The organism is Bradyrhizobium sp. ORS 375 (genome assembly GCF_000239775.1).
In the GTDB taxonomy this organism is placed as follows: domain Bacteria; phylum Pseudomonadota; class Alphaproteobacteria; order Rhizobiales; family Xanthobacteraceae; genus Bradyrhizobium.
This window is the reverse complement of sequence record NZ_CAFI01000297.1, coordinates 1-53981: the sequence shown is the minus strand read 5'-3', so window position 1 is coordinate 53981 and position 53981 is coordinate 1. Positions and strand designations below refer to the sequence as shown.

Here is a 53981-nt window from a genome sequence, read left to right as displayed (position 1 = left end):
GACCGCCCTCGCCGCCCTGACCATCCTTGCTCTTCGGCTTCGCGAAGATTTTGCGCCAGACGCCCGCCTTGTCGGTCGTCTCTTTCTCGTCTTCGTTGTCGGGCGTGTACGTTCCCGCCGGATAGACCTGCGCGGTCGCAAGCTCGCCGCCTTCCGCGAGCAGCACGACTTTTTCGTCATTCTCAAGGAAATGCGTCTCGCGGTCGCCCTTCGCGCGCATGCCGCCGGCCGGGAGCCAATCCGTGATGATATGGTTGTCTTCGTCCTTCTCGTCACCGATCAGGACGCGATACGCCGGGGGCTTCCGCTTGTAGTCCACCTCTTTGATCTTGCCGAACTTGACGACATCCTGCGCGCGCCGATCGATGTCGGCCGCTTCCGGATCGGACACGCCGCCGGTGCTCGCGGGGTCGCGGAGAAACTTGACCATGACTACTTGCCCGCCAGGAAATCCGCCATGTCGGCGTCGATGTCGTCGGCCGTCGCTCGCGGGCGCCATTCGGTGCGATACATGACCTGCCAAACGAGGCCGATTGCGCCGACCGGGCGCTTGACCTGGTCCGTGATTACGTCGATGTCGGACTCGGTCAGCCGGATGCGCGCCGACTCGAAGCCGGGGATCACGAACCCCTCGAAGGCCGCTTCCATCTCTTCGGCGATGTCGTCGAGCGCGTCATCGACGGTCGTCCCGGCGAGCAGCATGGCTTCGGTGACGATGGTCAGTTCGCGTTCCAAGTACGTCGCGTCGCCTTCGATCCCGTAGCTCTTCTCGACGTTGTACTTTTCCATGCGCGCATAGACGAGGATGGCAGGGCCATCCTCTTTCAACTCTTCCTCGCTCACCGGAGCCAAGCGGCTGCCATAGACGCGCGTCTGCGCTCGCGTGCGATAGCTATCGCCGACCTGCTCAGCAAGCCGGTTGCAGAATGCTTGGCGGATGCGCTTGCGCGGATGGGGCATGTCAGTCGTTCGCCATCAACAAGAGCATGGACAGGCCGGAGCCGTCCGGCCGCTTGTCCTCGATCCGATATTCCTGCCCCTTGATGGTCAGCTTCTCGCCCTTCCGACCGCCCTTGAGCAGATCGGACGTGCGGCAGAGAAACGTCGGGCCGGATGACGTGACGCTCGCGCCCATCTGCAACTGATACTCCGTGCCGCTCCAACGGCTCGGATTCCAGTTGCTGCCTTCGTCGTCGAAGATACCGACGACCGGCTTGGGCTCGATGGCCGAGTCTCGGGATACATAAACGGCCTCAACCCCGAACTCGTCGGGGTTGAGAAAGGTCAGCAGGTCGTCGTCGGACTCGACGGACATCAGACACCGGACTCGCGCAGAGCCAAGGCGTGGTCGATATCGGCGTCCGTGACATCGAAGCCAACGATGTCCTCGATCGGCTTCTGCTTCGGCTTGCCCGCACGCTTGCCGGTCTTGACGAAGTCGTGCTTCTCATCGAGCAGGTCGATAGCGGATGCGATGTCCACGATGCGATTGCTCGCGCCGTCCTTCTGCCGAGAGTCGGGAGGGGCTTCAGCAGAGGACGGCGCGTCGCCGGGGACTCCACCGGCGGATTCGAGACCGGCGAGGGAAGTCGCCAGTGCGGTAGCAACCACGGGGGCCGAGACGTGGTCCGGCGCGAGAACGACGCGAGCAGGCCCGAGGGCTTTCGCTTCGTCCGCCGTCAGTTCGATCGGCGTACCGGGCGGCACATACCGCCCGTTACGCTTGATCGTTACGCGGCCGAGATAGACCGGCATTACTTCACCTTCGCGCCCAGGGTGCCGTTCACGCGGTAGGGCGTGATCAGCGGAGCGGACTGACCGAGGATGTAGCGAACGCTCGGGTCTTCCTCCTCCCAGGACTTCACGAAGAAGTCGCGGGGCTGGATACCGGCCTTCAGGTCCATGATCGCGCCGAAGTGACGCACGCCCTCGATCTCGCGCGAAGCCATGACGACTTCACCGGCCGGGAGCACTTCCTTCTCGACGCCGTCGAGCGGATCGACGTATTTGTCCGCGTGGACCCACAGACGATAGTCGCCGAACACGGCAACGAGACGCACGCCGGGGGTGATCAGCATCGGGCCGAGCGCGGCACGGGCGGACTCGAGGGTCGCGGCGGTGAGGTCGATCTGAAGGCGCATCGACTTCGCAACCGCGTCGCTGTCCGGACCCGCCATCTTCGCGCGCACGGCCTTCCACACGTCGCTCGCCATGAACACGTCACGGCAGGTCAGCGCGGAGGCGTCGAAGATCATCTGACCCCACTCCTCGATGTCGTCGAGCGGGTTGACGGCGGCGTTCGTCCACTGATCGTTGCCGGTCAGGACGATGGACAGTTCGGGCTCGCGCTCGAAGTCCACAATCTGCTCCGGATAGTCGTCGCCCTTCAGCACGAGCTTGCCGGTGCGCAGGACTTCGGCCGACATGACTTCGAGGCGGCGGACCCACATATCCAACTGCTCGCTGACGGCGAAGCCGACCGAGGCGGCAAGGCGCTGCTCGGGGCTCAGGGTGCCGCCGATCTTCTCGCCAGCGCGACGCTTGAACTGGCCCGAGGGCTTGAAGACGCGCTTGTCCTTGATGTAGGCCGGTGCGAGCGACTGCGTCTTGTAACCCGCCTCGCGGACAACCTTGCCAGCGACGATCGGGGAGACGAGCGGCGAGATCAGCCGGCGGCCCTTCACCTTGTCGAACTTCACGTCTTCGGTGTCCGAAGTCTCGATCGCGGTGAAGAACGTGTTGAGGAAGAACGCCGGGTTGAGCGGCAGTTCCTCGACAACACGGTTGAGTGCGGTGGTCGAAAAGAGGTCCATAGTCAGGGCTTCCCGTTGCTTTTTCGTGGTTGTCTCGGTTAGCCCATGGGCTTGACGAGCCAGATCGACTTCGTGCGGAAGACCGCATCCACCGACCCGAGGGTGTGACCGGCGCCGAGGATCAGCTTGTCCTGATCGAACTCGCCAGCGATGTAGACGACCGCCTGAACGTCGGCGCTGGTAGCATCGACGGCATCGGCGAGGATCGCGTCGGGGACCTGCGAACCATCGTTCGCCGCCTTGACGGACTTGATGTACTTCGTGTCGGCGGTGATCATGCCGAGCACGGTCGCTGCATCGAGCTTGCCCGCACCGGCCTTGATGGTCACGACGCGAGCGCGAGTGTGTCCGAGCGCCCACTGGTTGGGGACGAACTCACCTTCGTTAGCAAACTTCGCCACGTTGAGGCTCCTTACTTGCCGGTCGCGAGCTTCATCGCGCCGAGAATTGCGTTCGCGGCGGCTTCGTCACCCTTCGCCTGTTCCTGACCACTCGACGGAGCGACGCCAGCGTTGGCTTCGGTATCCGACTTGATGTCAGCGGCGCGCGTGGTGCGCTTGGCCTTCTCCGCAGCAATGATCATGGCCGAGAACTCATGGGCCGAAGAGCCCGTTTCGATCGCCTTTGCGGCGGCGTCCTCATAGCCCGGCAGGGTCAGGCCCATGATGTCGGTAACGCGCTTGCGCTCGCCTGCGCGAGCCTCCGCAGCGGCATCGACGGTCTCGGCAGCGGCAGCGGCGGCCTTCGCTTCGGCTTCGGCCTTCGCCTTGGCTTCGGCTTCCGCCTTGGCCGTGGCTTCCGCCTGCGCGGCGGCGGCCTTCTCTTCTTCGGTCATCTCGACTTCTCCAACTTGGCCTTTCGCGGCCGGGTTAAAACCGAAGGAAGCCTTCGGACTTTCGCCGCGAGACAAGCTCGCGAGAACCTGTTCGAACGTGGCGATGCCATCGGCCATGCCGGCGTCCACCGCCGCCTTGCCGATCAGAACATCGCCCTGTCCGAAGTGAGCAAGAGCGTGCTCGACGCTCACACCGCGATACTGAGCGACGGTCTCGACGAACACGGCGGCCATGGCATCGACGCGCGCCTGGACACGGTCGCGGCCTTCCTGAGTGTTGATGTCCACGCGCTTGTAGGGCGACTGCGACGACACGAACTCGATCGTCTTGATGCCGCGCGCCGCGTCCTGCGCGGACGTATCGCGATAGCCCGCCACGACGCCCATCGAGCCGAGCGCGGCGGTCGGGCCGATCAGAAACTCGTCACCGGCGACGCCCACCCAGAACGCTGCGGAGGCCGCCTGATCGCCCGCATAGGAGACGATGCGCTTACGGCCGCGCACGGCATGGATCGCACTGGCAAGCTCCGCAACGCCAGCGGCCTCACCTCCCGGCGAATGGATGTTGAGCAGGATCGCCGTGATCGAGGTGTTGTCCATTGCAGCCTGAAGATCGCGGCGGACGGTCTCGTATGCGGTCGCGCCGCAGTACGAAGTCATCAGGTTGGCGCGCTTGAACAGGGGACCTGCCACGTCGATCACGGCGACGTTGCCACGACGGGTCGCGCGATCGGCGCGCTCAAGCTCTTGCCCCCGATAGGCTTCGAGCATCTGCGGCGTAAGCTGTTGCTCGCGCGCGGCGATCTCCATGATCTGCCGAAGCGCAGCTTCGTCCATCGCCCAATCGGCGGTGAGCGCGGCGTCGAAGATCAGCGGGTTGCGGACGTTCAAGGTCATTGCTTCTTCTCGGGCTTCTTCGGCTTCGAGGGCTCGTCGTCGTCCGGCTCTGCGCTCACGTCTTCCTTGACTTGCGAGCCCATGCCGGACGGGGCGAGGATTTCGGGTTCGAGCTTCGCCGCTGCGCGCGCGGTATGCTCGCGAGCGCGCTGAGCCGTGGTCTGCTCGAAGTCGTCGCCGCCGCGCTCGATGATCACGGCCTCGATCGTGCGAGCGCCCAGGTTCACGGCTTCGGTCTCGGCCTTCCATTCCTTAAGCGGGTCGAGGATGATCCGGGCCGGGCCGATCCACTGAGCGCCGAGCCACGCCGCGCGCTTCACCGGATCGTTGAAGAAGCCGGGAGCGTCGATCAGGCCCGCGTTGATGGCATCAGTCAGGAACCACTCGTAAACGGGCGCGCAGAAGTTGCGAACAAGCCACGTCCTACGGTCGCGGAAGAACTGCGCGGCCATTTCCAGCGATGCCCTCGACGCGCTGTAGCTCGCCGTAAAGTGCATCATGAGCAGTTCGAACGGGATCGAGAGCGCAACGCCGATCTGGCGAACGACCGATTGAAAGAACGGATCGAAGTTCGCCGTGTTGGCGGGCTGAGCGGTCTGAATGTCTTCGTCGGTGCCTATATCAACGATGGTGCCCGGCCCCATCGTCACGTCGTTCGCGCCCATGCCGGGGAAGCCGGGGGTCGCCCCGGCCAGGCCGTCGTCGCCCGCAGTCTTCAGGAAGACGGTGAAGAACGACGACACTACAGCCTTCATCAACTCGGCTTCGCTGTAGCGATCGAGCTGCTTCAGGATTTCGATGACCGGAGCAAGCTGCGGAATGCCACGGTTCAGGCCGGGGCGCTGGCGCTCGAAGATATGGAGCACCATCTGTTCGCCGGACTTCGCTCCGAAGGCCGGGATTTCCTGATAGCCGTTGACCGTGAACGTCTGGCGCTCGCCGGGATGCTCATTGAGCACGAAATAGCTGACCGGAGCGCCATCTTCGTCGATTTTGACGCCATCGCGGATCAGATAGTCGCCCTGAAGCTCGCTCGGGGTGGCGACGCGGTCGGCCTCGATGATATTAAGCGCGAGCGGCAGGATCGCGTTGGGGCGCTTCGGAACGCGACGCAGGCAGAACGTGTCGCCGGACTCGAAGACAGTGTTGAAAACGAGTCCCTGAAGCTCATAGAAGTTCTGCGTGAGCGTGATGTCGCAGAGCTTCGACGCAGCCCACAAATCGAACAGCGTCTCGGCCTTACGCTCCCACAACTCGGCCGCCTCCGGAGTGAGGCCGACAAGCTTGGGGTTCAGCTTCGCGCGCACGCGGAGGCCCGGCCCGACCACGTTGCTCTTCGAGGTCTGCTTCGCGCCGGTGGCGATCGGGTTGTTGCGCCCGAGATCGCGCGAGCGGCTGCGCAACGCCGGGAGGTCGCCCAGCGTGTCGGAGTCGGCCGAACCGGGATGCGTCTTCCACGCCTTCAGCGCCGCCCTGTTCGAGCGCGCACCGGCGTACTGGCCCATGTAGTTGAGCGAGAGCCGCGCGTGGTAGCGGCGCGTCGCGAAGTTGGGAGCGACGCCCGCCAGAAAGCGGTCCATGAAGGTCGGTGCGACGGGCTTGATCACAGCGGGATCACCCGCTGGATACGAACGCCGCCGCGCTTCTCACGCGCGGCCTGCTTTTCGAGACGCTGAGCACGCTGATCGAGCTGCCGCAGATCGGCGCGCCAAAGCTCACGATCCTTGATCGTGTAGCGCTGCCCGTTCTTCTCGACCGAGTTGATCGAGTTCAGGGTCTCTTCAAGCTGCTCTTCGACGGTCTTTGCCATGCCCCGAAGCTAAGGGACATGGCTCAGCCGAAAGAGATCGTTCCGATCTCCCTTAGCGCGCTCGCTTCAGGCGGTCCCTGAAGATCACGACATCATCTGGAGGCACGCCACCGGCGAGATAGATGCGCAGAAGCATTTCGATCGTGCCTGACACCGCCGTCTTGCCCTTTTCCATGTTGTAGACATGGTCGGCACCGTGCTTCTCGGAGAGACCGAGCGCGCGGACAAGCTCTTGGGCCGTCAGCGGATCGCCGCCCGGCTTCCACATCTCGCCCAGCTTCACGCGGGCATCGCGAACATCGTCTCCGGTCATCATGAGTTCCATCTAGCCGGACATCGATTAACTTTCAACGCCACGGCTGCGAACCCGACGACGGCCAGGAAGGGCCTGGGGAGCCGCCTGGACGGGCTGCTCGGCCGCCTGGGTCGGCCGGGGGGCCGCGTTCATGGCGTTCGCCGCTGCCATCCGCAAGGCCATCAAGCGGCGCTCCATGTTGATGCCCAGCGAGAGGCGCGCTGCGATGTTGTAGACGCGCAGATCGAGCGGTTCGTTGCGCTGATGGACCTTATGCCATTCTTTGGTGACGAAGCCGCGCCGATCGGTCTTTAGAATGGCCTTCTCCGCAGTCAGCCCCTCGAAGAATTTCTTGTCATAGTTTTCGAGCTTCGGGTAATGGCAGTATGCGGGGCCGGGCTCTTTGATTTCGAGGCGCTTGTAGTGCATGTCCTTGGCTTGATCGACACCGAGCACGAAGACGGTGACGTTCTTCGCCTTGTTGACGGTGCCCTTCACAGGCCAGATCGGGCGGCCGGGTCCACCGGCACCCTTAATCGCGTAGACCCTGCGCGCGATGCGCGGCCGAACGAAGTTGTAGACGTGCTGCGTGAATGAGCCGCCCGAGTCGATGCAGGCCGCTTCTACACGCATTTCGACGCCCGCCGGATGCTTGAACGTTCGCATCAAGGCGTTATCGACCACCTCCCAAAAGCCGGGTGAGTTGGGTGCGCCATAGAAGACTTTGTAGTCGAGCGACCACGACTCGTCGTCCTGTCCCCACCCGCACCACTCGATCTCAGCGCGATCATCTTGAATGTCCACCGACGCGGTAACGCAGCCGACGCTACCCGGCAGGATCACCGAGGCGTCATACTCCTCCCGCCGCGCATAGATCGACTCGGGGTTGGCGCGCTCGCCGCGCTCTTCCCAGGTCTCCGCGAGGCGCGTATTCACCCAAGTCTTCAGCCGCTCGGGATGCTTCTTGACCAAAACGAAGTCGCGCGCCATCTCCCCAAGCGCCCGCCACGGCGACGCGATGCGGTTGAGATGGAAGCCCGCGTGCCCCTTCACTTCCGGCCGGGTCGCGATCCAGACGCCCTTCGCAATAGCCTTCAGGCGCTCGGCTTCGCTCCATCCGTAGTCGCAAAGCTCGCCCGTCTCGGAGTCGCTGAACTCGCAATGATAGCGCGCCGACATGGGATCGTTGTCGTCCCACCGGACTTGCGCCCACCGCAGATGTTGCAGATGGCCGCACTTCGGGCAGGGCACGAAGAAGCGGCGCTGATCACTCTCCTCATAAGACGACTCGATGCGCGATGCGCCCTTGATGGTGGGCGTCGAGACGAGCGCGATCTTGCGATTCCAGAAGGTCGTGGTTCGCTCGATTGCCAGCGAGACGGGATCGCCTTCCTTGCCTGCGCTTGCCTCATAGCGATCGACTTCGTCGCAGAGCAGGATGCGGATGGGACGCGAAGCGAGCGAGGCAGGCGAGTTCGCACCCGCCATCGTGATATGGCCACCCGCATACTTCTTGTGGAGGATCGTGTCTTCGGAGTCCCGCGCGCTGTTGCCGAGCTTCGCCGCGAGCGCAGGCGTGTCCCGGATCATCGGCGCGAGACGATCCTTCGAGTATGCCTCTGCCATCTGCAACGTCGGTTGCAGGATCAGCATCGGGCATGGATCGAGGTGGACGTGGAAGCCAGCCACGTTGTTGATGACTTCGGTCTTCACCGTCTGAGCCGCGACCATGCAAGTGATGATCTCGATCTCGGGATCGGCGAAGGCGTCCATGATGCCGCGCGACGGCTCGACGCGCGCAGTGGACCACTTGCCGGGCTCGGAGGACGCCTCCGGAGAAAGCACGCGGTATTCGTCCGCCCATTCGGAGACGGTCAGCTTCGGCGGCGGACTGAAGCTCTGCGCGATGATCTCTCGGACCTGCGCACGAAGCCGGGCTTCATACGCGCTGTCCTCATGAAATTCATCGACAACGGCAACGGCTGCGGTCATCAGGCGTCCGGCTTGCGCTTGTATTCAAAGCAGCGCTGGCGCGCGTCGGTGCGCTCGCCGCAATGGATGGACTCCGCGCGCCGACACACCCCAATCCAGTCGTCCTGCTTTTCCCAGCCGGTGCAAACTTCGCAGCTATTCGGCGGCCATTTCATCCACGAAGGCTTGAACTCACTCGTCATCGGTCGGCTCGTTGTGATCTGACGACGGCTCAGCGTGAGGCTCTTCCTCGACCGGCTCGTCTGCGTAGGATTTGATTTCGGTGAGCGCTTCGAGGATCAGGCGCTCAACCTCATTGACCAGCTTCTTCGTGCCTTCCGGCGCGCCAACTTCGAGTTGGATTGCAGGCCGTATCTTGGAGGGGATGCCGAGCAGTCGAGCGCGCGCGTTCGCGATCTCATTTGAGAGCACCTTCGCGACCATGGCGATCGGACGGACAAGCTCCATCTCTTTCGCCAACTGCAACTCGGACAGCTTGGCTTTCGCGATCTCGCTGCGCAGACGCGCCTTGTCGATCGTGATGTCCTCGCCGCCTTCCTTGAGCGTGGCGGCGGTGTGAGCCTTGCGCTCTGCCCGCTCGCGCGCGAGCAGCCACTTCAGCACGTCTTCAGTATCGAACTCGAACTGCTTCCCCCTGCCCCCGTGAGACTTGACCGGCATTCCGTTCTCGACCCATGCGGAGATCGTCGGCAGCGAGTAGCCGAAGATGTCCGCAAGCTCTTGGCGGTTGACGACCTTGCCCATCTCACGGCCAGAACGGCTGCATCTGCATCGGGGGCAGGCCGTCGTGCTTCATGATCAGCCGGTGGACCAGGTCGTCGAGCTTCCGGTACGTCTCATTGATCCGACCGATCTCGTTGACGATGTATTCGTGCGCCGTGACACCCGCCTGCGCGCGCTCGGTCGGCTGGTTTTGGGGCACCAAGCCGGGTCGGGTGATCTCGATGACGCGCCCCTCCATCCGGTCGATGGCCTCGCCCTCATTCGCATGGCGGACATCCTCGAACACGACGCGCGAGGGCTGCGTGTGCCAGAGCTTGTCGGTCTCGGTTGCGATCCAGAGGTCCGGCGACATCCACTCGCGCCCCCAGGGACCGCCAAGGCCCTCCATGGCGTGGCGCGGGCTCTTCCCATTGAGCCATTCGGACGGCACCTCCTTGAGGTCCCCGTCGATCATGCGCTCGGCCGTCACGCGGTCGCAGCCGCGATAGAGCAGCAGAGCGCGGAGCATTTCCTTGAGCGCTCCCGCGAACCGGCCACGGATGAAGCCGTGACGCGCAACGAGGTAATCGGCAGCCGTGGACTTGCCAGCGCCGATGAAGCCCTTGATGCCGATGACGATCATGAGTGGAACGCTCCGTTGGGAGTTATACGGTCTTACGCCGTATTGTTTCTTTCGAGGCTGTTTCGGCATCCCTTCGACGTTCAACGGACAGAAAACGGATAAAACGCCATTTTTCGCGGACAAATATCGCGAACTCCATGTTATCGGCGGTGCCCCGGAACCCCTTCCTGCAACCCTTCGGAGAACAAAAACCCACTTTTGAAATTTTATATCTGCCAAAATCCGGTGGTCGCGCGTCACCCGCATGAGGGAGGCCCCCGGAAGGACCCAAAAGCCTTTGTGCAGCGCACAAACAGTGGCTTCATGCTAGGAACATGACCTTGCGCAGAAGAATGATGCTGTTTCGAACTCTTGAGTTCCGCTTCCACTGCAATCAGCGCGTGCAATGCCCTCACAAGCGAGCGCGCCGCGGCCGCGCCAATCAGCGCAGATAGAGCAGTTATATCAATGGGTTGCGTGGAGTTACACGCTGTATTCGCGCGCCTTGCACTGCTATTCGAGCGCGATCAACGCGGCTCGGATCAATCCGTCTAAGCCACTGATATAGCGCAGCTATTCCGCAAAAACCGCTTTCTTCTACAATAATGAGCGGTCTTAAGCCGGTCACATCCCCCGCCGTCCGCTTTTCCGCCGTCGAAACCGTTTGACGGTCCGCCGCATTGTATGGCTACTGACGGACAGCGGCGGACCGTCCGCCGACAAGACGAGAGGAAAGCCACAATGCGCCAGCCCAACGAAAGCCAAATCACCTTCTATCGCCGCGCGCTCAAGGAAGGCCGCATCACCCGCACAGAGTTCAAAGGCTTCCGCCGCGCGATCATTGCCGCAGAGACGGAGCGTCGCACAGTCCGCGCGCTCGCCGCGCTCGCCGCTGCTCTTTCGAACTAAGAGGAGCGCGAGCAATGAACGGCAAGCTTTTGAACGAATACCGTAAGCAGCGCGGCAACGGCATTAAGCCGGGTTTGGCTATCAGCCGCGCGCGCTACGCGCTCGAAACGGGCAATACCTCTTGCGTCGGCTATACCTCTTTCATCCCCGCCGCGACCATTGGCGCGCCTTTCAAGGTCGGCGGGGATTTCTGCCGCTGGATTGAGACTCCCGACCAATACGGACTCCGCTTTGTCGGCTACGCGCAACATATCGCGCCGCGCTCCATTCGTCACACGGGATGGTTTCTTGATGACGAAGGCATGGGCGAAAAGGCGCAAGGCGTCGTGTACCGCATGCCCTCGCGCAAGGGCCGCGCGCTGCTAGTTGCTGGTATCGCGGACCCATACAACGATGGTCCCGCAATCGTCTCTTTCGACACAACAGACGATGAAACCACGGCCGCGCTTTGGGCGGACCAATTGGCGGAACGCTACGCGGAAGCGCAACGCGACTTTCAGCGCGTCATCAGCGCGCGCGCTCGTTTCGACGATCTCGGAGACGAGATCAGCGGCGAGCGTAAGCAATGCCTCGCCTTGATCGCTGAACTAAAGCCCCGCATGCGCTCGTTCGGTCCGGCTACCTGCAAAGCGTTGCGCGGTGCGGTTGCTGATTTGCTCGAAAGCATTGGGCGAGCACGGCAAGAGCGCGCGGACATTCGGGACGCCTTCGCGTCTCACGCCGCATGGGACGTTTGATCAGCCCTTCCCCTCTCGACTTCCCCCCAATCAGTTTCGCAATCAGGACTAGTCACAATGATCAAGCTTTTTGAAACCGCTTCCCACAATCCGACCGTGAACGCGCAACGCAACCTGCAGGGTCGGACCCACTACGTTGATCCGGAAACGCTCCGTTTCCATAAGTCGCGCATCATCTCTGCCCGCGTTGTCGATAACGGGCTGTTGTTCGCGATCGTCACTAGCGACTCGCTCAACTTCGAAAACTCAAAGCGTGGCTTCCGTTTCGTGATCTTTGACATTTTCGGAACTGTGCTTTCCCGCACTGAGATTGACGGCGCTTTCCGCCGCTCGGAGCAGGCGAGCAAGGCTATGTGGGACGTGCTGAACGCAATCGACGCTAAGGCACACACGGCCGCTGCGATCGAAAAGCACCGCGCCAGCGTCATGCAAGAGTGTGACGAATTGGCCGCGCGCATTGCCAAGACTGACATTTGAGGAGCGCGGCAGATGCCTGAATTTATCCTGAACGTTGACGATTACCGCGCCTTTGAGAAGCTGGACCAGTTCACGCGCGGCTATATCGAGGCAATGTTTTTCACTGAGACAAGCCCCGCTTACGACTCGGACGAATGGCACAGTGAGAAGTGCCGCAAGGCTCAAGAGGACGGTTGCGCCGATGGGACCATTCCGGGGGATACCGGCTTTGACGATCTATCGGCGGACGCGCTCGCCGATATCATCAGCGATTGCGCCGCGTTCCAACGGGACAATGAGGCGCTGTTAGAAGCGGCATACGAGTCCGGTCACTATGACGCGGACCGCGCTGGAAATGATTACTGGTACACGCGCAACGGCCACGGTTGCGGCTTTTGGGACCGCGGACTCGGCGATATCGGCGACAAGTTGAGCGACGCTTGCCGCTACTCGTCTGTTGATCTCTTCTACACGGAGGCCGGAAAGGTGTGCATCGCATGATCACGTTCCGGATTAATGGCGAAGGCTTCAAAGGCTGCACCGTCCCCGCCAAGCAAGCCGGTTTGGTCGGCTGCTATGAAGCGGGAGTCCCCTACCGTCCCGATAACGACGCGGTACGCGCTGCTTTGCCGTATCGCTGGCGGAAGGCGTTCGATCGTGCGGGTGGTGCATGGTGGTTCGAAGGTGACAGCGCTCATGTCTGCATTCGAGACAGACACGGCAGAAACCTGACGATCGTTTACGCGCATGGCGTGAAAGGCTGAAAGCTATGGGACTGTCACACCGCAAGATTTGCGAGCGCGCGCGCGCGAAGTGGGATGCAGCGTCTAAGACGTTCTGCGATTGGGCCATTGCGAACGGCTACGGCAACGTTCGCCGCTCGGATTTGGAGTCTGCCCTAGCCAATGAGCCGGAAGGCTTGCGGCTGTTGTCGGCGGACATTCAAACGAGCGAGGCGCTACGGCAAGCCGAGTCGGACGCGGTGTCAGCCGGTCACGCATGGCGCGGAACGTTCGGCATGGTCGTTTGGTACTCGCCTAGCGAAGTCCGGAGGCATACGGCGCGGCGACGCAAACACGCCTAGAACGTCCCCACATTGCATCACGGCGGGTAGCGCAAGCTTACCCGCCTTGCGGCGTTAGAAGGCCGCGCGGTGCGGCCTAGTCGAGAGGCTACCCGGATGAAACGTCTAGCTTGCGCGGCCTTGCTCGCGCTCCTAACCGTCCCCGCTGGCGCAACAGAGGCGCAACGCATTTGCGTTTGGGGGAAACCCGCCGACCTGCTTTCCCGCATGCCAGCGGGACGCGCGGGTTACGACGCGCTGCTAGTCCGCCGACCGAACGAGCAAGAGCCGTTCTTCGTCATGCTCAAACGCGGACTCCCGCTGTCCGCCGCTTGCAAGGTGTAGCCCATGGCTGATCTCGCGCGCGAGTTTCCCGGCTACCCCGCCGACACCCTACCCGCCTTGCCAGCGGGTTTCGTCGACTCGTCATGGCGCAATGACGCTTGCCCGTCATTCGACAACGCGGCGCTTTGCCTCCGGATATGGTGCGACCATCCCGACCCATCGCAGCGTGAGTTTCCGAGCAACGCGCGTTTTTGCGTCTCGGAGACGCTACCCAATGGCGAATCGCGCGACCTGGTTTGCTCGGATGACTGGCAACTGGTCTTGGATTGCGTCGCCTCAATCGATCGGGGCCAGCCGCATGATTAGGGCGAGCTACCGCGCGGCCGTGGCCTGGATTGCGTCAAACGACGATACCGAATGGCTGAACGCTGAACCGCAGTTGATCAGCGTCACGGCCGCGCTCGTCTGCGATCTATTCGACGTGCCCGAGTCCAAGCTGATTGCAGACCTTCGCAAGGCTGTTGCACGCCGCGACGCATAGGAAGAACGGCCGCGCTTGTTTGTTCGGCCGTTTCGCTATGCGCCTTCGGCACCATCGATAGGAGGGAATCAGCGCATGCGGCGCGGCTGTAGCGTCGCGCGTCACGGTCCGCCGCGTCTCGATTGGCGCGGTTGCGAGCGCGCGCGTGATCACAAGTCTGTGAGAAGTAGTCGCTTAGTTGCGCTTTCGAGGCGCGGCGACGCGGTGCCGCTCGCGATTTGCAACCGCACTCCAAACGCGATTAGGAGCCCGTACAGAGGCGCGCCATTCGTCCGGTGTCGCGTAGCCTCCGAAGTGAGAACGCGCATGGGCGGGGCATCTCTGCCCGCTGGCGCCCCCCTCGAAAGCGGGACCTTCGGGCACGTCCTGTTGCGTGCGAGAAGGATTTTCTACATCGATCCGGACCCATTTTTGGGATCGGTGACGACCTAACGAGGTATTTTGACCAAAACGTCGAGGCGGCGGTTCTGTGTAAGGAGAACTCGCCGCCTAAAAATTTTTTTCCCCGCGAGTTTTCCGCGTGGTGGTCCGCGTGGTCCGCGCCACGAACTAATAGCTCCCATCGCTTCAAGCGACAATAGGCACTCACACGCTCGATCTGCCATCCCCGCATGTAGCTGATGATGGGCGCGATGGTGCCGGACACGATCCCGCCGGTGACATCCGCCCCAGCGCAGAAGTGCGGTGCGCTGATCCTGAGCAGGCCGGTAGTCGCGGTCGATTGGTGATGCGTCGTCATGGTGCCAGTGGGTGACTTCGTACTCGATGCGGTCGGTGGCTATGTCTCGCGCGTTGATGGCGTCGAGGCCCGGCCCCGATCTGGCGGCGACCTGGCCTAACGTGGCCCCGAGCGCGATGGTCAGGATCAGGACGCGCATGGGCTTAGGCCATAGGGGGGGGTGGGAGTCATTTCGCTCATGAACCTTCCCGGATGAAGGGGGTGGGAGTCGATTTGGTCATTGAGCCTCTACCGCGTCGCTGCATTGACCACCGCGCGATAGAAATGCTGCGGGAAGCGTGCCTGGACGACGCCGGACACGGTCCCGAGGAAATCCCAATGCTCGTTGATCGTCGCGCTCCCCTGGAGCACGGCTAGGACTTGCAGAGGCAGCCGCTTCTTCGTCTTACGGCGGACAATCAGCACCTTCTTGCCCGACACGATCTGGAACGTCTTTCGCTTCTGCGTGTCCACGCGCTTCAACTGGCGGCGGACAACGGTGTGGATCGGCGCGCTGCCGATCGACCCGTATGGCTTGATCAGGATGCCGCCGGTGGCGAGACGGCCGCTGCCGGCGGCGCGCTTGGAGCGGATCGAGAGCGCGTTGTCGGGCTGCTTCTCTTTGCCCGCCCCGATGACATGGCGCTCCATGTACTTGTCGATCGAGCCGACGACGGCCGTGAGGTTGTTGCCGTTGGCAGGCCGGATGCGGATGCCGCTGAGCACCCAATTGCGACGCAGGACGAAGATGCCTGGGACCTGAGCCTTCAGCGCCGCTTGCGCATCCTTCGCGGTGAAGGTTAGCGCTTTTGCCGTGGCCGTGTTGACGCTGCGATCACGAAGCTGATCGAGCCGGTCGAGCATCCCCTTCGTGAGCGTCAGCGTGATCTGCATCAGGGCAGCCGCCTTCGCACTTCAGCCTCGATCAGGTCGGCCATCGCTTCGGGGGTGGCAGCCTTGACGGTGATGATCTCGAAGCCGAGGTCGATCAGCTTCTTGTGTCGCGCCTTCTGATCCTTCGAGCGCGATCCGGTCGGCGTCTTCAGTTCGAAGCTGAGCAGAACGCCGCCAGCGATATAAACGCGAACGTCGGGCTCACCCGCCGTGAGGCCCGTGACCTTGGCCTCCATGCGCTCGCGACGATTGCGACGCGCTCGGTTCATATCACCGGCACACGTAAACGGGAGGCCATCGTCTTCGAGCTTGTGAAGACGCGCGATGACTTCCGCCTGATAGCGCCACTCGGGGATGGTGTTGACGATGCGAGTTTCCATGCGCGAATGCTCGCGCAGATCACCGCGTCGGGAGAGACCGATCCGGTATCCCGCCATAGGTGATCGCCGCCCCGGAACGGTGTATCTTGACAGTTGCGAATCGTACGATTTCTACAATCTGGCATCCGCCGGTGCAGATTTGCGTCTGAGGACCCTGGGAAATGCTGACCGACATCTTTGCCCACCGCTACCTTCAGCCGGTCGTGTGGGATTACTTTACTGAGGAGTCACGTCGCCTCATTACACAGGGCTATCAACTTCTCAACCAAATTTGCCCTTACTACATTGGTGGCCACGAAGACATAATCGGAAGGGCGCGCTGGCAAGCCATGCATGATAGCTTGGCGAGAGAGCTTGGCCTTCAGGAGTTGTCCCCCAGCGCATGGGGCTACTTTGACGCACAGAAATTTTGGCGCAGCGGGTTCTACCCCGTGGTCAAAATGTGCGAAACTTGGATGTTAGCGACCTTCGATGGCACAATACCGGCGGACCGCTTCATAAAGGAACGACTTAGCTTAGTAGAAATCGGCTTTCGGTTTCACGAGAGCTGGGTGGCTCAACTTAACGCCGATCTGCCAAAGGAAATAGCCCAGGCCAAGTTGCGCGATCAGCGCAGAGGGGGCATCGGCAAACTATCGGCGTCCGTCGATAATGAGAAAGCAAAAAATGCGGCAGCCAATCTTAAAATTCAAACGGCTGTAATCGAACTGAACGCGCGCTTCCGTCAGGCAGGTTGCAAGCTGCATTACCACAATGGCTTCATACAGTTCTCCGAAGACCAGAAGATCGGAGACCAGATTGAGACGCCATTTTGGACATTAGTGGCCGCTCCCAAGTGGCGTAACGTTGATCATGACATGAAAGAAGCTATCGACTTGCGAGATACCGGCGGTCGCGACGCGGCCATGTATGCCGCGAAGTCGCTCGAAAGCACAATCAAGATCATTTCAGACGAGAAGAATTTGACGAACGGCAAGGAGAAGGGCGCAGCTAACTTCGTAGACAATCTTCGTGGAGCGCAACTGATCGAAGTATGGGAAACCGACATGCTCAAGCTTTTCTTTTCAAAGGTTCGCAATCCGTTAGGACACGGCCCTGGATCAGCACCGATGCCCAGCCTGACTGAACCTCAAACCGATTGGGCAATCGAGCAATCGATGATCTGGATCAAGTCGCTTATTCGCCGACTTTAGACGACGATCAGCCGACCACCCTCCCCGATCACCGGCTCGCCGTACTTGCGCATGAAGTACCGCGTTCCCTTCCGCCCTCGATCGGACAGCCGGACCACCGCCGACCGGATGGTCCCCATGTTCTCGAACATCTCGCCGATCCGCTCGACACGGTCGCGAGCGATCTTGCCCTTGTTCACGATCTCATACGCCGCGATGCCAGCCGGTCCGGCGGCTTCGATGTAGGCGATCATCCGCTCTTCGTCGGTGAGGCTCTTCGCTAGACGCGGCCTCCCCTTCGGCCTCTCGGCCTGGAGCTGCTCTGAGCCAGCCATGGCGAGGTCAGGCTGCGTCTGCGCGACGATGGGCATCGTGTGAGGCCGGTCGAGCCAGAGCGCACCACGGAGCGCCGTAACGGGAATGGCGGGGTGTTTCGCGAGGAACGCCCGGCAGGCCGTGGTGAGCTTCGTGGCTTCGACGGCGACGGCGAACTTGATCTCAGCCTTGAGCGCCTGATGCTCATTCCATGCCCCGCCTGGATCGCTCCCGAGCAGCAGCCTGATCTTCAGGAAGATCGGATGCACCGTCCCGAGGAACCGGGCGAGATCAGGATCGAGCAGCGGGCGATCCTCGACACCGAGAGCCTTCGGCCGTCCACGACCGGGGCGCATCGCCGCTGGGAACACCTTGCCGTGCCCAGCGCGCATCGAGAGCCATACCAGCTTCTTCCGGTGCAGATACCGGGCGATGGTTTCAGCCTCGCTCGGATGGCACGGCAAGGCGTTGGCGAAGCCAACGAGAGACAGGCCGTCGTCAGGAACCTTGATATAGGCCGCCTTAGCGTCCCACTCAGACATGACCTTTTTGCGCATCGGAAAACATCAACTCCATCCGTCGATTCGACGGAACTATCCGTTGGTCGGCGTAACATCAAGGGCCGATTTCCGGGGTTTGCCCCCTACATATAGAAGTAACCCCCTCATGTCATATCTTTAGAAGAATATATTACACCTATATATTACTATTATACATATAGGTGATACCCTCCAATGGTCCCCCAGCCATTGCGAAAAGCGGGGGGTTTAGTTTTGCGGGCGTTTCGACGCAAAACCCAAACCGTCCTCCAAAACATAATATGGAAGTGCGAATTATCGAGCCTCCCTAATTCGCCAACATGGCCTGCTCCGAGCGCCATCCGACGCTGTTCCGTCGATAGTCCTCTCAAAGTCCTTGCGCAACGGATCATCCTTCGCTATCCGTTGATTCCAGCGGGACCGACCTGATTCAGGCCGGTCGGGGTCGGGAAACACCATCCGCAAATCGCTGATCTGGAAAGCGCCCTTCGGGGCGAACGGGAGAGCTTTGCCTATGTCTCAGAACTATCCGAAGTCGCCGGGATCGAAGGGCGGTGGGGCCTCGAAGGACGCCGCCGAGCAGATCGTGACGCGGGCCTCGAAGCTGCGTTCGGCGATCACCGCCCTCATGGCGAACGGCTACCGGCTGACCGCTGACGAGATCGCCACCCAGCTTCGAGAGAGCGTTCTGGCGATCCGTCCCCGCGTCTCGGAACTCGTCAAGACCGGCACGCTGATCAAGCTGAAGGACCGCCGCAAGAACGTGAGCGGCATGACGGCTCACGTCCTTCGCCACAAGGACAGCCTCACCGCCGTCGATCTCCCCCAGCCCACCACCACTGCAAAGCCGCGTCGCTCCGCGCCGCCAGCAATGCACACCGACCAAAACGCCCTATTCGGCTGAAGGGAGCGCAGACGATGACCGAGACCACGACCGCCTTCCTGCTCACCCACAACGAAATGATGCTCACGCGCCGCGCGCTCGGGCTCGAACACGGCAACTCCGTCAACCGCAACCACGTCGCCTGCCACGCCACCGGCAGCGACATCGAGGTTGCCGGACGCCTCGAAGGCAAGGGCTACATGGTTCGCGATCCCTCGCGTGACTACGGCTCCATGCGCGTCTTCTGCGTCACCGCCGCCGGTGCCAAGGCGCTCGGCAAACGGCTCCCCGCCGCCTTCGTCTTCACCCCCGCCATCGCCGCCTGAGCCCTCCCCAACCTGCAAGCGATCCTTGCAGGTTCATCCCCTCACGAAAGTCACACCTCCATGTTTCGTCTCTACGCATCGATCGTCTTCGCCGGTGTCGGCATCTCGACCACCATCGACTCCGCGCTCTTCGGTAGCGCTCCGCTCGCCGTGCTGTTCGGCGTTCTGACCGTGTCGCTGCTCTTCTTCGGTTGGTTCGATCTGAAGGAAAAGACCGCCACCAAGGCGGACAACGACATCCTGCGCTCCAACATCGACGTGCTGATCGAGACCGGCGCGCGCAACGCCCAAGACGCAGTGTTCTACAGGGCCGGTCTCGTTGCTGTCCGCGATGCGATCGATGCAGGCCGCTTCGAGACGGCCCGCGAAGTCGCTCACGACGCCGTCGCCGACTTCCTCACCGACACCAGCCTCGCAGCCTCTAACTGAAAGCCTGATCATGACCACCAGCGAACGCGCTTTGCGCATCCCGACCCACTACGTCGCGATCAACCCCAATTACAAGTCGGGCATCCCCGACGCGCTGATCGAGGCGGTCGCGAAGCTGATCGGAGACGAGATCGCCAAGCACGCCCCCGCCCCCTACTGCCTCAATACCGTGGCGCGCCAGTTGGCAACCCGCTTCTTCGTGTCCTTCCGCATCGACGACGAAGACGACGAAGCGCAGACGTATTACCGCGAGGGTCGCGACGCTGCGTGGTTTGAGAAGCTGAACGACGAAGACTTCGCCTACCGGCTCATGCGTGCATCGCACGATCTCGCCGACGCGAACATTGAAGCCGTCGAGTGCTGGATTCCGATCCAGGCCATCGTCAGCCTCGCCGCCGATCGCATGCGCAAGCTGATCGATGCCAAGGCCGTCGCCATCGGCGAGCCCGTGCCTGAGCGCGGCGTCGACACCGCGAGCGAGACCGAGCTGCGCGAGCTGTTCGGATGGGAGAGCGACGAACCCTTCCCGCAGACTATTGAAGTCTGCGACGGCAAGTGGGTCCGTGACGGCGAGCGCTATCGCTTCGTCACCGCTGACGAGATGCCCGAACCCGGCCTGCTCGCGCGGGCTCAGTCGTTCGTCGATCGTACCTACGTGCAACAGGCCGATGCCCGGCAGAAGTCATTGGGCCTCGCCTACATCACCGCGGAACGCTCCGATCTGGCCCGCGAGATCGCTGCGTTCACTGAGCGCGCACAGAACGACCGCATCGCTGAACTCGAAGCAGCGCTCGCCGACAGTCAGAAGCGCCTCACCGCCTTGCGCGCTGCCTACCTTGTGGACGGTGGGTCATGAGGCTGTACCTGACCGAACTCGACGTGCTCGCGGCCCTTTCCAGGGTCGCGGTGCCGAAGTCGTTCCACGTCTACCGTGAAGTCGAGCGCATGTGGGAAGTGCGCGTCCGCGACGGCGGGATGCCGCCGACCGCCTATGTCATCGCCAACCGCCTTCAAACGATGGCCGACAAGGGATGGCTCACGCGCAGCGATAAGCGCGAGGGCAACAGCGGCTTTACGTGGCAATTCACCGAGGCGGGCCACTCGGCGCTCGCCGCAGCACAGGCGGCAGCATGAGGACGCTCGTCAAGATGCGCGTCTCTCAGGCCGCGTTCTCAGAGATCGCCGAAGAGTTTCGCAAGCATGGCTATGACCACGTCTTCATGACGGGCGGTCAGATCAACATGGATGGGATCGCGCTCGAACGTGATCCTGACCGCGCCCTTCCACCGAGCGTCGTCGAGATCGATGCAAACGATCTCGATCACGACGCCTTCCGCCGCATCTATGGACTGGATCACCTGGGGACTAACGACCATGAAACTTGAGAACTTCCACGCCGTCGCTGAGCTGATGAAGGAGCGCGACTACCTGATCTCGTTGAAGACTAAGGCAGGTCTAGGCCACACGATCAGGCTCGGGGGGACCGACGTGCGCCCCGACATTTGCGCGAAGATGCGGCCCGAGATGTTGTTGATTCTGGAACAGCAGATCGCCGTCGTCGATCAGAAGCTCTTCGCCCTTGGCGTCACTACCAAAAAGGACGCCGCGTAATGACATCGCCTGTCCGAATTATCCTGATCGATCCGTTTCGCTGCGTCGTCGAGCACGTTGACCTGATCCTCGACCACTATCTCGACTTCTACTCAGCGCTCTCGCACGAAACCATGCCGGTGACGTGCCTGTCCGAACTGAGATTGCGGGTGCTGGCGGGCCATGACCTGATGATGATCGACGACGAAGGCAAGCTGAAGAACCCGAGGCGTGGCTTCCGTATCGCTGGCCTCCACGACGCCATCGCGGGCAAGGCACTGATCATCGGCGGCGATGACGAAAAGGGAAATACCGGCCCGGCAGTGACCGACTTAGCATTCATCAAGTTGCTCACGATGTTCGTCGAGGCGGACGGTCCCTTCTGGAAGCGGGCTTCCACGCCGTGGAGCGAAGCGCAATGACCGCCGCTCGCATCATGACCAACGTGGCAGTGAAGATCGTCAACCGCGTTCGCGCAGATGGAGCCCCCTTCTGCGAACTACTTCACACCTGGGTCGAGGGAGGGCAGCCGCGCGCTGCCCTTTCTCGCATGCCTTGGCGTATCGACGACACTCCCGCAAGCCGGGCTTTTCAGATCGAGGCGTTCAAGACGCGGCAGGCGCGCGCTTAAGGGCGATTGGAATGAGCACGCGCAGGGAGAAGATTCGCGAGAAGGTGATGTCTCGCGTCGAGATCGTCGAAGGGCCTCTCGACACCCCGTGCCACTTGTGGACGGGACCAACGTCGGGAAGCAAGGGAAGGGGGAAGGACTACGCACGCATGTCTCTCGATGGCGGCACCATGGCCGTTCACATCGTAATGTACGTGCTCGAACATGGTCCGATCCCCCCTCGCAAGCAACTCGATCACCGCTGCCGGGCGCGCCGATGCGTCAACCCGGATCACCTGGAGATGGTGACGCACAAAGAGAACATGCGTCGCCGAGATGAGGCCAAGCGCTTCGAGTGTGAAGCCGTAGCGGCCTAATAGGAGACAGAACATGAAACGCCTCATCAGCGCGGTCGCAGTCGCGGCCGTGATGGGAACCGCCATGCCCGCCTTCGGGTCCAATCTCGGAACCATGGTCGATGCTGCGGCGGACGCCCAGGGAGTTCCGCGTGCCCTCGCCCATGCCGTGGTCAAGGTCGAGAGCAACTACAACTGCCACCTTCGCGGCAGCGCAGGCGAGCGCGGCATCATGCAGGTCAAGCCGACCACGGCGCGCGAGATCGGCATCACCGGGAACCTGTACGATTGTTCAACCGGCCTGCGCGCGGGGATGCTCTACCTGCGCATCGCGATCTCGAAGGGCGGCGCTGATTGCGCAGGCGTGAGCCTCTATCAGCGCGGCATTTATGCACGTCCGTCATGCACGGCCTACGGCCGCAAGGTCATGCGTGGGGCGACTGCGCACTAAGCGCTTTCAGAATTAATCTTCGTGTCGGGTACGCCACAGAATTTTCGGGGTATGTACCTTTTGACATTGACGGATGATCCGTCGCCTGCCTAATTACCTCCAGACACGGCGCAAACGCCGTGCCTTGGGGTCGGGGACGAAACTCAAGGCGCAAAGTCCGGAACAGTTGCGGTAACAAGGGAAAATAAAATCGTGATCAATAGGGGTGACGCACTCGCGCTTGCCGTGGCGCTGGGTGTTGGGGAAGAAGTGACTCTTGGGCCAAGTGACAGCGAAATGTGCGCGAAGGCCCTGACGTTCTACGCGAACTCACAAGTTCGCTCGAAGGCTTTGAGCATGATGCGGACCCCCGCCCTGATCATCGCGATCCTGATCGGGCTCAGCGGTTCCACAGCGATCATCACTCGCGCCAACGGCGACATCTCCATGAGCGACGGCGCAATCGCCATCGACCATTTCGCCGAAGCCATGAAGCACCGCGTCGCTCCCGTAGCTCACTCGACGCCCGAGTCCATCGCGATACAGAGCTTCGTCGCAGCGCTCGGGCGCGACGATAGCTGATCGTCACCTCGCCACCTCAGACGACAAAGCCCGCTTCGCAGCGGGCATTTTTCTATCTCGTTACGCTGCCCTCTTTTTTCGAGGGGGCGGAGGCTTGGGGGCGCTTTCTTTTCTGAAGGCAAGAATACTGATCACCACAGCCAACACGCTAATCGCGAGGCTGGCCACCGAGACCCAAAACGAGCGATTCTTATCCTCAACTTCGAACGTCGCCTTTCGCCTGTCAATTTCGAGATCGACGAATGGTCGAACGCCATTGCTCTCCAAAATTCCACAGTTGACGAGACCCAAGGTACAAATGTCAGGAGCGACCTTGAGGCCATACAGCTTTTCCAGAGGAACGGTCCTGAGCTGCCCTAAGACCCCATCTGTGGACGATTGAAGCAGCACGACCTTTGCTTTCGCGTCCACGGGAGCCGTCGTCTTTGCGGCATTCTCCTCCGCAGTCTTCTCTATCGCCTTCGCAGTGTCTCGCTGCGCTTTCTCTATAGCTTCAAGAGCCCTAGGATTGATGCTACCTGCCACAATATCAAAAACACTGGCAGCATAGGTTGACTGCCCCAAAGTTAGCAGCATGCAAGCTGCCACAATAGCGTTGACCCTTCTCAACGATCCCTCTCCGAAAGCTAGACCAAAGCATGGGAACTTTTACTCCGGATTCCAGCCTTCGAGAAGGTGCATCGTTAAAGCTATGAATCCTAAGCGTTCATTGTACGGCAAACCACCGATGCGACGGACGGCCGCCGGTGGGCGTCGAGGCGAACCGCTGCTCGATCTGCTTCGACTCGAGAAGCTGCTGGGTGATGTCGTTCAGCCGCCTCAGATCGAACTCGCCGTTGACCATCTTCTTCAGGACCGAGCTGGTCACGCCAGCCGACCCGGCTTCCTTGATCCAGCGGCGGACCTTCAGGTACTCGGCCTGCTTATCGTTGAGAGCCAGCCGGTCGCTGACTTCGACGATGCAGGACCGAGTCGAGAGGTCCATCAGCTTCGCCGCCCAATCAACCAGATCGCGCGTGAGGACCGGCCGGATGGGGTCGATGCCAATGGCGACGATATGGGCCACGCGCAGGGCAACTTCCATCGAGCGGGTCCACAGGGCCGCCAGATCGGGCGAGCACGCCTCGCCGCGCCGCTTGAAGGCCGTGCGCAACTCCATCCACCGTTCCTTAGCGCCGGCGCCCCAATCGGCCACGCGGGGCCGAAGGATCGGCCTGGACGACGAATCGCCCAAGTTGCCCGCCCCGTTGTGGGTGATGATCGCCCGGCAATCCTCGATCAGCTTCGTCGGCGGTTCGAGGGTCATCGTCGGCTCTACGCCATCAACGGGATCGCCGATGATGGTCAGCACAAGCCAGCGCGGCAGGAAGCCGTCCGAGATGCCCTTGCCGGACATCGCGGGCCAGAAGTCGTGAGGGGTGCTGGTTCCGTAGATCGAGAAGTTCGGGTTGTAGATCGGCGTCGCGCTTTCGGCCGCCGACGCAGTTCCCTTGTAGAGCGAATCGGCCGACGTGAAGAACTGCATGAGCATCTGACGGATACTCGACTGATGCGTCCCGGCGCGCCGGTCCATGATCTTCGCGATGAAGCCGCCGAACTCGTCCATCATCGACAACTGCGACGGGTTGTGCTCGATCGTCTTGCGGAGCGCCGAGTCGGACAGGAAGCCTTCCGGCCCAATGTAGCGATCGAGACCGGCTTCCACCGCCAGCCGGGACAACGCCTTGCGGGGGTGGTCCTTGCCATATCCAGAAGGCGCTAGGGCGACGATGTAGAGGTTGGTGCGCAGGTTGGTGGGTCCGGCGTGGTGACGCCCGGCGAGCGTCCCCACGAAGCCCAGAGCAGGCCCCAGGGCCAACGGCCGCGAAGGGCTCGACGTTGACGCCGTGATCCAATCCATGATGTCCCCGACCAACCCCGGCGGATGGCACAGGGCTTCCAATTCCGCCATCGTGGGCGCGGTCTCGGGATGGTCGGCAGCATTGGAAGGATCTGCGACGGGCTCACCAGCGGGCTCCGCAGCGGCCTTGGCGGGGGTGCTCTTGACCTTCGCAAGAGCCGCGACCTGATGCGGCTGCGGCGGGGCGGTCTTCACCCAGGGCGTAAGCCCGGCCGACATCTGGCGCTCGACCCAGGACGGTCCGGCCAGGTCGGGCGTGGACAGCAAGATCGGCTGCCCCTCGCGCTCCGCGTCTTTGGCCGCGTCGCGGGCTGCGGCTGCCGCCATCTGCTCGGCTTCCTTCCGGCGCGAGCGCAGGTCGATCTCGACACCGAAGTTGTAGCCAAGCTGCTCGCCAAGCCACTGAACGGCGGCGTCACGCTGGGGCTCGCCAAGCTCCATCGCCTTCATGACGACGTTGATCGGCGTGAAGGTCTCCATGGTGCCGAAGTCCTGAATGCCGCTCGGATCGAACGACAGGTTGGGGTGGCGCTTCGCCATGGGACGGCCCGAGCCGGATGACCGCCACGGCGCGACGGCCCGATACTTCGCCCCGAGCCAGCGGCCCTTCGGCAGCGCCAGCTTCGGCACCCAGGCATGGAGGTTCGAGAGCGCGTCTTCGTTCAGCCGCCGGAAGAAGTCGGTCGAATGAATCTGGCTGACATCGGGGATGTCGGTCGGCGGCTCATAGCGCCGCTCCGTCACCGGGTCATAGCCATACGCCTTCAGGACTTCGCCGATGCGTTCGGCGATGTCGTCAGGAAGCTCCGTGAGTTGGTCGAGGCGCACGTCGAGCAGCGTGTCGTCCGTCCACCAATAGTAGGGCTCCCCGGTCTCGGGATGGATCGAGGGCGGCAACACGGTCTGCTTCCCTTCGGCGAGCAGATCGACAAGGCCGATGCGGTCCGGCGTGCGAAAGTTGCGCGACCTGATCTGATCGGTGTTGCCGCGATAGAAGAGCGAGATGCCCTTGCGACCTTTCTTCTGCACATTCGAAGGTGGCAGCATGGCGAGCATCGCATCCATCGCGGGCTCAAAGTCGATGTCGATGCAGATCAAGCCAAGGCCACACGCCACGCCCACACCGGCGTTCGGCCATTTCGACCAATAGTTGACCTGCAACTGACTCGGCCGCGTGGTGCAGAAGTCGTTCCAGCCCTTGTAGGCGCGCCAGCTATCGTCGGCGTACTGCCCCGGCAACTTGCTGTTCGGCATGATCGGCAACGGGTTGTAGCCGTTCTCGAACAGGCCCGGTCCGGTTTGGGCGAAGGGTGACTCGGTCATCGTCTGGCGTCCTTAGAAGGGAGCAATGGCGTTGGTCACGCGCTTACGCATGTTGTCGCCGTATGAGTTCAGGATGGTGGTGAGGAAGTTCGTCCATTCCTTCTCGGACAATTCGGACAGATTGAATTTGCCCAACCGTTCGAGGTACGCACCGGCATCAGCGCCAGCGTCCTGAAGTGCGAGCGCTTCGGTGGCGCTCAGCGTCTTTGGCATCATGTGAAAGATTCCCCTTCCGAGTGAGATACATTGCGGCTCTTCGCAGAGCCAAAGGACCGGCTGCCGTCCCTTGGTGCCGGGCGGCATATAGCCAATGCCGGTTGCCTCGCGGCGGCAGACGCCGCAGCACACCGGCTCTTTGTCAAACACGCGCATTGTCGTTGCTCGCTAGTCGTTGGCGGATCGCCCGCTTGATCTGCGACACGCAGTTGTCGGCAGATCGGCAGTCGCTTGCGCTCGACGGGAAGAAGAACTTGACGCTCTTCCCCTCGCCGAGTTGGACGACAAGATACGGATGCTTTCCAGCTTGGAACGGCTCGAAGGGGTAGCCGTGTTGGTTGAGGTAGTCGCTCAGCTTCTTGAACGACTCGTTGCGACGAAGCTTCTTGTGAAAGTTCCCCACGATGCGCGCTCAGAACGGAATGTCGTCGTCGAGATCAAGATCGCGCTTGTCCCAAGGCGCGAGGCTCGTCTTGGGCAACGGCGGCGTGATCTGTGCATTCCACGGAGCAGTGGCCCGAACCGTCGCCGCCGGTTTGACGTGCCCAGGCATCACGGCGCGCGAGTTGTCGTTCGCGACCGGAGCGGTCTGCCACGGCTTGCGCGCTGCCACCGCCGCACGATGTTCGGCCGCACGTTCCGGCTTCCCGTTCAGTTGGTAATTGAGCGCAATCATCTCGTCACGCGGAGGCATGACCGAGTCCGACGATTTGGACTCGCCTTCAGGCGCAATCTCGCCCAGCTTCCGCGCGACGATCTCCCAATGCTTGCCGTTCGCCTTGATCATGATCTCGTTCGTCTCGCGGCATTCCTTGGCGCGATCGAACGTCTCTTGGATCGAGAACGGAGCGTTGTCGTTGCCCGTGTGCTGCCGCCACCACTTCTCGAACTTCACGCGAGCGAAGCCCTGATGCTCAGGGCAAATCCATTCCTTGTGAGAGACCGAGCCACATAGGTACTCGACGCGGATGCTCGGAGTGCCACCCGGCTTGTCATGGCGGAAGAACGTGCGGCGCTTTACCGGCACCCAATCGGGCTTCGACGTTGACATGATCGGCGTCACGTCTGCGGTTTGCTTGATGTTCTTCTCGGGGTCGCGCTCGAACTTGTGACCGCAGTCGGGGCACTCGCTGAGACCTGCGAAGATCAGCGAGTGGCATTGCGGGCATTCCTTCACCGGGGCCTCGCCAGCGCCCTTCCCCGGCTTCTTGATCTGCACACAGTCGATTGGCCCGTGCCTTCGGACGTTGCCGCCGAAGTCGAGAACGAGGCAGTCTTCCTTACCGTTGCGGATGGACTCTTCGATCGTGTCGCCCAGGAGGCGCGTGCCGCGCCCGCACATCTGGACATAGAGCTGCGTGCTATCCGTGGCCCGCAACAGCGCGATCAGGTCGATGCGCTTAATGTTGGTCCCGGTCGTGAGCACACCGAAGTTCGTGACGGACGTGAGCTTCCCGGCCTTTAAAGCTTCAAGGATATCGGTGCGCTCACCCTTGTCGGTGCCGCCGTGGATCGTCTCAGAAGAGTAGCCGCGCGCGCGAATGGCATCGCGAACATGCAGTGCGTGTTCCACGCCAGCGCAGAACAAGAGCCATGATTTCCGCGGCCTCTCGTTGCTTGACGCGAAGCCAATGATCTCATCGACCGCAGCCTCCGTAACCTCGCTCTTGTCGAAGACCGCCTTCAACGACTTGTCCGTGAACTCGCCACCGGCGCGACGCAGCTTGCTCAGATCGACCATCGTCTTCGCGGTGGCCGTCGCTTTCGAGACCAACGGGCAGAGGAAGCCCTTCTCGATTAGCTCGCGGATCGAGATTTCGTACACGATGGCGTCGAACATCGCGTCGTCGCCGTCCGTCAGCATGCCTGAGTTGGTGCGATACGGAGTTGCGGTCAGGCCCAGGATCAACAGCCTGGGATTGATCCGCTTCAACGCCGCGATGAATTTGCCGTACATGGTCTCCGCGTCGGGCGGCAGCATGTGGGCTTCGTCGATGATCAGAAGGTCAACGTGGCCGATACGATCGGCGTGCCGCCACATAGTTTGGATGCCGCCGAAGATGATCTGCGAATGAGCATCCCTTCGACGGAGGCCAGCCGAGAAGATGCCCGCTGGGGCGAACGGCCAAAGGCCCATCAACTCGGCGTAGTTCTGCTCGATCAACTCGGAGACGTGCGTCGCCATGACGATGCGGGTCTGCGGCTCGAACCCGATCATCTCCTCTGTGATGGTGCCGAGCACTGGCGACTTTCCACCGCCGGTCGGGATCACAATCAAGGGATTTCCATCCGGCTTCTTCGTCCAATAGTCATAGACAGCATTGATCGCGTCGCGCTGATAGTAGCGAAGCTGGAACGCCATCACATAGCTCCCGCAAAAAGTGAGTTGTCGTTGGCTGCTCGGGCCGGATGACCCGGAAGGTGAAAGAGGTTCGGGACGCCGCCGGTCTTGCCGACTTCGTTGCCCCATTGGTGCCAGCCGTGCCGGGCGTGACGTGCGAACAGTTCGAGGTAGGGACCGTCGAGCAGCCGTTCGATCCTGTTGTAAGCGTCGAGCGGCTTCGCAGAGTGCTCGCCCCGAGGCGCGAGGATCGTGCGCTCATTGGGGTCGAGGTCGAGGATCAGGCGCTCGACGCCCTTCCCCTTGCGCTGCGGTTTTCCGCGCGTGCCGAACAGACAAATCTCGGGATTGGCGCGCGTCCAATAGCCCATGCCCATATGCGGACGCAGAGCCCTGCCGACCTTGACGTAGTAGAACAGCACGGTCTTGTAATCGAAGCCCCACGCCTTGAGGACTTCGATGCCCTTGTCGATCATCGTGTCGATGACCCACAGACCGCACGCCGCGTCATCAGGGACGATCTGCCGGACAGGCAGCGCCATAATGTCTTCGAGCGACATGCAATCATAGTGCTCTTCAGGCGAGCGCTCTTTGCCTTCTTCGGACCACGTCTCGAATGTCCACGCCGGATCGGCGTAGAAGAACTGCGGCGTCATTGCAGAACCTCAGTCAGATCGGGCTCATGGTCCGTGAAGCCGGGTGCGTCCTGCGACGATGCGTCGATGAAGAACACCCTGGGGGTGGAGCCCGGCTGATAGATGCGGCGATGGTGGCAATCGCAGTAAGAGCGCTCGGTATCGGTCGTCTCGCCGCAAACGAGGCCATCCATGCCGGACTGCCCCGGCAGGAAGAACTTGCACTGCTCGGTAGTCGACTCGATGAAGCGAACAGCTTTCGGATAGTAGGACATGCGCGTCATTCCCCTTGTGAGGCGTAGTGATCGGTAAGTTTGATGAAGTCCTCGAAGCTGATCTCTTCGCAGAGCCCGCCATCGAAGCCGCCCTCACGGGGGTCCGGCTCGCCGGGCAACGTGAAGAACACGGAGCCGCTTTCGGCATGATGGAAGTAAGTGCGCTGCGGCTCGGGCTTCACGCCGTCACGCCATTCGCGCCCATCGTGCAGCGTGTAGAGCGCCCATTCCTCTTCATCGCTCGCGTCGATCAGTTCGCCGGGAACGAGCGACGGCAGGAAGAGATGCGCAGGACAGGCTTGCTTCTGCTCAGCGAGCGAGAGCGGCTTGTTCCAGCGCGCGCAGGACCACGCCGCGTCGCCGAACATCTCGGGGGTTGCGTGAATGCAGGTCCGGCAGGACAGCCGAGCAAACGAGTGCTCATGGCAGATCGCCAGATGATTGCACATGGTACGGCACTTGAACGCCATCTTGGCGTTCGGGTCCTTGTGCAGCGGCGGCGGCGGGTTCGCGTACTTGACGATCCGCTCAGCGCGAGCGAGCAACCGGATCGCTTCCGCGTGGTCGGTCTCGATGCGTTCGCTGTAGACTTCGCCAGTGTTCTTGTTACGGCAGATGTAAAGGCCGCGCTCGAAGCCGAAGAGATGGCAATAGGTGTTCAACTGAACCCAATGGGTGAAGTAGCCTTCGCGGACGCCCACCTTCTTCACCTTGTCCCAATAGGTATCCTTCATCGACTTGGCTTCGACGACGTGCCAGGTCTTCGGTGCTTCGGGCAGGCCGAGCACCTTGCCGTCCGTCTTGCCGCGCACATGACCCGCAATCGCGGTCGCGCGATATTGCTTGCCGCGTTCATCGGCTTCGTCCACTTCGCAGCCGATCATGCGCAGCGCGTTCAGCAGCCGCGTCTCTTCGATCTCGCCGGTCTCAAACGTGATCGCCTTCAGACCGTCGATGACTTCCGGTTTGGACGCCCAGCGGAAGCTGTACCAAAGCGCGCGCTCGCACTCTTCGCCGAGAACCGAGATCGAGATGCCGAGCGAGTCCCACGCTTGGGCGCGCGACTTCGCGTAAGCCTCATAGATCGCTTCGGTGGTGGCGCTAAATGGACGCGGCAACGGAGCCATCAGGCAAGCCTCTATCGTTCGCGCCGAAGCGCGTTGTGCAGACTGAATTGTCAGGGGGGATGGAGAAGACCGCCGGGACCGAGGTCCCGGCAGCAAGTCAGGGAGGAAGTGTTAGCCGCTGCGCTGCCACGGCATCTGACGGCCGCCGCCGCTCGGGGCGGGAGCCGGGGACGCGGTCTGCTTCGGCGTCGTCGCCGGGGTGGTCGCGGCGTTCGTGGTCTGCTTGGTGTTGTCGTTCGCGGCAGCCTTGCTCGGCGGCGGCTCGTTTGCGTTGCCCGCGTGGATGAACTTCTTCACTACCATGCGTTCCTTGTCGTTCTGGTTGCGATCCTTGTAGGTCTCGACATCCAGATCGGCGTAGAACGGCTGGAAGAGAAGCTGATCGGTGTCCGACAGATTGGCCTTGCCGATGCCGGTCGCTTCGGCGAGCGCCGCCAACTGAGCCTGACCGATCTTCTGCGCGGTCGGGTTCGTGTGGGTGACGTTGATGTTGCCGAAGACCTTGACGCCCGCGAACTCGCCCTCCACCACTTCGGCCTTGTATTCGAAGAGATCGCCGGTGCGCTTCGAGTTCTGCTTCACCTCGCCTTCAATGATGTTGAGCAGGTAGCGGTCGCGCGGGATGATTTGCCCGCCGCCGCCTTCTGCGTCCTTCTCGTTAACGTCGGCGAGGCTCACGTTCAGTTGTGCCATGATTATCTCCTATGGCGTTCGTTTGTTGGTAGTGTCGGGTTGGCGTTGGTGAATCAGGCCGCTGCGGCGAGCGGAGCGGGAAGGTACTTGGCGAGTGCAGCGTAGCCCTCACCCTTCTTGAACTGCATCTCGGGAGGCATGCCGAACCTGTTGCCCGCGATGAAGCCGGGACGCTCTTCGAGGAACATCCAACGGGAGCCGCCGCCTTCGGCGTGGGTGAGTTGCTTGTTGAAGCCCGCATCGACCTTCTTGATCGAAGCCTTGAAGTTGAGGAACGCGATCACGTCGCTGTTCGCTTCGATGATGTCGGCGGCATCCTTGTGCAGGTTGACGCGATAGCGTGAGTACGGGTCGGTGGTCGGCGACTCGAAGCGGTTGATGTCGCAGTGACCGAGTTGCACCACGGCCATCTGCTTCTGCGAACGCAGCGTCATGATGCCGTCGATGTATTCGAGGAAAATGCTCGCGGCGATCTTGTAGCCCTTGCCGTAGCCGGGGTCCTCGATGTTCTTCCATCCGTTGCGGGCGCACGCTTCCGCACGGATCAGATTTTCGAGGCCGGTCGTCGAGTCGAAGATCACCGTGGCGTAGTTGTGATCCTCGATCACGAGCGCGCCGATGGCCTCGCACAGATCGTTGTAGCTGCGCACTTCGATCGTGTCCGCGACGATGCCCGCCGGGACACTTTCGCCAGCCGCCGTCTGAATAAAAACGGGACGCGGAAATTCCGCGGCAAGCGACGACTTGCCAATCTTTGGCACGCCATAGATCGTGATGATCGGTTGGTCTTCGGCAGCCGACTTCTTCTTGATGCTGCCCTTGAGTGAGATCGCCATGAGGCTCCCCGGTTAGTGCTCGACGGCGTCGAGCTTCAAAGTCTTCGCCCACACCAGCCGATCAACGAGACGGTAGCCGGTGCGATTGATCGTCTCGATCGTCACGCCATGAGCTTCAGTCTTCGCGCGGACGCGGGACATGAACATTGCGACACTGTGTTCCGGACGATCTTCGGTTCCGTAGAGAACGAGCAGCGCCATCTCTTTCGTGACGGTCTCGTTCGAGAGCAGCGAAAGGAACAGGTCGCGCTCCTTCGGCGTGAGACGCCATTGCGTCGGCAGAGCCGTGGACACGACCATGGATTGACGGAGATCAGCGAACTTGCGTTCGAGATGCCCAACCCTAGCCGCGAGCGCTTCTCGCGTTTCCTTGACGTGGATCATCCGTTGATTACCGCTTGACATCCGTCGCCGTTACGGCTTTATGCCGAATCAGTTGGCGACTTTTTCCTGAAACCGTTGAACTTTATGTAACGGACCGGGTTAGGGGTGTCAACGGATGGCGACGGATGAAAACAGAAAATCCGTGATGATGATCCGTCGCTACCCACAGGTATGAGCACCGGGCTTCGGGTAGCGATCCAGAAAGACGTGGTCTAAGAAGGGTCTAACGCATGGTGATCAGTCGAGTGCGCAGGGGGTTAAGGAACATGAATGCAAAGGCGTCCACACGGCCGCACCCGCAGCTAGAAACTATCAAGGCCCGCGTCGAAGAGCGCGTAACCGCCAAGGGGATTTCGAAGAACGAAGCGTCTCGCCGGGCTGGCCTTGGGCTCAGCTACGTGAACGATCTTCTTGCGGGCAAATCGCTAAACCCATCCCGCGAAGGTCTCAGCAAGCTCGCGGCGATCCTCGATACCGATGTGAATTACTTCTTCGGCAGGCAGTCGCTCCCACGAATCGGAACTACTGAGCCCAACGTCGCGCCGGTTGGGATGCGGATGCAGGAAGCCCCGCAAAACTCGACGATCCCGTTGTTCCAGATCGGTCTCACCGATCCAGACGGCTTCTTCTCCCTCAACCCAAGCCGCCGCACGTCATGGACTTCGCCGCTGGCGACTCCCTCTGATACCTACGCGGTGACGGTTCCCGACGACACGATGGCTCCGCGCTATCGAATCGGTGAAGTCGTGGTCGTGAGCCCCAGCAAGCCGGTTGCTCACGGCGGGTTTGCGATCGTCCGACAGTCAGACGACCGAGTCGCAATCCGCGAAGTCGTCTCGATCTCGCCGGATAAGATCAGTGTGCGGATGCTAAATGGCGAAAACGTCATCGACATCGCTCGATCAAACGTGAAGTCGCTTGAGCGTGTCATTGGTTCTTGTGAATTACTTTAAGGGATGGTCCGTCGCTATCCGTTGACATAACGGATAGACACCCATATGGTCCGTTGCTGCTCGGGAGAGGCAACGGACTATGGAAAGCATCAAACTCGTCATTCTGGAGTCGCCATACGCTGGCGACATCTTCGCAAACGTCGCCTATGCGCGGCGTTGCCTCAAGGATTGTGCCCTGCGCGGCGAAAGCGCCCAGGCTTCGCACCTTCTTCTCACTCAGGTTCTCGACGACACCAACGTAGACGAGCGCGCGCTTGGCATCGCGCTCGGTCTCGCGTGGCGGTCCGTCGCTCATTACTCGGTCTTCTACACGGATCGGGGATGGTCCAACGGGATGATCGCCGCGCTGAGCAGCGCCCTTCTTGAGCGCCGCCCCTTGAAGCTGCGCGCCCTGGACGGCGCGGTTCAATTCCCCGACCCCTTCGACATCTCAACCGACCTGTTCAGTGCCGTCGATCTCTCGACGGCTTCCGCCCATGCGTGAGGCCATGTCGAGTGAAGACAGGACTGCGCTCATGCGCGCGGAAGCGGCCTTGGCCGAGGGCGATCCAATGGTCGCACGCCGCCATCTCGCCGCTGCCGATTGCGCCTTCGCGCACGAGATCGACTCGCTGATTCGCGATGGCCTGTTCGATGAAGCCGCGCACCGGCTGCGCATTTTTCACAATCCGAAATTCCCGTCTCTCGAAGACTGCGTCGAGCACGTCGGCGAGACCGGCCATTACCACGTCCAATCAGGGAGCCTTCTGTGAAGTTCAAGATCAACCGTGACAAACTCGCCGACATCGTTACTCGCGGCGTATCGAGCGCTCCGAAGAACTCGCCTGCCGTGATCGCGAACAACGCGCGCATCATTGCCCAGGACGGCGCGATCTCCATCGCCACGACCGACTTCGAGATGATGGTCGAGGCGTTCGGCGAGTGCGAAGTCGAGGCCAACGGCGCGACGACCATCGACGCCATGAAGCTCAAGGCCGTCGTCGATCGGCTGCCGAAAGGCGTCGATGTCTCGATCACGATGGACACGGCGAAGTACGAACTGGTCTGCAAGGCAGGCCGTTCGCGCACGACCTTCCCGACGCTCGCCGCAGAGGACTGGCCTGCTCGCGAGTACGCCACGGACGGCGCGAAGTTCGCGCTCGAAGGCTGCGACCTGATCCGTCTGTTCGGCCACACCGCCCAAGCCCTTTCGACGATCCCGAACTCGCCGATGCAGGGCGTCTTCCTCCACTTCGCCGACGACGGCAAGCGCCTCGCGGCAGTGGGCACCACCGGCACGATCCTGTTCAAGGCCACTGTGCCCGTGCCGGATGGAGCGGAGGACATGCCGCTGAACGACAACCGTCCCGGCGTGATCCTGTCATCCGAGACGGTTAGCTCGGTGCTGCGTCTCTTCCGCAATGCCGACACGGTCAACGTGATCGTCAACTCGAACTCGATCTTCTTCTACACCGACACGACTCGCTTCTGCTCGTCGCTGTTGGTTGGCACCTATCCGAACTATCTGCCGCTCGTCTCCAACCCGGTTGCCGAGAGCATCGTCGTCAGCCGCGAATCGTGTGCGAGCACCGTCGCACTGCTCGAAACCTTCGCGTCGAAGGAATTGGGCCACCGCTTGCAGTGTGCCGGTTCAGAGGAAGGCTTCGTGATCGCAGTCGGCGGCACGACCGGCGGCAGCGTGGACGTGGTCGAGGCGACGATCAGCGGCGAGATCGCAGCGTTCGGCATCAACGGCGTCTTCATGAAGACGATGCTCAACTCGTTCCGTGCGAGCAGCATTGCGCTTCATCCGGACGCCCGCAATCGCCGCATCCTGTTTCTGGCTGACGACGAACATCTCACCGGCGTCATTGCGATGATGAACATCGCGACCGATCTGGCATCGGGTCCGAAGCATGAGTAGCCGCACTCGCGACCGTGCAAATCGCCGCACGGTCACTATGCCCGAGCGGGTCGGCCCTCATGTGAAGCTTGTATTCGCAGAGATGGCCCGCCTGCGGATCACCTATGACGAAGTCGAGATCGGCTCGGGCGTGCGGAGGGCTTCCGTCAAGGCGTGGCGGAAGAAGAACCGGCCTGGATTGGAGTCGGTCGAAGCCGTGCTCGGCTTTCTCGGGTGGGACTTCGTTGCGGTGCCCCGCGCGAAGGTGCTGCCCGACGAAGTCCGCGCAGAGCTTCAGCCGATCGCCGACAAGCTCGGCCTCACGATGCCGCAGACGATCACGGCGCTGATCGAGATCGTCACCGGCATCCACGAACGCTTCCCCTTCCTCCGCGACCCGACTGCGATCAAGCCGGTCCGCTTCAAGGGCAAGCCGAAGGAACGACGGCCCACCATCCACCCCGATCAACACTCCCTCTTGCAGGACGCCCCCACGCATGTCTCCCACTGACATCAACGACATCACCACGCAGCGGATGATCGAAGCGGCCACCTCGCGCGGAGCGACGCCCAACATCGACTCGGTCGGGCTCGCGCTGCTCGACGCCCAATTCCGCCCCTGGGAGATCACCATGCGGATCGACGCGGTGATCGCTGGCGTGCGCGCCGTGTCCGGCAGCTTCGTCACGGAAACCATGTGATGGCCGAGAGCGAAGCGACCGCAGCCATTGCACGCTGCATCATTGGCCCGCGCCTTCCGGTGCCAGCCGGGTCGTCCTACACGCTAGAGGCTTTGCGTGAGTGCTGTTGGGGCATGGCGTCCGACAGCGAGCGCCATGACGCTCTCAATGCCGCAGAAGCCATTCTGAGGCTCCCGATCTTCAAGAGCTTGGAACGCTGAGATGGCTGACCGGATCGACTATTGGATGGACCAAGCCGCGTTGGCTGCCACGCAGAGCAAGGATCGCAGCCGCAAAGTCGGCTGCGCGATCGTTGACGAGCGCCATGGCGTCGTCGTCTCGACCGGCTGGAACGGCTTTCCGCGCGGCGTGAACGACAACGTCGAGGCCCGCCATGAACGCCCGGCCAAGTACAAATGGACCGAGCACGCGGAGCGCAACGCCATCTTCAACGCCGCGCGGCGCGGAACGAGCACCGATGGCTGCACGATCTTTCTGCCGTGGTTTCCGTGCAGCGACTGCGCTCGCGCCATCATTCAATCCGGCATTTCCCGCATCGTCTGCGTCACGCACGACGACAACGACGCGCAATGGTCGGCTGACATGGATGTCGCGGCGTCGATGTTGGTCGAGGCCGATGTCCATATCCAGTATGTCGCCGGTCGCGAAGCGCCGAAGGCGGGCGCATGAATGTGGCTGCACGTCCCCCACTCAACGTTGTCTCCCTCTGCACCGGAGGCGGCGGACTCGATCTTGGGTTTGAATTGGCAATCCCAGGCGCTCGCGGCATCGTGTACGTGGAGAGGGAAGCATTCGCCGTCGCTCACCTGGTCTCAGCGATGCGGCAAGGTCTCCTTCATGACGCGCCTGTCTGGAGCGATGTCACCACCTTCAACGGCAGGCCGTGGCGTGGCGTCGTGGATTGCCTCATTGGAGGCATCCCGTGTCAGCCTCACTCCGTCGCCGGGCTTCGGCTCGGAGAGAATGACGAGCGCGACCTATGGTCGGCAGCGCGCCGAATCATCGTCCAATCGCGTCCGAGCTTCGTCTTCATCGAGAACGTCGCTGGCTTCGTCACGTCGGGCGGCCTCGAACGAGTCTGGCGTGATCTTTGCCGCCTTGGTTACGAACCTGAGATCGGACTTTTCACGGCGTCAGAAGTTGGCGCAAGCCATCGGCGCGAGCGCTGCTTCGTCCTCGCCGTGTTGGCCGACGCCTACTTCGAGCATGACGACCGGCGCGGGCACGGAGGGACGCGAAGGCGGCCTCAATCTGCAAACGGCAACGGCGTGGTGGCCGACGCCGGCCATGCGGGACTATCGGACCCCGAACAGCGAAGACCATCTCGACAACAGTTCGGGCGCGCTGCATCTCGATCAGTTGCCGAACTTCGTGACGCACCTTTGGCGGACGCCAACGGCGCTGAACGAAAATGCGCTCGGCACGGGCGTCTCGGTCGAGAATGCGCTGAAGCGGGTTCAGCGGGGCAACACGATCAACCTTCAGGATCAGGTCGTCTTGTGGACGCCGCCTGCGAACGACAACTCGCGCAATGTTTGGATGACGCCGCGAGCGAACGAAGTCGGCGAGTATCAGAACAGCCACGGGGACAAGACGCGGCCCTACCCGACCTTGACCGGCCAAGTTCTTTCCCACCCGGACCTAACGACCTTGCCGAGTGGCGACGAGTCCTCGAAGCCGCGCCGCTTCTTGAACCCGCTGTTTGTCGAATGGCTGATGGGGTGGCCCCCGCTTTGGTCTCTCGCATCGACCGGCTTCGCCTGCTCGGAAACGGCGTTGTCCCATTGGAAGCAGCATATGCGCTCAGAACTCTCGCGGCTCGGCTCTCCGAGCGCGCCCGCTGTGCAGCACACCTTGTTCGGCTAATGGCCTTGCCTGCGTGAAATATCCGGCTTAAGACCGTATCTATCCGCCGACCGTCCGTGAGTTCCAAATGATGAAGGCTGCCAACGACAACACCCCGCTGAACACGGTCCTCACGACCGCGGACGTGATGGCGCGCCTCCGCGTCTCCCGGAAGACACTCTACGCTTTGGTTGCGAAGCATCTGCCGAACGCCGCGCGCGTCGGCCGCGATTATCGCTTCATCGAAGCGGACATCATTACTATCTTCAACGGAATGAGGGGATCATGCGACTCTACCTTTGGCGGCGCACCGAAACGTCGAACTGGATCATCCGGGGCACGGATGCCGAAGGGCGAGAAGTCAACCAGTCTACAAAAACGACTAACAAAGCGGCGGCCGAAGGCATCCGCATAAAGAAAGAGGCCGAGCTTCTGCACGAAGTCGTCCACGGCAAGAAGGCCGTGGTCACATTCGATCAGGCGGCCGAGTCCTATCTCGACAACGGCGGATCACCGCGCTTCCTTGGCACGTTCGATGAAGAGACGGGCAAATGGTCCGGCCTCATGTCACACCTCATGGGCGTCCCGCTGAAGGACATCACGCAGGCGCGGATGAATGAGATCGGCAAGGCGCTGTATCCGAACGTCAGGCCGGACACACTCAACCGGCAGCTATGGACACCCTTCATCGCGATATGGTCGCATGCTGAGCGGATGGAATGGGCTCAGCCGAAGCGCTGGATCAGGCCGAAGAAGCCGAAGGGGACCAACGTCGAGAGCTTCGGACCGAAGCGCGTAGGCTCCTATCCAGTGCCCTATGGCGTCGCTTGGGAGTTCATCAAGGGCCTTGGTGTCGCGAACGCGACGGTCTTCACGATCTTGTTCTACAGCGGCATGCGGCCGATCGAGCTGTTCACCATGGACACGTCGCAGGTCAACGTGAAGAACCGATGGATCACGCTGGCGAAGTCGAAGATAGGCGAGCCGCGCGGCGTGCCGATCCATGAGGCGCTTGTCCCGATGCTCACCGACATGGTCGAGAACAGGCCGGGGCGATTAGTGCGCACCTGGGACAATGAGCACTTCACGGTCGTTGAGAACGCTGGCGGGCAGATGAAGAAGGCGATCATTGCCGCTCGATTGCGGACGCATATCTTCGACGTGGCTCCGTACACCGCCCGGCACACCGTCTCGACGCAGCTTGTGATCGAGGGCGTCCACCCTCACACGAAGGATCAGATACTCGGCCATTCCGCTGACGACATGAGCCGCCATTATACCCACGTACCGCAAGCCCCGTTGATCGAGGCGATCAACAAGCTGCCGACGATCCAAGAGTGGCTTGATCAGGATTGGATGCGCGAGCCGGTCAAGCACGCCCACCGTTGGGCGAAGCCGCTGAAGAAAGCCGAACGCGAGGCGGGCGAGCGCGCCTTCGAGGCGTGGCAGAAGCGGCGCGCAGCTTGACGCCGGGAACGAAATCCCGAGATCAGAGTCCACTCACCCGATGTCTCACCCAGGGCGGCACCTGGGGGGCGTCACCTGAAAGGCCCCGTGCGGACACCCCGTCGCACGGGGCCGCGCCATTTGAGGGCCGCGCCATGAAGCATTGCCTGCGCTGCGACGACGCTCGGTGGGTTTGCGAGAACCACCCCGACCGCCCCTGGACGGACAGCCTACGGGGCTGCCAATGCGGCGCGGGAGCGCCCTGCCCGATCTGCAACGCCACCGACGACGACGCGACACCCGACCTGCCGGACGGCTTCGTGGTCGAGGCGGAAGCGCCGTTCTCGATGCCGACGATCGCAGACGAGATCGAGCAAGAGGAAGTCGAGGAAGCCCTGAAGCGGATCATGCGGCAGGCTCGACGGAAGCACTAACGACAAAGGGCACCCGGTTTCCCGTGGTGCCCCTCTCGTCAGAACAGCCGCGACAAGACGGCTACAATCCAAGCCAGGGGCAAATTGCACCCAAAGCCAAGACGGTAACTCGCACCGCCGGGCCTGCTGGCTTCGAGAGTGAGCAGCACGGTCATGTGCCCTCCCTTCCCGTTGCTTAGTGCGGCTCGGGGCAATCGAGATCATCCCGAACCAGAAGGCATAACCTTCGGTGACGAACACTAAGCGGTTGACCAGCGGCGGCAGGGATTTCGAGCTTTTTGATAGACTCCGCGACCCTACCCACGCTTCGTCTAATTCTGCACGTAATGCGAGCACCGCGAGAACGCAAGACCGATCCGTGTATTATCCGTGCATAGTTTCTCAACCATTCTGTAAAATATTGAAATACTTACGCAATTAGCAATGGTCCTCGCCCTTGGTAAGGGAGAGGTCGACAGTTCAATCCTGTCCGGCAGCACCATCTCGTTTCCCCACAGCACAGCTCCTCAACCAACTCGGCCTCATGCTTCGAGACGCGCCGTGTTTGGCAGTCGTGACGGCCGCTCGGATCCGGGCGCGGCGCTCCTCGCCATGAGGGGTGACGGCGTCGCTGTGAGTTGGAGCCCGAAACCCACGCCCCGCATGGGCTGCGACCTCCCCCGCAGGCGGGGGAGGTGCGCCGCGGTCGCGGCCACAAGCCGTGAGCTTGAAGCAAACACATCGGCTCTCCCGAGTAAGACATGCCTTGCATCCAGCCGCTCTCTCCTCATCGCGGCAACAGATTCTCCTTCGCCAGATCGATCACCTCGTCGCCGCGGCCGCTCATGACGGCGCGGATCAGCCAGACGCTGAAGCCCTTGACCTGTTCGAGGCCGATGGTCGGCGGCATCGACAGCTCCTGCTTGGCGGTCACGACATCGAGCACCGCGGGGCCATCATGTGCGAGCCAGTCGCTGACGGCGCCCGGCAGTTCGCCGGGATCCTCGACGCGGCGGCCATGGATGCCCATCGCCTGCGCCATCGCCGCGAAATCCGGATTCTCCAGATCGGTGCCGTGCTCGACGAAGCCCGAGGCCTTCATCTCCAGCGCGACGAAGCCGAGCGTGCCGTTGTTGTAGATCACGACCTTCACCGGCAGCTTCATCTGCTTCAAGGTGATGAGGTCGCCCATCAGCATCGCGAAGCCGCCGTCGCCCGACAAGGAGATCACCTGCCGTCCGGCCTGCGCCGCCTGAATGCCGATCGCCTGCGCCATCGCATTGGCCATCGAGCCGTGCACCAGCGAGCCGACCAGGCGGCGGCGGCCGTTCATGGCAATGTAGCGCGCGGCCCAGATCGTCGGCGTGCCGACATCGAAAGTGAAGACCGCATCACCCGCGGCCTGCTCACTGATGAGCCGCGTCAGATATTGCGGATGGATCGGAAGGCGGCCGGGTGTCCCCACGGCGAGATCATCGAGACCTTTGCGAGCGGCGGCGTAGCGTTTCAGATTGTCGTCGAGATGGCTGCGATCGGACTTCGCATTGAGCTTCGGCAGCAGCGCGCGCAGGGTCTCGCTGATATCGCCGACGACGCCGACATCCAGCCGCGCGCGGCGGCCGAGCTGGCTCGGCCTGATGTCGACCTGCGCAATTTTGATGCCGTCGGGAATGAACTGCTTGTAGGGAAAATCCGTCCCAAGCATCACCAGCGTGTCGCAGCTGTGCATCGCGTGATAGCCGGAGGAGAAGCCGATGAAGCCGGTGAGCCCGACATCGAACGGGTTATCGTACTCGACGTGCTCCTTGCCGCCGAGCGCATGCACGATCGGGCTCTGCAAGACCGCCGCGAGCTGCATCAGCTCGGCCTGGGCGCCGGCGCAGCCGCGGCCGCAGAACAGCGTCACCCGTTCCGCGCCATTGAGCAGCGCCGCCAGCGCATCGAGCTCCGGCTCGGCCGGGCGCACCACCGGCTTCGGCGGCAACAGGCCGATCGAAGGCGGCAGTGCGCGCTTCGGCGCCGCCTTCAGCGCGACGTCGCCGGGGATGACGATGACGGCGACGCCGCGTTCGCCGACCGCGGCACGGATCGCGTTGTCCAGCACGAACGGCATCTGCGTGGGATCGGAGATCAGCTCGCAATACACGCTGCATTCGCGGAACAGATTCTGCGGATGCGTCTCCTGGAAGTAGCCGCCGCCGATCTCGCTCGACGGGATGTGCGCGGCAATCGCCAGCACCGGCGTGCGGCTGCGCTGCGCGTCGTAGAGACCATTGATGAGATGCAGGTTGCCGGGCCCACAGGAGCCGGCGCACACCGCGAGCTCTCCGGTGATCTGCGACTCACCTGACGCTGCGAAGGCCGCGGCCTCCTCATGGCGGACATGCACCCAGTCGATCGTCTTGCGGACGCGCAGCGACTCCGTCAGCCCGTTGAGGCTGTCGCCGACGACGCCATAAATGCGCTTGATGCCGGCGATCTCGAGCGTCTCCACGATCTGGTCTGCTATGGTGGCCATGATCTGATCAATCCTTTGGTGATGAGATGTGCGCCGAACGTAGCGGCCGAGCCTTGCGGTCTCGTTACCTGCACCAGCCGGGCCAGCCCAATCAAAAGCGCGCGCGGGACCGGAGTTCCAGATCGCGACACGCGAGACGATGACGAGAGAATGACAGCGCCCGATCGCGGACCGTGACAACGCATCCTCGCGGCGCAATTCGCGTCCGAGCTTTGCTGCAAGACCGCCCTCTTCGACATCGAGGGCGCAGGGAAGGCCGGGAGCCTGCCGCCCCCATGGCCCGCCTGCAGAAAAAGAATGCAGGCGGCAGTCACCACAGGTTCGGCTGGGACATCCCGGCCCTCCCTGCGCGGTGGGCTTACGATTTATACGCGCTCTCCCTGGAGACCGGGCTGTCTTGCCTCCATCACCCGCGATGCGCGCGAGCACACCAGCAAGCTTGACCTCAGCGTCGGGAGGCCAGGACCACGCGATTTCATCGTCCGCATCGAAGTCGTTCGTCCGCTCGCGAATGCGTAGCTGCAACTCCGATCCGGCCACCGCATCCCGCGCTCAACGCTCGTGACGACTCGCGAAGCGCCCCTCGTTGATGAGCACGGGACGGCCGGAACTGTGCAGGTGATTTGCCCGACGACACAAGGCAGACTGCTGCGGCAAACTGGCACGACGAGCAGTTTGGGCATAAGAGGTTTGCGAAAGCGCCTTTGGGTCTCGAAGTCAGCGGTTGATCGAAACCCGCGCAATGAGACCCAAACGATCAAAACGACCGCGCAAAGCTGCTTCGACCGTATGTCTCTCGGAACGACGATTCTGAGCCGAGCACATGTCCCTGATCGACCATCTCCTGCCGACCTATCAGTTCTCCGAGCGGCACGAGACGCGCGTACGCTGCCCGCCCGGCGAATTGCTCGACCTGATCCAGGGCTGGGAGCCGCCACGCGATCGCTTCTCCGAGATCGCGATGGCGCTGCGCCAGATGCCGGCGCGGCTGATGCACGCCATGGCACCGTCACGGCATGCGGCGCCAAAGCCGTTCAGCCTGAAGAGTTTTGCGCCGCTCGGCCGTGACGGCGACCGCGCCATGGCCGGCGGACTGATCGGGCAGTTCTGGCGCAACGATTTTGGCCTGGTGGGAATCGCGGGGCCTGAGGAATTCATCGCCTTCAGCGCGCCCCGCACGCCGAAGCTCGTGCTCGGCTTCATGGTCGAACCCGAGGGCGAGATGACGCGGCTCGTCACCGAGACGCGCGTGCACTGTCCCGACCGGGCGTCCTTCCTGATGTTCCTACCGTATTGGCTGGTGATCCGGCCGGCGAGCGGCCTGATCCGGAGACGCATGCTCGGCGCGATCAGGCAGATTGCGGAGCAACGGAGAATGGATCAACGAGCGACCAGCGAACCGGATGCGAGCAGGGATCGTTGACGCCCATGCCTCGATCATAGACCTTACTGGCAGCAGGAGCGATCAGATGGTAAGTCCGGAGCTAGCAGCGCAATCGACGATGGTCAGGGCCCTGCTCGGCCGGGCCCAAGCCACGCTTCCGTCTCCTCCCCTCCGGCATGTGCAAGCCTGCGCGAAGCTGTATGAGGACTTCGCCGAATATCTCGAGCACAACGAGCTCGAGCTTGCGCTCGATACGCTGATGGAGCTCGGCCATCTCACCTCGCCCGGCGACGGCTTCTGGCGCGACCTGGAACGCGCAGCCGAGGTCATGGGCCTGAACAACCGGGTTGTGGCGCTGCGCGAGTCGTTTCGTACTGCGCCGCTTCCGCCGGAAGCTGAGTAGCTCTTCGCCCCCCGACATCGATGACCATGGGCCGCTTGCGGCATGGGCATCGCCTCTGGAGATGCGGAGCTGCCGCTGCGAAGGATCCTGCCGATGAGTTGCTCCGTCATGCACGGCTTGTCCCGGGCATCCACGTCGTGGCGAGAGACGAGCGCAAAATTGCGATCTCCAAATGCGATGATCCTGCCGCAAGCGGGGCGAGGTACGCCGAGGGCGCCGTGACAGCGCCGATCAACATCTCACGCATCTACAAATCGAAATTCGTCGGCAGCATCACAACGTCGCGGATGGTCATGCCGCGCGGACGGGTCAACATGAACAGGATCACGTTGGCGACCTCCGTGGGCTCCAGCAGGCTGCCGGACTCACGCGCCTCCCTCAGCTTCTCGGCGGGCCAATCGGCGATCAGCGCGGTCACCACCGGGCCGGGCGAGATCGCGCCGATGCGGATGCCGTGCTTGAAGACCTGGCGGCGCGTGGTCTGCACGAAGCAGTCGATCGCCCATTTCGAGGAAGCATAGACCGGCTCCCACGGCGTCGGATAGTGCGCGGCCAGCGAGCTCGTGACGATGATGTCGCCGGAGCCGCATTCGATCATGTGCGGCAGCACGTCGCGCACGTTCTTCATGACGACGTTGACGTTGAGATTGAGCATGCGGTCGATCGCGTCGGTCTTGGCATCGACGAGGTCGCCGCCGAGATAGCTGCCGGCATTGGCATGGAAGATGTCGAGCCGGCCGGCCGCATCGAGGATCCGCGGCAACAGCGTGGCGCAATCGGCGGCATCGAGCAGGTCGATGACGACCGGGATCACCATCTCGCCATGGCGTTCGCGCAGGCGCGCCAGCGCAGCCGCGTCGCGGTCGATCATGACGACGCGGGCGCCGCCCGCCAGCATCGCCTCGCTGCTGGCCAGCCCAATGCCCGACGCCGCACCGGTGACGGCCGCCACCTTGCCCTCGAGTTCCCTGGTCATCGCGTCCTCCCTCGGTGGCCTCATGGTTCGAGACGCGCCGCACGCGGCGCTCCTCACCATGAGGAGATATCGCCGCAAATCAAGACCTCAGCCTGAAGAGCCCGCCGGAGGCGGGCGTCGCGACGGACGGCAGGCGACGGAGCATCTCCTGCCGGATTGGACCCAACGCAACACCCACGCGTTTCTGTCTGGCCGCAGTGAAAGAGTCCGATGGAGACCGTCGACACCTATCTCGCCCGCAAGCATCAGGAGCTCACGCTCCTGAACGGCTGCCTGCGGCGACCGCATGCCGTGCCGATGCCCCGCTCGGTCGGCGAGGTCGTCAGGCAGAAGTTTCAGCTCGCGGCCGCCCTGAAGGCGGAGCACGCGTTGGCCGACTGGACCGCGACAGAAACGGCCTGGGCGGATGCGGACCATCACCGCGCCGGTCCGTTCGCGTTCAGCTATGACTATCAGCGCGCCGATCTCGACGTAAGCGGGCCCTCGTTCTACGCGGTCGGGGAGGACATCGGGGACACGCTCTACACGATCTCGGGCATGGCGGCGATCGCGGCGCTGCTGCTGGCGACGCGGCCGGTGCTCGGACAGTCAGACCTGCTGATGCTGCCGGGCTCCTATGGCGAGACCCAGGAGCTGGTCGACGCCCATGCGCGACACCTGCGCCTGCTGACGCTTTCACGCGATCTTGCCGCGGTGACAGCGCCGCGATCACCGGCGCCGCGGCTGCTGCTGCTCGATTCGAGCGCGACCGCGGCGCGCTTCGAGGCCATCCTCCGCTGCGCGCGTCCTTCCATCGATCTCCTGATCTTCGACACCACCTGCTTTGCCCACGGCTCCGGCCGCATCCGCCGCGTGCTCGCCTGGGCGCGGCGCTGGGCCGTGCCGGTCGTGATGGTGCGCAGTCACACCAAGCTGGATTCGCTCGGCGCCGAATATGGCCGGTTGGGCTCCGTGGCCTTCATCGGCCCCCGCTCGGCGCAGCGCGCTGCGCTTGGCGGCCTGCCGGAGGAAACGCGCAACGCGGTGAGGCTGCTCGGCGGAGCGGCGCTGCCGGCGCATTTTCCGCCCTATGTCGGCACGGACCGCTACCGCGATCTGACAAACAGACGGCTGGCGGCGATCCTGCGCAACAGCCGTCGCGCGCGGCGCCGGTTTGCGACGACGCTGCGCGGACTGACCGCCGAGCTCGACTTCGCGCACGGTCTCTATGTCACGCTCGCGAGCCGCGCGCCATTCGACGAGGCCGCCGCACGGCAGGCCGCGGCCGCCATGAGCGACGACCTCAAGCGCGCCGGCCTGCCGATCCGCCACGCCGGCAGCTTCGGCTTCGACTTCGCCGCGACCGAATGGTTTCACGACGCCACCACCGACCGCTACAGCGTGCGCGTGGCGGTGCCTGATCTGCCGACGGCTGTCTGGGACGATCTGACCGGCGCAATCGCGGCCTGGTGGTCGGCGCATCAGGGACGATCCGCCGCGGCGTGATCGCGCGGCATGGCACGCGCTTTGCCTCCTCTCCGGCAATCTTTCGTCCGCAGGGAGGTCCCATGAGCAGCTCGCATTTCGATATCACGCGCCGCAGCGTCGTCCTCGGCGGATTGGGCGTTGCCGGTTCGAGTGCGCTCGGCCCGCGTTTCGCGCTGGCGCAAGGCCGCGCCGAGACGCTGCTGGTGGTGCAGGAGCTCGGGCCGAACTCGCTGGACATGCAGGGCGTCGGATCGAACCAGACAGTGAACGGCCTTGCCTGGAACTGCTACGACCGGCTGCTGAGCTATGCGGCGAAGACGTTGCCCGACGGCACCACGTCCTATGATCGCGCGACCCTGGCACCGGAGCTCGCGGAGAGCTGGGAGGTCGCCGCCGACGGCATGTCCTGCACCTTCAAGCTGCGCAAGGACGCGACCTTCCACGACGGCACGCCAGTGACCGCGAAGGACGTCAAATGGTCGTTCGATCGCGCCGTGTCGGTCGGCGGCTTTCCGACGTTCCAGATGTCGGCGGGCTCACTGGAGAAGCCGGAGCAGTTCGTGGCGGTCGACGACCACACCTTCCGCATCGACTACATCCGCAAGGACAAGATGCTGCTGTTCAACGTCGCGGTCGTCGTGCCCTTCGTGATCAATTCGGAGCTCGCGAAGAAGAACGCCACGGCGGAGGATCCGTGGGCGCTGGCGTGGCTCAAGGCCAACGAGGCCGGCGGCGGCGCCTACAAGGTCGAGAGCTGGAAGCCGGGCACCGAGACGATCCTGAGCCGGTTCGACAATTGGAAATGCGGCCCGCTGCCGAAGATCAGGCGCATCATCGCGCGCGACATTCCCTCCGCCGGTACACGGCGCGCGATGCTCGAGCGCGGCGACGCCGATCTCTCCAGCGGCTTCGCACCGCGCGACTTCGACCAGCTGATCAAGGAGGGCAAGGTCAAGGTCACGGGCGTGCCGATCCCGAACGCGCTGTGGTACGTCGCGCTCAACACCGCGAAGCCGCCGTTCGACAATGTCAAGCTGCGTCAGGCGATCGCCTGGGCGATGCCCTATGAGCAGATCCAGGCAAGCGCGTTCTTCGGCCGCGCGGTGCCGATGTATGGCGGGGCTGCCGAGGTGACCAAGCCGGTCTGGCCGCAGCCGTTTCCTTACGTCACCGACCTCGACAAGGCCAAGGCGCTGCTGAAGGAGGCCGGCCTGGAGGGACTGGACACGACGCTGTCGCTCGACGCGGGCACCGCGACGGTCGGCGAGCCCACCGCGATCCTGATCCAGGAGAATCTCGCCAAGATCGGCATCAAGGCGGCCATCGAGAAGATCCCCGGCGCCAACTGGCGGACGACGTTGAACAAGAAGGAACTTCCGATGGCGCTGAATCGCTTCTCAGGCTGGCTCGACTATCCCGAATACTATTTCTACTGGAATTTCCACGGCCGCAATTCGATCTTCAACATCTCGTCCTACCAGAGCAAGGAGATGGACGGCCTGATCGACAAGGCGCGCTTCACCACCGATGCGGCGGAATATGAGGCCACCGTGAAAGCCTTCATCGGACTCTGCATGCGCGAGGTGCCGGTGGTGCCGCTGAACCAGCCGATCCACGACGTCGCGATGCAGAAGGCCGTGAGCGGCTACGAGTTCTGGTTTCACAGGGAGCCGGACTACCGGCAGTTCGCGAAGGGGTAGGTGCTCGTCATTCCGGGGCGTGCGCAGCACGAGCCCGGAATCCATCTCGCGACAGAACGCATGGCACGAGGGATTCCGGACTCGCCGCGCTTGCGCGCGTCGCACGGGATGATCCGGACATTGGAGCAACACCTCCAGGCAACACCTCGCGCATGTCTACAGGTGAAATACGGCTTGCTTGGCGGGGGAACGGCAAAACTCCCCTCACAGCCACCCGCGCCGCCGAAACTGCCAATACAGCACGCTGCATACCACCGCGATGAAGCCGAGCACCGCGTAGTAGCCGTACTGCCATTTCAGCTCCGGCATGTGCTCGAAGTTCATGCCGTAGATGCCCGCCACCGCGGTCGGCACCGCGAGGATGGCGGCCCATGCTGCCAGTCGCCGCGCGATATCGGTCTGCTGCGCCTGGCCGGCCATCATGCTGGCCTCGAACACGAAGGCGAGGATCTCGCGCAGCGAGTCCGCATCCTCCTCGGCGCGCTTGGCGTGGTCGAGCACGTCGCGGAACAGCGGCGCCATCTCGGCATCGATGGCGACATTGTCGACATGCTCGAGCCGCTTGCAGACGTCGACCACAGGGCCGACGGCACGGCGCAGCCGCAACAGGTCGCGCCGCAGCCGATACAGACGATCGACCTCATGCCGCGCCAGCGGCCGCTGCAGCACCACTTCCTCCAGGGTCTCGACCTCGGCCATGATGCTCTCGGTCACCGGGCGGTAGTTGTCGACAATGAAGTCGAGGATCGCATAGAGGATGTAGTCCTCGCCCTTGGCGAGCGAGCCCGGGCAACTCTCGCAGCGCTCGCGCACCGCGCCATAGGAGGTCGAGGCGCCGTGGCGTACCGAGACGACGAAGCCGGGGCCGACGAAGATGTGGGTCTCGCCGAAGATGATGTGCTCCTTGACGAGCTGCGCGGTGCGCGCGACGACGAACAGCGCATCGCCATAGCGCTCGACCTTCGGCTGCTGATGCGCCTTCGAGGCGTCCTCGATGGCGAGCTCATGCAGGTTGAACTGATCCGCGATCCGCTGCAGCAGCGCCGCCTGCGGCTCGTGCAGGCCGATCCACACCACGTGGCCCGGCCGTCTGCTCCAGGCGCCAGCCTCGTCGATCGCGATGTCGGCGACGCGGCGGCCATTGGCGTAGACGCCGGCCGCGACCACGCCGGGCTCGCGCGGGACGTTGGTTGCTGGCTGGATCGTGACGTGGCGCATGCCCCATTCTCCGCTCTCGAGACCGACTTTCGACGCAAGGACTCGGCGGGTCAAGCGTCGCATCAGGTGACGCCCGTCGGGCCGTCGAGCAGCTGCCGGATGCGACGAACCAGGTCGGTGCGCCGATACGGCTTGTTGATGATCTCGAACTCGCCGATATTGGCGTCGGCGCGCTCGACCGCGGCGTCGGAATAGCCCGTCGTCAGCAGCACCTTCAGCTTCGGCTGGCGCTTGCGCGCCTCGCGCGCCAGCACGGTGCCGTTCATGCCTCCGGGCATCACGAGATCGGTGAACAGGAGATCGAAGCGCGTCTCCGAATCGAGCAGCTCCAGCGCCGCATGTGCGTTGGTCGCGACCTCGGTGCGGTAGCCGAAATCGTCCAGAATCGAGCGCGCGAGCTCGGCGACCTCGGCGCGGTCCTCGACGATCAGGATGCGCTCGCTGCCCGCGCGGTCCATCGCCATCGGCGCGCGCACCGACGGCGCCGCGATCTCCTGCTCGGTCGCGGGAAACAGGAGCTGCACCGTCGTGCCGAGCCCGACCTCGCTGTAGATGTAGGTGCTGCCGCCGGACTGGCGCGTGAAGCCGTACACCATCGCCAGCCCGAGACCCGTCCCCTTGCCCTCGTCCTTGGTGGTGAAGAACGGCTCGGCGACGCGCGCCAGGATGTGGTGCGGAATGCCGACGCCGTCGTCCGAGACCTTCAGCGCCACATAGCGCCCGCCCCGGGGCACGCCGAACTGGACGATGTCCTCGTCCGCGATCTCCTTGTTCTCGGTGCGGATGGTGAGCGTGCCGCCACGCGGCATCGCGTCGCGCGCATTGACGAACAGATTGAGCAGCGCGACCTCGGCCTGGGTCTGGTCGACGCGGCTGTTCCAGAGCCCCGGCTGCGCCTTCACCACGATGCGCACGCTTTCGCCGAGCGTATGCTGCGCCATCTGCACCATGGTCTCGATCATGTTGTTGAGGTTGATCGGCCGGCTGTCGAGCCGCTGCTTGCGGGCGAACGACAGCAATTGCTGCGTCAGGGTCGCAGCGCGGTTGGCGGCGGAGCGGATGTTGTCGACGGCGCGGCGATGCCGCGGGGCGAGCTCGCTGACGGCGCCCTGCAAGGTCTCGGTGTAGCCGATGATCACCTGCAGGATATTGTTGAAGTCGTGCGCAATGCCGCCGGTGAGCTGGCCGATCGCCTCCATCTTCTGCGACTGCACCAGCGCGCTTTCGGCGTCGCGCCGGCGCGACACGTCGAGCTGCGAGCCGAAGAAATACACCAGCTCGCCATCGCGGTTGTAGACCGGGCTGATGAACAGCGCGTTCCAGAACGCCGAGCCGTTCTTGCGATAGTTCAGGATCTCAACCGCAATGTCCTGCCGGTTGGCGATCGCGGTGCGCACCGCGTCGATCGTGTCGCGATCGGTGTCCGGCCCCTGCAGGAAGCGACAATTGCTGCCGACGATCTCGGACAGATCGTAGCCGGTCATTTCGAGGAAGGCGCGATTGGCGAACAGGATCGGATTGTCGTTCTGACGCGGATCGGTGACGATCATCGGCATCCGCGTCGTCTCGACAGCGGCAAAGAAGATGTCGTGATGATCGGTCGAAAGGTCGGACGCATCGCCGCTGTCGACGACCGCGCGATCGCGCGGCGGCTTGTGGTCTGACATTCTCTCCTGCTCCGCTGATCTCATCTCGCTGCACTCGGCCGCGCGAGCATGCCGGCTGCTGCGCGTCCCTTGATATGCCGCTCGATGGGAACCGGTTCCCGCAGACAGCCATGCGCGGAAACTGTAGAAGACGGCTTCACAGAAAAGCGACAACGCGCCGCGGGAACGAATTTCGCCGAGCGCGGAGTGCTTCAAGGCGCGTTCATGCCACGCTCGACGCCGCCCGAGCCGCAGGCTAAATCACCGCGTATCGTTCGAGATCGGCAGGAGCAATCGTCATGACAGCGCACAAGGTCGCATTGGTCACCGCGGGCGGCAGCGGCATGGGCGCGGCGGCCGGGCGCCGGCTTGCCTCTGACGGCTTCCACATCGCGATCCTGTCGTCCTCCGGCAGGGGCGAGGCGCTGGCGGCGGAGCTCGGCGGCCTGGGCGTCACCGGATCGAACACGTCGAATGACGATCTGAAGCGGCTGGTCGACGGCGCCATGAACCGGTGGGGCCGCATCGACGTGCTCGTCAACAGCGCCGGCCACGGCCCGCGCGCGCCGATCCTGGAGCTCACCGACGAGCAGTGGCACACCGGGCTGGACACCTATCTGCTCAACGTCATCCGTCCGACGCGCCTGGTCACGCCGATCATGCAGGCCCAGAAGAGCGGGGCGATCATCAATATCTCGACCGCCTGGACCTTCGAGCCGTCGGCGATGTTCCCGACCTCGGCGGTGTTTCGCGCGGGCCTCGCCTCGTTCACCAAGATCTTCACCGACAGCTACGCCGCCGACAACGTCAGGATGAACAACGTGCTGCCGGGCTGGATCGACAGCCTGCCGGCGACCGAGGAGCGCCGCAAAGGCGTGCCGATGGGCCGCTACGGCAGGGCCGAGGAGATCGCCGCGACCATCGCCTTCCTCGCCTCCGAGGGAGCGGCCTACATCACCGGCCAGAACATCCGCGTCGACGGCGGATTGACGCGGAGCGTGTGAGGGGCGTCAGAACATCTCGAAATATTCACGCTGCTCCCAGTCGGAGATCTCCTGCTGGAATCGCTCGATCTCGGCGTTCTTGATGAAGGTGTAGTAGTCGATGAAGGTGGCGCCGAAGGCTGCGCGGAAGAACGCGTCGTCCTTCAGCGCATCGACGGCCTCGCGCAGCGATTTCGGCAGCAGGCTCGCCTTGGTCTCATAGGGCACGTCGGCCGATGGACCGGGATCGAGCTTGCGATCGATGCCGTCGAGGCCGGCCGCGATCTGCGAGGCCATGTAGAGATAGGGATTGGCGGCGGGCTCGCCGATGCGGTTCTCCAGCCGCGTCGCGGCGTCGCCAGGCCCGCCGAGCACGCGGATCATCACGCCGCGATTGTCGCGGCCCCAGATCGCGCGGTCGGGCGCCAGCGAGTAGGAGCGATAGCGCCGGTAGCCGTTGATGGTCGGTGTCGAGAACACCGCTGACGCGCGGGCATGCGCGAGCAGGCCGGCCATGTAGGCGCGGCCGAGCGCGGACAGCCCCTCGGCCTCCTCCGTCATGAACGCATTGCGGCTATCGCGCGCGACCAGCGACTGATGCAGATGCCAGCCCGACGACATCACGTTGGGAATGCGCGGCCGGCACATGAAGGTGGCGTGATAGCCGTGGCGTTGCGCGATCTGCTTCACGGCGCTGCGGAACAGCACCATGGTGTCGGCGGGATCCATCCCGATGCCGGGCTGCAGCACGAACTCGCACTGGCTCGGGCCATATTCGAGCTCGATCGAGCGCAAGGGCAGACCGAGCGCGGTGAGATTAGCCCTGATGATCTCGAGCGCCGGCTCCATCTGATCGAAGCGCTGCTCGGTGAGATATTGATAGCCCTGCGTCAGCAGGCTGACCGCCGGCGGCGTGCCGGGCTGGCCGGGCGACCCGGCATCGGCCGGAGCCAGGCGGGGATCCTCGACCTTGAAGATGTGGCACTCGACCTCGAGGCCCGCCTTGAACTGATAACCACGCTGATCGAGCTTGGCGAGCGCGGAGCGCAAGAGATTGCGCGTGGCAAATGGAACGGGTGCGCCATTCGCGAAATACAGATCGCACAGCACCCAGCCGGTGCCGGGCGCCCAGGGCAGGACGCGAAACGTGGTGGGATCGGCGACCATCAGCGCATCGCTGCCGCCCTGCATCTCGGCCATGCCGAAGCCGCCGCCGGCGGTGAACACCGGAAACACCGTTCGGTGCGAGGTGTCCTTGGCGAGCAGCGTCGTCGTGATCGAGCAGCCGTCCTCCAGCAAGGACAGCGCCGCATCGACGGCCAGCGTCTTGCCGCGCAGGGTGCCGTGCTGGTCCGGGAACGAGAGGCGGATGGTGTTGAGGCCGCGCTCCTCAGCGAGACGGCGCATGCGAACTGCGGCTTCAGTCTGCTCGGCGGTCCACAGCTGATGCTTGTCGACGAAACTCAACGATGGCTCCTGAGTGGAATGACAACTTGCATGATCAATTTCCTGCCCGCAAGCGGGCACTGTCCTTA

Annotated in this window: 67 protein-coding genes (1 of these 67 running past the window's edge); 34 read left to right on the top strand and 33 right to left on the bottom strand. The window is 62.9% G+C overall.

Features of this window, described 5'->3' with window-relative positions; all coding sequences use genetic code 11:
• The 14 genes from BRAO375_RS21815 to BRAO375_RS21750 all read right to left on the bottom strand — a co-directional run.
• On the bottom strand, positions 1-499 hold the 5' portion of the coding sequence (locus BRAO375_RS21815) for a hypothetical protein (protein WP_244423237.1). It extends 374 nt beyond the left edge of the window; only the first 499 of its 873 coding nucleotides appear in the window; the start codon lies at positions 497-499; its stop codon lies off the left edge, out of view.
• Positions 433-960 carry a hypothetical protein gene (locus BRAO375_RS21810; RefSeq protein WP_009029610.1) on the bottom strand — a complete coding sequence of 176 codons (528 nt, stop codon included), beginning with the start codon at positions 958-960 and terminating at the stop codon, positions 433-435. Before BRAO375_RS21810 ends, BRAO375_RS21815 begins: the two co-directional genes overlap by 67 nt.
• Position 961: 1 nt before the next feature.
• Positions 962-1315 (bottom strand): head-tail joining protein, encoded by a 354-nt coding sequence (locus BRAO375_RS21805; protein WP_009029609.1) that lies wholly within the window; start codon positions 1313-1315, stop codon positions 962-964.
• Positions 1315-1755 carry a hypothetical protein gene (locus BRAO375_RS21800; RefSeq protein WP_009029608.1) on the bottom strand — a complete coding sequence of 147 codons (441 nt, stop codon included), beginning with the start codon at positions 1753-1755 and terminating at the stop codon, positions 1315-1317. The genes BRAO375_RS21805 and BRAO375_RS21800 overlap by 1 nt, the downstream gene beginning before the upstream one ends.
• Positions 1755-2813 (bottom strand): major capsid protein, encoded by a 1059-nt coding sequence (locus BRAO375_RS21795; protein WP_009029607.1) that lies wholly within the window; start codon positions 2811-2813, stop codon positions 1755-1757. The genes BRAO375_RS21800 and BRAO375_RS21795 overlap by 1 nt, the downstream gene beginning before the upstream one ends.
• 38 nt (positions 2814-2851) lie before the next feature.
• Positions 2852-3214 carry a head decoration protein gene (locus tag BRAO375_RS21790; RefSeq protein WP_009029606.1) on the bottom strand — a complete coding sequence of 121 codons (363 nt, stop codon included), beginning with the start codon at positions 3212-3214 and terminating at the stop codon, positions 2852-2854.
• Between the two features lie 11 nt (positions 3215-3225).
• The gene (locus BRAO375_RS21785) at positions 3226-4458 is read right to left on the bottom strand and encodes a S49 family peptidase (RefSeq protein ID WP_244423236.1); all 1233 of its coding nucleotides are present in this window, start codon (positions 4456-4458) and stop codon (positions 3226-3228) included.
• An 83-nt stretch (positions 4459-4541) separates the two neighbouring features.
• On the bottom strand, positions 4542-6152 hold the full coding sequence (locus tag BRAO375_RS21780; RefSeq protein WP_244423235.1) for a phage portal protein: 1611 nt from the start codon (positions 6150-6152) through the stop codon (positions 4542-4544).
• Positions 6149-6355: a DUF6148 family protein gene (locus BRAO375_RS21775; protein ID WP_009029603.1), complete on the bottom strand. Its 207-nt coding sequence runs from the start codon at positions 6353-6355 to the stop codon at positions 6149-6151. The genes BRAO375_RS21780 and BRAO375_RS21775 overlap by 4 nt, the downstream gene beginning before the upstream one ends.
• 52 nt (positions 6356-6407) lie before the next feature.
• Complete coding sequence (locus tag BRAO375_RS21770) at positions 6408-6668, bottom strand: hypothetical protein (RefSeq protein WP_009029602.1); 261 nt, start codon at positions 6666-6668, stop codon at positions 6408-6410.
• Between the two features lie 27 nt (positions 6669-6695).
• Positions 6696-8642, bottom strand: coding sequence for a phage terminase large subunit family protein (locus BRAO375_RS21765; RefSeq protein WP_009029601.1), 1947 nt, complete (start codon positions 8640-8642; stop codon positions 6696-6698).
• Positions 8642-8824 carry a hypothetical protein gene (locus BRAO375_RS21760; RefSeq protein ID WP_035641600.1) on the bottom strand — a complete coding sequence of 61 codons (183 nt, stop codon included), beginning with the start codon at positions 8822-8824 and terminating at the stop codon, positions 8642-8644. Before BRAO375_RS21760 ends, BRAO375_RS21765 begins: the two co-directional genes overlap by 1 nt.
• A complete protein-coding gene (locus BRAO375_RS21755) occupies positions 8814-9386 on the bottom strand; it encodes a terminase small subunit (protein WP_009029600.1) in 573 nt (190 codons plus the stop codon). Before BRAO375_RS21755 ends, BRAO375_RS21760 begins: the two co-directional genes overlap by 11 nt.
• Before the next feature lies 1 nt (position 9387).
• The gene (locus BRAO375_RS21750) at positions 9388-9987 is read right to left on the bottom strand and encodes a deoxynucleotide monophosphate kinase (dNMP kinase) (DNK) (protein WP_009029599.1); all 600 of its coding nucleotides are present in this window, start codon (positions 9985-9987) and stop codon (positions 9388-9390) included.
• A gap of 720 nt (positions 9988-10707) precedes the next feature.
• On the opposite strand from BRAO375_RS21750, the gene BRAO375_RS38140 reads away from it, so the two are divergent.
• From BRAO375_RS38140 to BRAO375_RS21715, 6 genes are all read left to right on the top strand, one after another.
• On the top strand, positions 10708-10875 hold the full coding sequence (locus BRAO375_RS38140) for a hypothetical protein (RefSeq protein WP_009029598.1): 168 nt from the start codon (positions 10708-10710) through the stop codon (positions 10873-10875).
• Between the two features lie 14 nt (positions 10876-10889).
• Complete coding sequence (locus BRAO375_RS21745) at positions 10890-11612, top strand: hypothetical protein (protein ID WP_009029597.1); 723 nt, start codon at positions 10890-10892, stop codon at positions 11610-11612.
• Positions 11613-11669: 57 nt separating this feature from the next.
• Entirely contained in the window at positions 11670-12089 is a 420-nt protein-coding gene (locus BRAO375_RS21740) for a hypothetical protein (protein ID WP_009029596.1), read from the top strand.
• A 12-nt stretch (positions 12090-12101) separates the two neighbouring features.
• Positions 12102-12569: a hypothetical protein gene (locus BRAO375_RS21735; RefSeq protein ID WP_009029595.1), complete on the top strand. Its 468-nt coding sequence runs from the start codon at positions 12102-12104 to the stop codon at positions 12567-12569.
• On the top strand, positions 12566-12832 hold the full coding sequence (locus tag BRAO375_RS36470) for a hypothetical protein (RefSeq protein WP_035641598.1): 267 nt from the start codon (positions 12566-12568) through the stop codon (positions 12830-12832). The genes BRAO375_RS21735 and BRAO375_RS36470 overlap by 4 nt, the downstream gene beginning before the upstream one ends.
• Before the next feature lie 858 nt (positions 12833-13690).
• Positions 13691-13957 (top strand): hypothetical protein, encoded by a 267-nt coding sequence (locus BRAO375_RS21715; RefSeq protein ID WP_009029590.1) that lies wholly within the window; start codon positions 13691-13693, stop codon positions 13955-13957.
• Positions 13958-14924: 967 nt separating this feature from the next.
• Here the strand turns inward: BRAO375_RS21715 and BRAO375_RS21710 are convergent.
• Positions 14925-15569, bottom strand: coding sequence for a hypothetical protein (locus BRAO375_RS21710; RefSeq protein ID WP_009029588.1), 645 nt, complete (start codon positions 15567-15569; stop codon positions 14925-14927).
• Complete coding sequence (locus BRAO375_RS21705; protein WP_035641612.1) at positions 15569-15949, bottom strand: VRR-NUC domain-containing protein; 381 nt, start codon at positions 15947-15949, stop codon at positions 15569-15571. Before BRAO375_RS21705 ends, BRAO375_RS21710 begins: the two co-directional genes overlap by 1 nt.
• A 161-nt stretch (positions 15950-16110) precedes the next feature.
• On the opposite strand from BRAO375_RS21705, the gene BRAO375_RS21700 reads away from it, so the two are divergent.
• Complete coding sequence (locus BRAO375_RS21700) at positions 16111-17142, top strand: AbiJ-NTD4 domain-containing protein (protein ID WP_009029586.1); 1032 nt, start codon at positions 16111-16113, stop codon at positions 17140-17142.
• Here the strand turns inward: BRAO375_RS21700 and BRAO375_RS21695 are convergent.
• Positions 17139-17993, bottom strand: a complete 855-nt coding sequence (locus BRAO375_RS21695) for a hypothetical protein (RefSeq protein WP_009029585.1) — start codon at positions 17991-17993, stop codon at positions 17139-17141. The two genes, BRAO375_RS21700 and BRAO375_RS21695, sit on opposite strands and share 4 nt — an antisense overlap.
• 496 nt (positions 17994-18489) lie before the next feature.
• On the opposite strand from BRAO375_RS21695, the gene BRAO375_RS21690 reads away from it, so the two are divergent.
• From BRAO375_RS21690 to BRAO375_RS21635, 11 genes are all read left to right on the top strand, one after another.
• The gene (locus tag BRAO375_RS21690; protein WP_009029583.1) at positions 18490-18879 is read left to right on the top strand and encodes a hypothetical protein; all 390 of its coding nucleotides are present in this window, start codon (positions 18490-18492) and stop codon (positions 18877-18879) included.
• A gap of 14 nt (positions 18880-18893) precedes the next feature.
• Complete coding sequence (locus tag BRAO375_RS21685; RefSeq protein ID WP_009029582.1) at positions 18894-19184, top strand: hypothetical protein; 291 nt, start codon at positions 18894-18896, stop codon at positions 19182-19184.
• A 60-nt stretch (positions 19185-19244) separates the two neighbouring features.
• Positions 19245-19613, top strand: a complete 369-nt coding sequence (locus BRAO375_RS21680; RefSeq protein WP_009029581.1) for a hypothetical protein — start codon at positions 19245-19247, stop codon at positions 19611-19613.
• Positions 19614-19623: 10 nt separating this feature from the next.
• Entirely contained in the window at positions 19624-20469 is an 846-nt protein-coding gene (locus tag BRAO375_RS21675) for a hypothetical protein (protein ID WP_009029580.1), read from the top strand.
• A complete protein-coding gene (locus tag BRAO375_RS21670) occupies positions 20466-20747 on the top strand; it encodes a hypothetical protein (protein WP_009029579.1) in 282 nt (93 codons plus the stop codon). Before BRAO375_RS21675 ends, BRAO375_RS21670 begins: the two co-directional genes overlap by 4 nt.
• Entirely contained in the window at positions 20744-20998 is a 255-nt protein-coding gene (locus BRAO375_RS37565; RefSeq protein WP_009029578.1) for a hypothetical protein, read from the top strand. The genes BRAO375_RS21670 and BRAO375_RS37565 overlap by 4 nt, the downstream gene beginning before the upstream one ends.
• Entirely contained in the window at positions 20988-21224 is a 237-nt protein-coding gene (locus BRAO375_RS21660) for a hypothetical protein (protein WP_009029577.1), read from the top strand. The genes BRAO375_RS37565 and BRAO375_RS21660 overlap by 11 nt, the downstream gene beginning before the upstream one ends.
• Positions 21224-21625 (top strand): hypothetical protein, encoded by a 402-nt coding sequence (locus BRAO375_RS21655; protein ID WP_009029576.1) that lies wholly within the window; start codon positions 21224-21226, stop codon positions 21623-21625. The genes BRAO375_RS21660 and BRAO375_RS21655 overlap by 1 nt, the downstream gene beginning before the upstream one ends.
• A 220-nt stretch (positions 21626-21845) precedes the next feature.
• Positions 21846-22190 (top strand): HNH endonuclease signature motif containing protein, encoded by a 345-nt coding sequence (locus tag BRAO375_RS21645; protein WP_035641592.1) that lies wholly within the window; start codon positions 21846-21848, stop codon positions 22188-22190.
• A 13-nt stretch (positions 22191-22203) separates the two neighbouring features.
• The gene (locus tag BRAO375_RS35725; protein WP_009029573.1) at positions 22204-22620 is read left to right on the top strand and encodes a lytic transglycosylase domain-containing protein; all 417 of its coding nucleotides are present in this window, start codon (positions 22204-22206) and stop codon (positions 22618-22620) included.
• Between the two features lie 192 nt (positions 22621-22812).
• Positions 22813-23181: a hypothetical protein gene (locus tag BRAO375_RS21635; RefSeq protein ID WP_035641591.1), complete on the top strand. Its 369-nt coding sequence runs from the start codon at positions 22813-22815 to the stop codon at positions 23179-23181.
• A 60-nt stretch (positions 23182-23241) separates the two neighbouring features.
• On the opposite strand, the gene BRAO375_RS21630 is transcribed toward BRAO375_RS21635, so the two are convergent.
• The 11 genes from BRAO375_RS21630 to BRAO375_RS21580 all read right to left on the bottom strand — a co-directional run bounded on the left by BRAO375_RS21630 (position 23242) and on the right by BRAO375_RS21580 (position 32827).
• Entirely contained in the window at positions 23242-23790 is a 549-nt protein-coding gene (locus BRAO375_RS21630; protein ID WP_009029571.1) for a hypothetical protein, read from the bottom strand.
• 97 nt (positions 23791-23887) lie between these two features.
• Positions 23888-26404 carry a bifunctional DNA primase/polymerase gene (locus BRAO375_RS21625; protein ID WP_009029570.1) on the bottom strand — a complete coding sequence of 839 codons (2517 nt, stop codon included), beginning with the start codon at positions 26402-26404 and terminating at the stop codon, positions 23888-23890.
• Between the two features lie 12 nt (positions 26405-26416).
• A complete protein-coding gene (locus tag BRAO375_RS21620) occupies positions 26417-26776 on the bottom strand; it encodes a DUF6511 domain-containing protein (protein WP_035641588.1) in 360 nt (119 codons plus the stop codon).
• Positions 26763-27023: a hypothetical protein gene (locus BRAO375_RS21615; RefSeq protein WP_009029568.1), complete on the bottom strand. Its 261-nt coding sequence runs from the start codon at positions 27021-27023 to the stop codon at positions 26763-26765. Before BRAO375_RS21615 ends, BRAO375_RS21620 begins: the two co-directional genes overlap by 14 nt.
• A 9-nt stretch (positions 27024-27032) precedes the next feature.
• A complete protein-coding gene (locus tag BRAO375_RS21610; RefSeq protein ID WP_009029567.1) occupies positions 27033-28982 on the bottom strand; it encodes a DEAD/DEAH box helicase in 1950 nt (649 codons plus the stop codon).
• Positions 28982-29617: an MT-A70 family methyltransferase gene (locus BRAO375_RS21605; RefSeq protein WP_009029566.1), complete on the bottom strand. Its 636-nt coding sequence runs from the start codon at positions 29615-29617 to the stop codon at positions 28982-28984. The genes BRAO375_RS21610 and BRAO375_RS21605 overlap by 1 nt, the downstream gene beginning before the upstream one ends.
• Complete coding sequence (locus tag BRAO375_RS21600; RefSeq protein WP_139031439.1) at positions 29614-29871, bottom strand: hypothetical protein; 258 nt, start codon at positions 29869-29871, stop codon at positions 29614-29616. Before BRAO375_RS21600 ends, BRAO375_RS21605 begins: the two co-directional genes overlap by 4 nt.
• A 5-nt stretch (positions 29872-29876) precedes the next feature.
• A complete protein-coding gene (locus tag BRAO375_RS21595; protein WP_009029564.1) occupies positions 29877-30998 on the bottom strand; it encodes a hypothetical protein in 1122 nt (373 codons plus the stop codon).
• Positions 30999-31109: 111 nt separating this feature from the next.
• Positions 31110-31691: a DUF669 domain-containing protein gene (locus BRAO375_RS35720; RefSeq protein ID WP_009029563.1), complete on the bottom strand. Its 582-nt coding sequence runs from the start codon at positions 31689-31691 to the stop codon at positions 31110-31112.
• Positions 31692-31744: 53 nt separating this feature from the next.
• Positions 31745-32527 carry an ATP-binding protein gene (locus tag BRAO375_RS21585; RefSeq protein WP_009029562.1) on the bottom strand — a complete coding sequence of 261 codons (783 nt, stop codon included), beginning with the start codon at positions 32525-32527 and terminating at the stop codon, positions 31745-31747.
• Positions 32528-32539: 12 nt separating this feature from the next.
• Positions 32540-32827 (bottom strand): helix-turn-helix domain-containing protein, encoded by a 288-nt coding sequence (locus tag BRAO375_RS21580; protein WP_009029561.1) that lies wholly within the window; start codon positions 32825-32827, stop codon positions 32540-32542.
• Positions 32828-33177: 350 nt separating this feature from the next.
• Here BRAO375_RS21580 and BRAO375_RS21575 point away from each other — a divergent pair, with 350 nt between their 5' ends.
• From BRAO375_RS21575 to BRAO375_RS37005, 11 genes are all read left to right on the top strand, one after another.
• Positions 33178-33864: a S24 family peptidase gene (locus BRAO375_RS21575; RefSeq protein WP_244423234.1), complete on the top strand. Its 687-nt coding sequence runs from the start codon at positions 33178-33180 to the stop codon at positions 33862-33864.
• A gap of 79 nt (positions 33865-33943) precedes the next feature.
• Complete coding sequence (locus BRAO375_RS21570; protein ID WP_009029559.1) at positions 33944-34348, top strand: DUF7768 domain-containing protein; 405 nt, start codon at positions 33944-33946, stop codon at positions 34346-34348.
• Positions 34341-34616 carry a hypothetical protein gene (locus BRAO375_RS21565; protein WP_139031438.1) on the top strand — a complete coding sequence of 92 codons (276 nt, stop codon included), beginning with the start codon at positions 34341-34343 and terminating at the stop codon, positions 34614-34616. The genes BRAO375_RS21570 and BRAO375_RS21565 overlap by 8 nt, the downstream gene beginning before the upstream one ends.
• The gene (locus tag BRAO375_RS21560; protein WP_009029557.1) at positions 34613-35767 is read left to right on the top strand and encodes a beta clamp domain-containing protein; all 1155 of its coding nucleotides are present in this window, start codon (positions 34613-34615) and stop codon (positions 35765-35767) included. The genes BRAO375_RS21565 and BRAO375_RS21560 overlap by 4 nt, the downstream gene beginning before the upstream one ends.
• A gap of 37 nt (positions 35768-35804) precedes the next feature.
• Positions 35805-36257 carry a hypothetical protein gene (locus tag BRAO375_RS21555; protein ID WP_009029556.1) on the top strand — a complete coding sequence of 151 codons (453 nt, stop codon included), beginning with the start codon at positions 35805-35807 and terminating at the stop codon, positions 36255-36257.
• The gene (locus BRAO375_RS21550; RefSeq protein WP_009029555.1) at positions 36244-36447 is read left to right on the top strand and encodes a hypothetical protein; all 204 of its coding nucleotides are present in this window, start codon (positions 36244-36246) and stop codon (positions 36445-36447) included. Before BRAO375_RS21555 ends, BRAO375_RS21550 begins: the two co-directional genes overlap by 14 nt.
• Before the next feature lie 201 nt (positions 36448-36648).
• The gene (locus tag BRAO375_RS21540) at positions 36649-37116 is read left to right on the top strand and encodes a deoxycytidylate deaminase (protein ID WP_009029553.1); all 468 of its coding nucleotides are present in this window, start codon (positions 36649-36651) and stop codon (positions 37114-37116) included.
• A complete protein-coding gene (locus tag BRAO375_RS39030; protein ID WP_083842514.1) occupies positions 37113-38330 on the top strand; it encodes a DNA cytosine methyltransferase in 1218 nt (405 codons plus the stop codon). The genes BRAO375_RS21540 and BRAO375_RS39030 overlap by 4 nt, the downstream gene beginning before the upstream one ends.
• Positions 38331-38380: 50 nt before the next feature.
• Positions 38381-38707 carry a helix-turn-helix domain-containing protein gene (locus BRAO375_RS39025; RefSeq protein ID WP_009029551.1) on the top strand — a complete coding sequence of 109 codons (327 nt, stop codon included), beginning with the start codon at positions 38381-38383 and terminating at the stop codon, positions 38705-38707.
• Positions 38620-39759, top strand: a complete 1140-nt coding sequence (locus BRAO375_RS21530; protein ID WP_502688940.1) for a tyrosine-type recombinase/integrase — start codon at positions 38620-38622, stop codon at positions 39757-39759. Before BRAO375_RS39025 ends, BRAO375_RS21530 begins: the two co-directional genes overlap by 88 nt.
• A 134-nt stretch (positions 39760-39893) precedes the next feature.
• Complete coding sequence (locus BRAO375_RS37005) at positions 39894-40172, top strand: hypothetical protein (protein WP_064742417.1); 279 nt, start codon at positions 39894-39896, stop codon at positions 40170-40172.
• A 766-nt stretch (positions 40173-40938) separates the two neighbouring features.
• Here BRAO375_RS37005 and poxB read toward each other — a convergent pair.
• Positions 40939-42669 carry a ubiquinone-dependent pyruvate dehydrogenase gene (gene poxB / locus BRAO375_RS21520; protein WP_009029548.1) on the bottom strand — a complete coding sequence of 577 codons (1731 nt, stop codon included), beginning with the start codon at positions 42667-42669 and terminating at the stop codon, positions 40939-40941.
• 823 nt (positions 42670-43492) lie between these two features.
• Here poxB and BRAO375_RS21515 point away from each other — a divergent pair.
• Together BRAO375_RS21515 and BRAO375_RS21510 are read left to right on the top strand one after the other, a co-directional pair.
• Positions 43493-44092 (top strand): hypothetical protein, encoded by a 600-nt coding sequence (locus tag BRAO375_RS21515; RefSeq protein WP_009029547.1) that lies wholly within the window; start codon positions 43493-43495, stop codon positions 44090-44092.
• A 46-nt stretch (positions 44093-44138) separates the two neighbouring features.
• Positions 44139-44456 carry a hypothetical protein gene (locus BRAO375_RS21510; RefSeq protein ID WP_009029546.1) on the top strand — a complete coding sequence of 106 codons (318 nt, stop codon included), beginning with the start codon at positions 44139-44141 and terminating at the stop codon, positions 44454-44456.
• A gap of 247 nt (positions 44457-44703) precedes the next feature.
• On the opposite strand, the gene BRAO375_RS21505 is transcribed toward BRAO375_RS21510, so the two are convergent.
• Positions 44704-45432, bottom strand: coding sequence for an SDR family oxidoreductase (locus BRAO375_RS21505; RefSeq protein WP_009029545.1), 729 nt, complete (start codon positions 45430-45432; stop codon positions 44704-44706).
• A 210-nt stretch (positions 45433-45642) separates the two neighbouring features.
• On the opposite strand from BRAO375_RS21505, the gene BRAO375_RS21500 reads away from it, so the two are divergent.
• Both BRAO375_RS21500 and BRAO375_RS21495 read left to right on the top strand, forming a co-directional pair.
• Positions 45643-46917: a hypothetical protein gene (locus BRAO375_RS21500; RefSeq protein WP_009029544.1), complete on the top strand. Its 1275-nt coding sequence runs from the start codon at positions 45643-45645 to the stop codon at positions 46915-46917.
• Positions 46918-46979: 62 nt separating this feature from the next.
• Positions 46980-48599 carry an ABC transporter substrate-binding protein gene (locus tag BRAO375_RS21495; protein WP_009029543.1) on the top strand — a complete coding sequence of 540 codons (1620 nt, stop codon included), beginning with the start codon at positions 46980-46982 and terminating at the stop codon, positions 48597-48599.
• 204 nt (positions 48600-48803) lie between these two features.
• Here the strand turns inward: BRAO375_RS21495 and BRAO375_RS21490 are convergent, their stop codons facing one another.
• On the bottom strand, positions 48804-49817 hold the full coding sequence (locus tag BRAO375_RS21490) for a magnesium and cobalt transport protein CorA (protein WP_009029542.1): 1014 nt from the start codon (positions 49815-49817) through the stop codon (positions 48804-48806).
• 62 nt (positions 49818-49879) lie between these two features.
• Positions 49880-51484 (bottom strand): hybrid sensor histidine kinase/response regulator, encoded by a 1605-nt coding sequence (locus tag BRAO375_RS21485; protein ID WP_009029541.1) that lies wholly within the window; start codon positions 51482-51484, stop codon positions 49880-49882.
• Between the two features lie 278 nt (positions 51485-51762).
• Between BRAO375_RS21485 and BRAO375_RS21480 the strand changes: the two genes are divergently transcribed.
• Entirely contained in the window at positions 51763-52467 is a 705-nt protein-coding gene (locus BRAO375_RS21480; protein ID WP_009029540.1) for an SDR family oxidoreductase, read from the top strand.
• Between the two features lie 6 nt (positions 52468-52473).
• On the opposite strand, the gene BRAO375_RS21475 is transcribed toward BRAO375_RS21480, so the two are convergent.
• Positions 52474-53913, bottom strand: coding sequence for a glutamine synthetase family protein (locus BRAO375_RS21475; protein ID WP_009029539.1), 1440 nt, complete (start codon positions 53911-53913; stop codon positions 52474-52476).
• Positions 53914-53981: the final 68 nt, after the last annotated feature.

Coding starts and splice junctions, on each gene's coding strand:
- BRAO375_RS21705 (WP_035641612.1), bottom strand. CDS start 15,949: ATGGAAACTCGCATCGTCAACACCATCCCCGAGTGGCGCTATCAGGCG.
- BRAO375_RS36470 (WP_035641598.1), top strand. CDS start 12,566: ATGATCACGTTCCGGATTAATGGCGAAGGCTTCAAAGGCTGCACCGTC.
- BRAO375_RS21620 (WP_035641588.1), bottom strand. CDS start 26,776: ATGCGCGTGTTTGACAAAGAGCCGGTGTGCTGCGGCGTCTGCCGCCGC.
- BRAO375_RS21675 (WP_009029580.1), top strand. CDS start 19,624: ATGACCACCAGCGAACGCGCTTTGCGCATCCCGACCCACTACGTCGCG.
- BRAO375_RS21740 (WP_009029596.1), top strand. CDS start 11,670: ATGATCAAGCTTTTTGAAACCGCTTCCCACAATCCGACCGTGAACGCG.
- BRAO375_RS21580 (WP_009029561.1), bottom strand. CDS start 32,827: ATGGTCGTGTCCACGGCTCTGCCGACGCAATGGCGTCTCACGCCGAAG.
- BRAO375_RS21645 (WP_035641592.1), top strand. CDS start 21,846: ATGAGCACGCGCAGGGAGAAGATTCGCGAGAAGGTGATGTCTCGCGTC.
- BRAO375_RS21495 (WP_009029543.1), top strand. CDS start 46,980: ATGAGCAGCTCGCATTTCGATATCACGCGCCGCAGCGTCGTCCTCGGC.
- BRAO375_RS35720 (WP_009029563.1), bottom strand. CDS start 31,691: ATGGCACAACTGAACGTGAGCCTCGCCGACGTTAACGAGAAGGACGCA.
- BRAO375_RS39025 (WP_009029551.1), top strand. CDS start 38,381: ATGATGAAGGCTGCCAACGACAACACCCCGCTGAACACGGTCCTCACG.
- BRAO375_RS21795 (WP_009029607.1), bottom strand. CDS start 2,813: ATGGACCTCTTTTCGACCACCGCACTCAACCGTGTTGTCGAGGAACTG.
- BRAO375_RS21700 (WP_009029586.1), top strand. CDS start 16,111: ATGCTGACCGACATCTTTGCCCACCGCTACCTTCAGCCGGTCGTGTGG.
- BRAO375_RS21540 (WP_009029553.1), top strand. CDS start 36,649: ATGGCTGACCGGATCGACTATTGGATGGACCAAGCCGCGTTGGCTGCC.
- BRAO375_RS37565 (WP_009029578.1), top strand. CDS start 20,744: ATGAGGACGCTCGTCAAGATGCGCGTCTCTCAGGCCGCGTTCTCAGAG.
- BRAO375_RS21770 (WP_009029602.1), bottom strand. CDS start 6,668: ATGACCGGAGACGATGTTCGCGATGCCCGCGTGAAGCTGGGCGAGATG.
- BRAO375_RS38140 (WP_009029598.1), top strand. CDS start 10,708: ATGCGCCAGCCCAACGAAAGCCAAATCACCTTCTATCGCCGCGCGCTC.
- BRAO375_RS21710 (WP_009029588.1), bottom strand. CDS start 15,569: ATGCAGATCACGCTGACGCTCACGAAGGGGATGCTCGACCGGCTCGAT.
- BRAO375_RS21605 (WP_009029566.1), bottom strand. CDS start 29,617: ATGACGCCGCAGTTCTTCTACGCCGATCCGGCGTGGACATTCGAGACG.
- poxB (WP_009029548.1), bottom strand. CDS start 42,669: ATGGCCACCATAGCAGACCAGATCGTGGAGACGCTCGAGATCGCCGGC.
- BRAO375_RS35725 (WP_009029573.1), top strand. CDS start 22,204: ATGAAACGCCTCATCAGCGCGGTCGCAGTCGCGGCCGTGATGGGAACC.
- BRAO375_RS21810 (WP_009029610.1), bottom strand. CDS start 960: ATGCCCCATCCGCGCAAGCGCATCCGCCAAGCATTCTGCAACCGGCTT.
- BRAO375_RS21785 (WP_244423236.1), bottom strand. CDS start 4,458: ATGGAGATCGCCGCGCGCGAGCAACAGCTTACGCCGCAGATGCTCGAA.
- BRAO375_RS21760 (WP_035641600.1), bottom strand. CDS start 8,824: ATGACGAGTGAGTTCAAGCCTTCGTGGATGAAATGGCCGCCGAATAGC.
- BRAO375_RS21680 (WP_009029581.1), top strand. CDS start 19,245: ATGTTTCGTCTCTACGCATCGATCGTCTTCGCCGGTGTCGGCATCTCG.
- BRAO375_RS21585 (WP_009029562.1), bottom strand. CDS start 32,527: ATGGCGATCTCACTCAAGGGCAGCATCAAGAAGAAGTCGGCTGCCGAA.
- BRAO375_RS21670 (WP_009029579.1), top strand. CDS start 20,466: ATGAGGCTGTACCTGACCGAACTCGACGTGCTCGCGGCCCTTTCCAGG.
- BRAO375_RS21485 (WP_009029541.1), bottom strand. CDS start 51,484: ATGTCAGACCACAAGCCGCCGCGCGATCGCGCGGTCGTCGACAGCGGC.
- BRAO375_RS21515 (WP_009029547.1), top strand. CDS start 43,493: ATGTCCCTGATCGACCATCTCCTGCCGACCTATCAGTTCTCCGAGCGG.
- BRAO375_RS21690 (WP_009029583.1), top strand. CDS start 18,490: ATGTCTCAGAACTATCCGAAGTCGCCGGGATCGAAGGGCGGTGGGGCC.
- BRAO375_RS21765 (WP_009029601.1), bottom strand. CDS start 8,642: ATGACCGCAGCCGTTGCCGTTGTCGATGAATTTCATGAGGACAGCGCG.
- BRAO375_RS21510 (WP_009029546.1), top strand. CDS start 44,139: ATGGTAAGTCCGGAGCTAGCAGCGCAATCGACGATGGTCAGGGCCCTG.
- BRAO375_RS21490 (WP_009029542.1), bottom strand. CDS start 49,817: ATGCGCCACGTCACGATCCAGCCAGCAACCAACGTCCCGCGCGAGCCC.
- BRAO375_RS21480 (WP_009029540.1), top strand. CDS start 51,763: ATGACAGCGCACAAGGTCGCATTGGTCACCGCGGGCGGCAGCGGCATG.
- BRAO375_RS21775 (WP_009029603.1), bottom strand. CDS start 6,355: ATGGCAAAGACCGTCGAAGAGCAGCTTGAAGAGACCCTGAACTCGATC.
- BRAO375_RS21505 (WP_009029545.1), bottom strand. CDS start 45,432: ATGACCAGGGAACTCGAGGGCAAGGTGGCGGCCGTCACCGGTGCGGCG.
- BRAO375_RS21655 (WP_009029576.1), top strand. CDS start 21,224: ATGACATCGCCTGTCCGAATTATCCTGATCGATCCGTTTCGCTGCGTC.
- BRAO375_RS21610 (WP_009029567.1), bottom strand. CDS start 28,982: ATGGCGTTCCAGCTTCGCTACTATCAGCGCGACGCGATCAATGCTGTC.
- BRAO375_RS21750 (WP_009029599.1), bottom strand. CDS start 9,987: ATGATCGTCATCGGCATCAAGGGCTTCATCGGCGCTGGCAAGTCCACG.
- BRAO375_RS21555 (WP_009029556.1), top strand. CDS start 35,805: ATGCCCGAGCGGGTCGGCCCTCATGTGAAGCTTGTATTCGCAGAGATG.
- BRAO375_RS21715 (WP_009029590.1), top strand. CDS start 13,691: ATGGCGAATCGCGCGACCTGGTTTGCTCGGATGACTGGCAACTGGTCT.
- BRAO375_RS21625 (WP_009029570.1), bottom strand. CDS start 26,404: ATGACCGAGTCACCCTTCGCCCAAACCGGACCGGGCCTGTTCGAGAAC.
- BRAO375_RS21565 (WP_139031438.1), top strand. CDS start 34,341: ATGCGTGAGGCCATGTCGAGTGAAGACAGGACTGCGCTCATGCGCGCG.
- BRAO375_RS21735 (WP_009029595.1), top strand. CDS start 12,102: ATGCCTGAATTTATCCTGAACGTTGACGATTACCGCGCCTTTGAGAAG.
- BRAO375_RS21660 (WP_009029577.1), top strand. CDS start 20,988: ATGAAACTTGAGAACTTCCACGCCGTCGCTGAGCTGATGAAGGAGCGC.
- BRAO375_RS21575 (WP_244423234.1), top strand. CDS start 33,178: ATGAATGCAAAGGCGTCCACACGGCCGCACCCGCAGCTAGAAACTATC.
- BRAO375_RS21685 (WP_009029582.1), top strand. CDS start 18,894: ATGACCGAGACCACGACCGCCTTCCTGCTCACCCACAACGAAATGATG.
- BRAO375_RS21500 (WP_009029544.1), top strand. CDS start 45,643: ATGGAGACCGTCGACACCTATCTCGCCCGCAAGCATCAGGAGCTCACG.
- BRAO375_RS21600 (WP_139031439.1), bottom strand. CDS start 29,871: ATGTCCTACTATCCGAAAGCTGTTCGCTTCATCGAGTCGACTACCGAG.
- BRAO375_RS21550 (WP_009029555.1), top strand. CDS start 36,244: ATGTCTCCCACTGACATCAACGACATCACCACGCAGCGGATGATCGAA.
- BRAO375_RS37005 (WP_064742417.1), top strand. CDS start 39,894: ATGAAGCATTGCCTGCGCTGCGACGACGCTCGGTGGGTTTGCGAGAAC.
- BRAO375_RS21755 (WP_009029600.1), bottom strand. CDS start 9,386: ATGGGCAAGGTCGTCAACCGCCAAGAGCTTGCGGACATCTTCGGCTAC.
- BRAO375_RS21570 (WP_009029559.1), top strand. CDS start 33,944: ATGGAAAGCATCAAACTCGTCATTCTGGAGTCGCCATACGCTGGCGAC.
- BRAO375_RS21745 (WP_009029597.1), top strand. CDS start 10,890: ATGAACGGCAAGCTTTTGAACGAATACCGTAAGCAGCGCGGCAACGGC.
- BRAO375_RS39030 (WP_083842514.1), top strand. CDS start 37,113: ATGAATGTGGCTGCACGTCCCCCACTCAACGTTGTCTCCCTCTGCACC.
- BRAO375_RS21800 (WP_009029608.1), bottom strand. CDS start 1,755: ATGCCGGTCTATCTCGGCCGCGTAACGATCAAGCGTAACGGGCGGTAT.
- BRAO375_RS21805 (WP_009029609.1), bottom strand. CDS start 1,315: ATGTCCGTCGAGTCCGACGACGACCTGCTGACCTTTCTCAACCCCGAC.
- BRAO375_RS21695 (WP_009029585.1), bottom strand. CDS start 17,993: ATGCGCAAAAAGGTCATGTCTGAGTGGGACGCTAAGGCGGCCTATATC.
- BRAO375_RS21595 (WP_009029564.1), bottom strand. CDS start 30,998: ATGGCTCCGTTGCCGCGTCCATTTAGCGCCACCACCGAAGCGATCTAT.